We start from the raw sequence: 56,746 nt of genomic DNA, 5'->3' as shown, positions 1-56,746 counted from the left end.
AAGCTCCCCCGCGCCATAGACATCGGGATGACTGGCCAGGATCTGTTCCGTCAGCGTCGTCCCTGAGCGCGGCATGCCAACCACGAAAACCGGCACTTCGGAGGGATTGCCGAAGCCGTGCTCGGCGGCGGCAAACAACCCCGGCGTGAAGACCTCGATCAGCGCGTCAACCCACCGACGGTACTGATCGATATCGAATGGCTGAGAGGCCTGTTTCCCCTTCCGGAAATGATCGAACGCTTCATCATAGCGTTTGAGGTCATTCAGCACCTTGCCGGCGGCATGGTGGAGCAGCAGAGCCTCGCCTGACCCGAGTTTCGAATTGCCAAGTTCGCGGAGAATGGAGCGGAGTTCTGGAGGCTCGTCAGTGAATTTCTGTGTTTGGACAAGATTGTAATAGGCGCCCGGCAGGTCGATGCGCCGCTCTATTGCCTGGTTCAGACAGGCGGCGGCATCATCCATGCGGCCCACGCTGCTGAGGGCATTGGCCAACCCCACTCTAATCTCGGGATGATCGGGGTTGATTTTCAGCGCTTTCTCGTAAAGCGGCAAAGCCAGATCGGGCTTATCGGATTCAACGTAGGTGTGTCCCAAGGCGCAGAGAGCCACGACAAGATCGGGCTGCAGTTCCAGGGCGCGCTGCATATGCTCGATTGCCGGCGAATGTTCGCCGACCTTTGCGTAGGCCTCGCCCAGTCTCAGGTGATAGTAGGGGTTGCGCGGTTCCTCCGCGATGGCGAGGGCGAAATATTGCAACGCCATCTCGTCGTCATAGCCGAGGCATACGGTTCCCATGATGTAGAGGGCGCGCGGGTGTTTCGGCGTGCGCGCCAGAACTTGCAGACACAGATCCTGAGCCTGCTTCGGGCGCTTGGCCTGCTGATGGTCATAGGCCTGCTTCAGGAGCAGGTCGTCGGACTGCGCGCGCGCGTCCGGTTTCGATGGATTCGCCTGCGGCGATCCGGGCCTGAGCGCCGGAGCGGATGGCTTGGGTACCGGACCGGACTTGATATGCTTGGCCCAGGCGGGCGGCAGACGGTTGTTCATAGCGCTTCGCTAGCAAAAGAAGCCGCCGGAATCCAGCCCGCGCGAGACCATGCCCCGCCGACGGGTCCCCTGCCCTGCTTGCACCGGCCGGGGGATCACGCTAGCAAGAACGCCCCTTCCACGCGAGCTTTTGCCATGCGCCAGCGCCCGTCCCTCACGCCTGTCATCGGCGCGCTTCCCACCACGGTTCCGTTCGTCGGCCCGGAGGCGCAGGAGCGCGAGCGCGGCCGGCCTTTCCGCGCCCGCATCGGCGCTAATGAAAGCAGTTTCGGGCCTTCGCCGCGCGTCATCGCCCGCATGGAAAGCGTCGCCCGCGACCAGTGGATGTATTGCGATCCAGACAATTACGAGCTGAAGGTGGCGGCCGCCGCGCATCACAAGGTGGCCGTCGAAAACGTGGTCGTGGGCGAAGGCATCGACGGCCTGCTCGGCCTGGTGGCGCGCATGTATGTCGGCCCTGGCGACGCCGTGGTCACCTCGCTCGGCGCCTATCCCACCTTCAATTTCCACATCGCCGGCGTCGGCGGCCGCCTGGTGACGGTGCCCTATGCCAACGACAAGGAAGACCTGGACGGGCTCCTCGCCAAGGTCGCCAGCGAAAGGGCTCCGCTGGTCTATCTCTCCAATCCCGACAATCCGATGGGAAGCTGGTGGGAGGCGCCGGATGTCGTCCGCTTCATCGCAGCGCTGCCGGAAACCACCATGCTGGTGCTCGACGAGGCCTATGGCGAGCTGGGACCCGCCTCGGCGCTGCCTGCGATCGACGTTGCGCGGCCGAACGTCATCCGCATGCGCACCTTCTCCAAGGCTTACGGCCTGGCCGGCATACGCTGCGGCTACGCCGTCGCGGAGGCGGAGGTGATCCGCGACTTCGAAAAGATCCGCAACCACTACGGGGTCAGCCGCATGGCGCAGATCGCCGGTCTCGAGGCGCTTGCCGACCAGGACTATTTGCGCTCGGTGGTGGCGCGCGTTGCGGCAGGGCGCGAGCGCATTTCAACCATCGCCAGGCAGAACGACCTCAAGCCGCTGCCGTCGGCGACCAATTTCGTCACCATCGACTGCGGCCGCGACGGCGCCTTCGCGCTGAAGGTAATGCAGAACCTTTTGTCGCGCGACGTGTTCATCCGCAAGCCGATGGTGCCGGTGCTCGACCGCTGCATAAGGGTCAGCGTCGGGCTCGACCACGAGCTCGACATCTTCGCCGAGGAACTGCCGGGCGCCCTGGCGGCGGCGCGAGGTAATTAAATTCCATCGCATCTGACAGCGTCCAGCCTGTTGCCTTTGGCTGGCCCTGTGCCAGATTCCGGCAAGATGCATGGAGCGTAAGCGATGCTGGGCGAGCAGCGGGCCGTTCGGGTGCGCATTTCCGGTAAGGTTCAAGGTGTGAGCTATCGTGTCTGGACGCGCGGCGAAGCCATGCGCCTCGGACTGACGGGTTGGGTGCGCAACGAGCGCGACGGCTCGGTCGCCGCGCTGATTGCAGGCGCCGATGCGGATGTCACGGCGATGATCGAACGCCTGTGGCAAGGGCCGCGGGGCGCGCTCGTCTCGAAGGTCGGGATCGAGGAAGCGTCCGACGCCGCGCCCGTGGATTTCAGAATCATCGTCTAGTCTCATTTCGCCTCCCCGAACCAGGGCGGGCGACGAGCGTATGAGGTATCTTGAATTAATTGAACGTTCGTTTTATTAAATGCTGCTGGAGGCGAACATGGCGCGCACCACAGGTTCCGACGGGGAAAAAACCGAAGCGGCCGTCCGTGAGGCGGCGGTCAGCCTGATCGCGCGCCTCGGCTACGAGGCGATGTCGATGCGGCAGTTGGCGGCCGAGGTCGGCGTGCAGGCGGCCGCGCTCTATCGGTATTTCCCGACCAAGGAGGACCTTCTGTTCACGTTGATGCGTGAGCATATGGAAGGCCTGCTCAAGGCTTGGGAAGCGGCGCGGCCGGCGAGCGCTGATCCGGTCACCCGCCTTGCCGCCTATGTCGAGAACCACATCGCCTTCCACATAGAGCGGCGTCACGCCACCCATGTCTCCAATATGGAATTGCGCAGCCTCTCGCATGAAAGGCTGACGCAGATCCTCAAGATGCGCACGACCTATGAGAAGGAGCTGCGCACGATCCTGCGCGAAGGCGCCGAGGCCGGTGTCTTTCAGGTCGACGATACCGGGCTCACCGCCATGGCGCTGATCCAGATGATGACCGGCGTCATCGTCTGGTTCCGGCCGGGCGAGCGGCTGTCGATCACTGAAGTCACGGCATCATATCTTTCGATGACAATGCGCCTGGTCGGCGCGACAATCAGCCATGGCACCGCGCGTCCTTCCGGGGCGCGCAAGGGACGCCGTGGCACTCTGATACAGGCATGATCTCCGCGAATACCGGGCATGCGCAGGGAGGAACGGCATGTACACGAATACGCTGAACTTCGGACTTGATCCCGACATCGAGGCGCTGCGCGATACCGTGCGGCGCTTCGCCCAGGACAGGATCGCGCCGATCGCGGCCGAGATCGACCGCTCCAACGAGTTCCCGGCGCATCTGTGGGCCGAACTCGGCGCGCTCGGTCTGCTCGGCATCACCGCCGATCCTGATTTCGGCGGAACCGGCATGAATTATCTCGCGCATGTCGTGGCGATGGAGGAGATTTCGCGCGCATCGGCCTCGGTCGGCCTCTCCTACGGCGCGCATTCGAACCTCTGCGTCAACCAGATCAACCGCTGGGCCACCCCGGCGCAGAAGGAGAAGTACCTGCCTACCCTTTGCTCGGGCGAGACGGTCGGCGCGCTGGCGATGTCGGAACCAGGCGCCGGATCGGACGTGGTGTCGCTCAGGCTGCGTGCCGAAAAGCGCAACGACCGCTATGTGCTCAACGGCTCGAAAATGTGGATCACCAACGGCCCCGACGCCGGAACGATGGTGGTCTATGCCAAGACCGATCCGGACCGCCATTCGCGCGGCATCACGGCCTTCATCGTCGAAAAGACGATGGCCGGCTTTTCAGTCGCGCAGAAGCTGGACAAGCTCGGCATGCGCGGCTCCAACACCGGCGAGCTGGTGTTCGAGAATGTAGAGGTGCCGTTCGAGAATGTGCTGCATGAGGAAGGGCGCGGTGTCGAGGTGCTGATGTCGGGGCTCGACTATGAGCGCGCAGTGCTCTCCGGTGGGCCGATCGGGCTGATGGCGGCCTGCCTCGACGTCGCTGTGCCTTACGTGCATGAGCGCAAACAGTTCGGCCAGCCGATCGGTACGTTCCAGCTGGTGCAGGGCAAGCTCGCCGACATGTACTCGACGATGAATGCCGCGCGGGCCTACGTCTATGCGGTGGCCGCCGCCTGCGACCGCGGCGAGACCTCGCGCAAGGACGCCGCAGGCTGCGTGCTCTTCGCCGCCGAAAAGGCCACGCAGATGGCGCTCGACGCCATCCAGTTGCTCGGCGGCAATGGCTACATCAACGACTATCCGACGGGGCGGCTGCTGCGCGACGCCAAGCTCTACGAGATCGGCGCCGGCACCAGCGAGATCCGCCGCTGGCTGATCGGGCGCGAGATCATGGCGGAGGGGGTGTGAAGTGACGACGCTTCAAACCCAGATCTCCCCCGCCTCCGACACATTCCGCGCCAACGCCGAGCGTATGCGCGCGCTGGTCGCCGACATCGCCGAGAAGGCGGCAGGCGTCGAGCGCGGCGGCTCCGACGAGGCGCGTGAGCGCCACCAGGGTCGCGGCAAACTCTTGCCGCGCGAGCGGCTGGCGCAACTGCTCGACGCCGGCTCGCCTTTCCTCGAGGTCGGCCAGTTCGCGGCATGGTCGATGTATGGCGAGGACATTCCGTCGGCGGGCATCATCACCGGCGTCGGCCGCGTCGAAGGCCGGGAAGTGATGGTCGTCGTCAACGACGCCACGGTGAAGGGGGGCACCTATTATCCGCTGACGGTGAAGAAGCACCTGCGCGCGCAGGAGATCGCGCTGCAGAACAATTTGCCTTGCGTCTATCTGGTCGACAGCGGCGGCGCCAACCTGCCCAACCAGGACGAGGTGTTTCCCGACCGCGAGCATTTCGGCCGCATCTTCTATAACCAGGCCAACATGTCGGCGGCCGGCATCCCGCAGATCGCCTGCGTCATGGGCTCGTGCACGGCGGGTGGCGCCTATGTGCCGGCGATGTCGGACGAGACGATCATGGTGCGCAACCAGGCGACCATTTTTCTCGGCGGCCCGCCGCTGGTGAAGGCCGCGACCGGCGAGGATGTCAGCGCCGAGGAGCTCGGCGGCGCCGATGTCCACACCAGGCTTTCCGGCGTCGCCGACCACTACGCCATGGACGATGAACACGCCTTGGCCATTTGCCGGCGCATCGTCCGGAACCTGAATCGCAACAAGGCCGTAAGCCTGAATTTGCAGAAGCCGATTCAACCGCTTTACGATCCGCGGGAACTCTACGGCGTCGTGCCGACGGATCTGCGTCAGCCCTATGACGTGCGCGAGGTGATCGCGCGTCTCGTCGACGGTTCGGAGTTCGATGAGTTCAAGCAAAACTACGGCACGACTTTGGTCACCGGCTTCGCCCATCTGCACGGCATGCCGATCGGCATCATCGGCAACAACGGCGTGCTGTTTTCCGAAAGCGCGCTGAAGGGCGCTCATTTCATCGAGCTCTGCTGCCAGCGCGGCATTCCGCTGGTCTTCCTGCAGAACATCACCGGCTTCATGGTCGGGCGAAAATACGAGGCCGACGGCATCGCCAAGGACGGCGCCAAGCTGGTGATGGCGGTCGCCACCGCGAAGGTGCCGAAGCTCACCGTGATCATCGGCGGTTCCTTCGGCGCCGGCAATTACGGCATGTGCGGCCGCGCCTATTCGCCCCGCTTCCTGTGGATGTGGCCCAACGCGCGCATCTCGGTGATGGGCGGTGAGCAGGCGGCGACGGTGCTCGCCATGGTCAAGCGTGAGGGCATCGAACGCAAGGGCGGTGAATGGAGCGCCGACGAGGAAGCGAAGTTCAGGAAGCCGATCCTGATGAAATACGAGCATGAGGGCCACCCGCTCTACTCCTCGGCGCGGCTCTGGGACGACGGCATCATCGATCCGGCCAGGACGCGCGAGGTGCTGGCGCTCAGCCTTTCGGCGGCGCTCAATGCCGGCATCGAGGAGACGAAATTCGGCGTGTTCAGGATGTGACGATGGGCGCTCTCGGCGACAGGATCCGCATCCACACCGGCGACATCACCAGGCTCGCGGTCGATGCCATCGTCAACGCCGCCAATTCATCGCTGCTGGGTGGCGGCGGCGTCGACGGCGCCATCCATCGCGCGGCAGGGCCGGAGTTGGTCGCCGAATGCCGCATGCTGCATGGCTGCAAGACCGGTGACGCCAAGCTGACCAAGGGCTACCGGCTGCCGGCGCGCTATGTCATCCACACGGTGGGGCCGGTCTGGCAAGGCGGCGGCAAGGGCGAGGCGGAGCTGCTCGCCTCCTGCTACCGGCGCTCGCTTGAAATCGCGCGTGGCCATGACTGTCACACCATCGCCTTCCCGGCGATCTCGACCGGCATTTACCGCTTTCCGAAAGACCAAGCGACCGGGATCGCTGTTGGTGCCGTAAGCGCCTTCCTGGGGCAAAATGCGCTGCCGGATACGGTTACTTTCTGCTGCTTCGACGAGCAGACGGCGGAGTTATATCGGCAGGCCGTTGCGGCCATTGGGGAGAGCTGATCTTGGAGCAAAAGGCTCAGTACAGGCAAATTCAGATGATCAGCTGGAGAGGCTGGCGGGACAGCGCCCCCCTCTGTCCTGCCGGACATCTCCCCCTCTTGGGGGGAGATCGGACGTCACGACGGCTTTCGCCAATCGCTATCGTTGAAAAGAGAGCGGCTGCGCCAAAGCTGCCAATCTCCCCCCTAGTGGGGGAGATGTCCGGCAAGACAGAGGGGGGCGCGAAGGTATGCCGTCGTCGCCCGAGACACACCCTGGCTGCGGAGGCTCCATGTTCGGCAAGATCCTGATCGCCAATCGCGGCGAGATCGCCTGCCGCGTCATCCGCACCGCCCGCAAGCTCGGCGTGCGCACCGTTGCCGTCTATTCCGATGCGGACGCCAAGGCCCTGCATGTCGAGATGGCCGACGAGGCGGTGCATATCGGCCCCTCGCCCGTCGGCGAGAGCTATCTGCGCGGCGACAGGATCGTGGCGGCGGCACTCGCCACCGGCGCCGAGGCCATCCACCCCGGCTACGGCTTCCTGTCGGAAAACCCCGACTTCGTCGACCGGGTGGCGGCGGCAGGCCTCGTCTTCATCGGCCCCTCCGCCGCCTCGATCCGCGCCATGGGATTGAAGGACGCCGCCAAGCGGCTGATGGAGACGGCCGGCGTGCCGGTGGTGCCCGGCTATCACGGCGAGGCGCAGGAAATCGTGCTGCTTGCCTCCAAAGCGCGCGAGATCGGCTATCCCGTTCTGATCAAGGCGCGGGCCGGCGGCGGCGGCAAGGGCATGCGGCGCGTCGACCACCCCGACGATTTCTCGGAGGCGCTTTCCGGCGCGCGGCGCGAAGCGAAAGCGGCGTTCGGCGACGATCGCGTGCTGGTGGAAAAATATGTCGACAAGCCGCGTCACATCGAAGTGCAGGTGTTCGGCGACAATTTCGGCAATGCCGTGCATCTCTATGAACGCGACTGCTCGGCGCAGCGCCGCCACCAGAAGGTGATCGAGGAGGCGCCCGCCCCCGGCATGACGCCGGCGCTGCGCAAGGCGATGACGGAGGCGGCCGTGAAGGCCGCCAAGGCGATCAACTATTCGGGCGCCGGCACGATCGAGTTCATCGTCGACGCCTCTCAGGGGCTCAAGGCCGACCGCTTCTGGTTCATGGAGATGAACACGCGGCTGCAAGTCGAACACCCCGTCACCGAGATGGTCACCGGCATCGATCTCGTCGAATGGCAGCTTCGCGTCGCGTCCGGCGAAAAACTGCCGAAAACGCAGGGCGAAATCGCGCTCGCCGGCCACGCTTTCGAGGCGCGCCTCTATGCCGAGGACGCCGCGAAAGGGTTTTTGCCGGCGACCGGCACGCTGCATCATCTCAAGTTCCCCGACGCTGCCCCGGACGGCGCCGCGATGCGCATCGAGACTGGCGTGCGCGCCGGCGATGCGATCTCGCCCTTCTATGATCCGATGATCGCCAAGCTGGTCGTGCACGGCGAGGACCGGGCCACGGCGCTCGGCGCGCTGCGCGATGCCCTCGCCCGGACCGAAGTCGCCGGCTCGACCGTCAACACCGCCTTCCTGGCGGCGCTCGCGGCCGACGCCGATTTCGCGGCCGGCGACGTCGATACCGGGCTGATCGGCCGGCGTCAGGAGGCGCTCACCACCATTCCCGGGCCAGGCGACGAGACGATCGCCGCGGCGGCGCTGGCCGCGATGGATGCCGGCACGCCGGGTCCCGCCGCCGATCCCTGGTCCACGCTTTCCGGCTATGCGCATTTCCACACGCTGTCGCGCCGCATCCGCCTGCGCCATGGCGAGGAGAACATCCTGGCCAGGGTTTCGGCACGGCCGGACGGCCGCTTCCAGGTGGCGCTGGAGGCACCGCATGATGCGGTGAACACGCACGACTTGCGGACCATGCCGCATGCCGCCCGCTGGCCCGGCCACGTCACCGTCTTCGAGGGCGCGGTCGGCTATACGTTCACGGTTCCCGATCCGCTTGCCAAGGCCGACGAGGCGGGTGCCGCCACAGCCAACCTGCGCGCGCCGATGCCGGGCTTGGTCAAGCTGGTGCGCGCCGCGGCGGGCGATGCCGTGATCAAGGGCCAGCCGCTCTTGATCCTCGAAGCCATGAAGATGGAGCATATGATCGCCGCCCCGCATGACGGCGTGATCGCCGAGATCGCGGCCGAGGGCGCACAGGTCAGCGACGGCACGGTGCTGGTCCGGTTCGCGGAGGACGGCCAGGGCTGAAGTGCTGAAGTGCTGAATGGTAAATAGCTATGTCGGCGGGACTGCCCCGGCCTCGCCTGTACGTCAATGCCAGGGCACAAACGAAAAATGGCCGGGTCGAGCCCGGCCATTTCCTCGATTGCGGAACCGAATTACGGCTGGATCGGCGCGTATTTGCCGTCGTGCCACTGGTTGATGTCGTAGCTCGCGTTCTTCAGGTCGCCCTTCTCGTCGAAGACGACGTCGCCGACGACGGTGCTGATCGGCTTGCCGTCCTTGAGCGCCTCGGCGACCTTGGCCGGATCGTCGGTGCCGGCGCGCTTGACGCCTTCAGCCACGGCCTGGATCACCGCATAGGAGAACAGCGTGAAGCCTTCCGGCGTGAAGCCGCCGGCCTTGATCTTGGCGACGGCGTCCTTGGCTTCGGGCTTCGACTGCGGGTCCGACGGGAAGACGAACATGGTGCCTTCACCGGCCGGGCCGGCGACCTGCCAGAATTCCGGCGAAGCGATCGAGTCCGGCATGATCAGCTGGAACTTGACGTTCTGCTCGGCCGCCTGACGCAGGATCAAGCCCGCCTCCGGGTGATAGCCGCCGAAGTAGACAACGTCGGCCTTGAGTTCCTTCAGCTTGGTGACGAGAGCCGAATAGTCCTTCTCGCCGGCATTGATGCCTTCATAGTCGACTTCCTTGAGGCCGCCGGCATTCATCGTTGCCTTCACGGCATCGGCAACACCCTGGCCGTAGGCGCTCTTGTCGTGCAGGACGACAACGTTCTTGCCGGCGTATTTCTTAGCGATCCAAGGGCCGATGAAGGCGCCCTGCGCGTCGTCACGCGTGTAGAGGCGCATGATGGTCGGCCAGCCGGCCTTGGCCGCGGCATCGGTCAGCACCGGGTTGGACGAGGCGGGGCTCATCATCAGCGTGCCGGCTTCGGCATAGACGGCCGAGGCCGGAATGCTCGAGCCCGAGCAAGCATGACCGTCGACGAACTTGACGCCGTTGGCGACGATGCGGTTGGCGACTGAGACCGCCTGCTTCGGATCGCACTGGTCGTCCTCGATGTCGAGCTTGATCTGGGAGCCGTTGACGCCGCCAGCGGCATTGATCGCGTCAGCGGCAGCCTGCGCGCCCTGCTTGAACTGGTCACCGATGGTGGCGAGTTGGCCGGTCATCGGGCCGACCACCGAAATGGTGATGTCGTCGGCGAAGGCAACCGAGGCGCTCATCATCAGGCCAAATGCGGCCGCGCTCAAAATACCCAATTTTTTCATGACTATAAGAACTCCTCCACTTGCGCGCGCCGCTCCGGCCGCGCTTCTTCCACAGAGCCGGGACAATTTCACCCTTCGCCGAAACTGTCGAGAGCACAATGCGGAAGGTTTTGGTTCATTTAGGCGAGGATTTCTTGGGCCACACGCCTGATTACCAAGCGTAATGCAAAAAGCCGCGCCGGCCTTGTCCCGGCCGGTCGCGGCTTTTTTTTGCAATCGAGCTTCCCCGGCGCCCCCGCGCCTGAACCCGCTCGCTTCCCTGTTCTTGCGTGGCTTCGGTTGTCTCAACCTGCCGCGTTCTTGTTCTTCCTGACCGGCCGTCTTTTCGCGGCCTTGCCCCAATGAATTTCCGAGCGCTGCGCGCGCTGAGGATCAGTGCATCGTCATCCATTCGCGCGCTTCGCGCAGCGCCGTGGCGATCTCGACTTTCGACATGGTGGCCGACAGTTCCGAGCGCAGCTCGGCGGCGCGGGCCGAGCCCTTGATCGCGGCGATGTTGAACCATTTGTGGGCGGCAACGACATCGGTCTCGCAATCGCGGCCCGTCGCATACATCATGCCCAGTTCGAAAAGAATGTCGGCCTGGGCAGTTGCCCCCATGGCGCCGAAGCCGTCTTCAAGCATTTCAAAGCGTGCCATTTCAATCCCCTGTCTGGCTCCCGAGAGCTGCCTCCTTTTCCCTTGGTAATCCCTCGGGGCGAGCCGCTCTTTCGATGCTTTCGAGGATGACGGCTGGCCTTGAATCCGTCGTTAAATGGCTTGCTTAATTTGAGGAAAACAAAGCTAAAACAAGAGGTAAACGCGGAAAACTGTTAAGCATGGGAATCCAGCGTTTCAGCCATTTTGCGTCAAATTCGATGAAAATTGCCGGCGGCGGAATCAAGACTTCGCTAACCACGGAAACCGAAGCGTTTGTCGGTCGCGTTTATTTTCAGTCGGCCGCGCGACGAAAATCCTTGCAACCTTCCGTCGCGGCACCGCTTTCGTTTTGGCGGCGGCTGGATTAGCTTTACCTTTGCGTAAGGGGCAGGAAGGCGGACTGGAGCCCGCCGCAACCCCATAGGGAGGTGGACACGATGTTTCGAAAGCTGACTCTGGCCCTGGCGGCCACCTTGATCATGGCGGGCGCCGCATGGGCCGACCCGATCGAAGGCAACTGGAAGACGCAGGCCGGCGACACCGCGGCGATCGGCGGGAGCGATTCTTTCTCGATCACGCTCAAGACGGGCAAATACGCCGGCAAGACGATCGGCTCGCTGAAGGCTGCCGGCGACAACAAATATGCCGGCAGCATCACCGACCCGGCAAACGACAAGACCTATTCCGGCAAGGCGACGCTCTCGGGCACCGCGCTCAAGATGAGCGGCTGCGTGCTGGGCGGCCTGATCTGCAAAAGCCAGACCTGGCACAAGCTCTAACTCTAGAGGTCTGCTAATCGGCGTCTCAATCCAAACGGAGACGCCGTAGCTTTCCTGGCCCGACAACGTGGCTCTGCAGTCGCTATTCTCCAGGAATGAGTATGCTCTGAAGGAGCAACATCCAACTTGCATTTGCGACAGGATATTTATCCTCATCACTTTCGCAGACTAGACCCGTCGTCCCGAATTGAGCGAGTATCTGGGAGGACCAGATACGCTTCACGCGATTGCCCAGCCGATACCGAAGCGAGGATAACGCGATGCTCCGGTGGTTGAGAGTCTGCCATTCTGGTTTGTCTACTAACTCCAGACGCTGGCCATTTCGCTCCCATATGCCAATGAATTTCCGGTTTACTTTGTTCATCTGGGTCAACAGGCCAGGTGCGTAAGAGTCGGCTCGATTGTCGAACTGCAAAGTCATGCACTCGGAACTAGCACCACCGCAGGACTCATCCTTACAATTCAATACGATTAGATGGGGATTCTTCCGCTTTATCGACCATTTAGCGTCATCATAAATCACAACGACACCATGTCTTGGTTCCGTTGCTTGGGCCGCGAGAGCAGGCGGCGTGGGAAGACAAACGAACTGGAGAGCAATCATCAATCGGATGGCAATCGCTTGGGAATACCTCGCGCTGTCAACTGAGCGTGAGAACCGACAGACAGTTGTCATATCAAGGGCTCTCCAAAGGGAATGTCGCGAAAATTTCAATGCTACCAGACGATATGGACATGGCGCGACGATCTTGCGCCGTCTTTAGCTCAATCTAATCCCGTTCTAGAAAACAATTCCACCGGCAAGAAGCCTGCATATGCGCCACTGTGCGCACTGCGTCACGTGCCAATCAATTTGAACCGCAGATGAATACCGGTCTCAGAACCGGTTCAGAGGCATTCCGGCATTCTCTCCCGCATTGAAGGAGAGAGAAATGCTTGCCCGTCGCTTCACCATTGTCTGCCTGCTGATGAGCCTGTTCGGCATGTTCTTCGCCATCCTGGTGGCGGAGGCCGGTCACTCGAGCCGCTCGTGGGAGCGGCCGACCGCTTCATTCCCGGCTCGGTGAACCAAGTCAAACGCTCAAACGACAAAGCTGAAAAGCAGTAAAGCTGAAATTCGGGACACCACCAAAATGGACCGCATCACTGCCACCGCAATGAAGATCCTCAGGCTGCTGCCGCGGGCGACGCTCATCCTGATGCTGCTTGCCGCCCCGGTGCTGGCGGTGCCGATGATGCGCGCCGACACGGGCAACAGGATCGAGGCGCCGCCGCACAAGAACACCAGCCTCGGCTTCGTGCTGCTGATCAGCCTGCAGCGCGGATAAGGTGCGATAACAAAAAATCTCCAGCTGGGTTGCGGTTCCTGTCCGCTCACCCCTCCCAACCGCTCTTCCAAATCTCTATATTGAGCCATGGAAAAGCGAATCTACCCCCAAGCCATCGAATCGGTCGTCATGCCGGAGCCCTTCGGCAAGCAGAGCTTCCACGACGCCAAAAAGGCCGTCGCGGCGCTGCAGGCGCTCTACGACCGCAACACAAAATTCCTGCGCGATTCCTTCGCCGCACTAGCGGCCGGCGGTGACGAGAGCAGGCGCTACCGGGCCTTCTATCCGCAGATCGGCGTCACCACGACCTCGTTCAGCCAGGTCGACTCGCGCCAGGCCTATGGCCATATGCCGACGCCCGGCCATTTCGCCACCACGATCACGCAGCCGCAACTGTTCGAGAACTATCTCATCGAGCAATTGAGGCTCATCATGCGCAATCACGGCGTGACGGTCACGGTGTCGGAATCGACAACGCCAATCCCGTTGCATTTCGCCTTCCTGGAAGGCACCTATGTCGACGGCGCGGCCGCCGAGCGCATCAAGCGGCCGATCCGCGACCTGTTCGACGTGCCGGACCTCGACGGCACCGATGACCAGATCGCCAACGGCACGTTCGAGGTGGCGTTCGGCGAGCCAAGGCCGCTGGCGCCGTTCACCGCGCAGCGCATCGATTATTCGCTGCACCGCATGACGCATTACACGGCGACCAGCCCGCAGCATTTCCAGAATTTCGTGCTGTTCACCAATTACCAGTTCTACATCGACGAATTCGTGGCGCGGGCCCGCGAGCTGATGGCCAGTGGCGACAGCGGCTATGTCGAGTTCGTCGAGCCCGGCAATGTCGTGACCAGGAACGGGGCGACGGTTTCTGAAGGCACGCCGCCGCAGCGCCTGCCGCAGATGCCGGCCTACCATCTGAAGAAGCCCGGCCATGGCGGCATCACCATGGTCAATATCGGCGTCGGCCCGTCCAACGCCAAAACGATAACCGACCATATCGCGGTGCTGAGGCCGCATGCGTGGGTCATGCTCGGCCATTGCGCCGGCCTGCGCAACACGCAGGCGCTGGGCGACTATGTGCTGGCGCATGCCTATGTGCGCGAGGACCATGTGCTGGACGACGACCTGCCGGTCTGGGTGCCGATCCCGCCCCTGGCCGAAATCCAGGTGGCGCTGCAGGAAGCCGTCGCCGAGGTGACCGGTTTGTCGGGCTACGACCTCAAGCGCATCATGCGCACCGGCACCGTCGCCACCATCGACAACCGCAACTGGGAACTGCGCGACCAGCGCGGGCCGGTGCAGCGGCTGTCGCAGTCGCGCGCCATCGCGCTCGACATGGAATCGGCCACCATCGCCGCCAACGGCTTCCGCTTCCGCGTGCCTTACGGGACGCTGCTGTGCGTCTCCGACAAGCCGCTGCATGGCGAGCTGAAGCTGCCCGGCATGGCGACCGAGTTCTACAAGCGGCAGGTGGCGCAGCATCTCACCATCGGCATCAAGGCGATGGAGAAACTGGCCGAGATGCCGATGGAGCGGTTGCATTCGCGCAAGCTGAGAAGCTTTTCCGAGACGGCGTTCCAGTAGACGCGTGCCGGCCAGCCACCGGCGAGGCAATTCGTCGTCTTGGCCGGCCGCAATTTGGCCGATAAGCGGTCCGAACGGACAGCCGGAGCGGTTGGAGCAAATGACAACGGGCGGCGCGCGCTTGAGCATGATGGCTCAGCTGACATTCCTGGCGATGATGGCATGCTCGGCCGCGTTGCTGGCTGGATTCTTCGGCACGCTGCATCCGGCCTTCGATTCCTTCTCGCATTTCCGCATGCATCTGAGCGTGCTGACGGCCTTGCTCGCGCTGGCGCTGCTTGCCGGCCCCTACCGGCTGCAGGCGGTCGCCGCGCTGGTCTTCGCCATCGCCTGCTTCGCCACGACGACGAGCGCGCTGCCGAGATTGTCGACGCAGCAGGCGGTCGCAAAGCCGGCCGACAGGATCGTCTACAGCCTGCTGCAGATGAACCTGCGCTTCAACAATCCGACGCCGAAGAAGGTGCTGTCGCTGATCGGCCGGACCAATCCGGACGTCATCACGCTCGACGAAGTGTCAGGGATGTGGGCCACGGAGCTCGGCTATATTGCCAGCGCCTATCCCTATCGGATCCTTTGCGACTATCCCAACGGCATATTCGGCGTCGCGCTGCTTTCGCGCCGTCCCTTCGCCGCCGGCACCGCGCCGCGTTGCGAGCCGCGCGGCGCGATGGCGACCGCCACGATCGATTTCGGCGGCATTCCGGTCAACGTCGCCGCGATCCATCTCAGCTGGCCGTGGCCGAAGGAGCAATACTGGCAGATCGGCGAACTGTCGGAACCGCTGGCCAGGCTCGGCGAGACCGCCATCATGGCCGGCGACTGCAACGCCGTGCCGTGGAGCGCGGCGGTGCGGCGGGTGGCGCGGCTCAGCGGCATGACGCTGATGCCGTCGGCCGGCCCGACCTGGATCCACCGCACGCTGCCCGACGTCCTGCGCCGCTATGCGGGCCTGCCGATCGACCAGGTGTTCAGCAAGGGCGGGGTGACGATCCTGTCGTCGGCCCGGCTGGAGGATACCGGCTCCGACCATCTGCCTGTGCTGGTCGAATTCACGCTGCGGTCCGACAGCAACGCGCCCGAGGACGAGCACAAGTCGGCGCTGGCGGCGAACGACGCGCCGGACAAGCCGCGCAGCTGACGTCCGCTTGGTAGGTGAACGGCTCGAGCTTCAGTTCTTCCCCATCAATGCATTGACCAATTTCTCGACATGGCCGCCGTCGCGGTGCTCGCGCGCGTCGAAGGCATTCTGCCTGGCCTCGTAGTCGGCATAGATCGTGTCGATGCGGCGCCTGGCGTCCCAACGAAGACCGGTGCAGAACCAGTTGTCCTGCCGCTCGAGCCCGGCGAGCGCCGTCTCGGTCGCCCGCATCATCTGCTTCGCGATGCGGCCATGGGTATGTTCATGCTGGCGCACGCCGGCCATGAAGCGCTCCCAGCGCTTGCGCAGGACCGGACCGGACGGGGACGTGCGGCGCGGAAACGTGTAGGTGATGTCGATCATGCCGGTGGCCTGCCGCAGCCGGCAGATGCCGTTGTCGCGCGTCACATCGAGCTTCCAATGCACAGCGTAGCCGGTCTCGGCGATGGCGCGCGTGGCATGGCCGTGCCTCGGCCCGAGGCCATCCATCGCCTCGATCAGTTCCGCGCCGGTCTTGCCGGCGACGTCGTAGGTGCGCACATGCACGGTCAGCCCGGTGCCGGCGGAGGCGGCCCCGCTAAAGAGCACGCCGGCAGCCGCTAAAATCGCCAGGCTGATGCGCCGCATGTCCGCCTCCTTGTTCAGGGGCTAAGCAGACCATACTAGGCGCGCGGCTTCAACGGTCTCTGCCGATAGGCCCGGCTCACATGCCCTGGTAGACGGGGCCTTCACCGCCTTGTGGCGGCACCCAGTTGATGTTCTGGTTCGGATCCTTGATGTCGCAGGTCTTGCAGTGCACGCAGTTCTGCGCGTTGATGACGAAGCGCACGTCCTTTGCCGCCGGATCGGCGGCGGCGTTGCCGTCCTTGTCCACCCATTCATAGACGCCGGCCGGGCAGTAGCGGGTCGAGGGACCGGCGAAGACATCGTGCTCGGAACGCTGCTGCAACGCCATGTCGCCGACGATCAGATGGGTCGGCTCGTTCTCCTCGTGGTTGGTGTTGGAAAGGAACACCGAGGAGAGCCGGTCGAAGGTCAGCACGCCATCCGGCTTCGGATAGGCGATCTTCTGATGCTTGGAGGCCGGCTCGAGCGTCGCGTAGTCGGCCTTGCCATGCTTCATGGTTCCGAAGGGCGAGAAGCCGAACAGCGTGTTCAGCCACATGTCGAGGCCGCCGATGCCGACGCCGACAATGGTGCCGAAGCGGGACCAGAGCGGCTTGACGTTGCGGACCTTCTTCAGGTCCTTGCCGATATCGGTGCCGCGCCAGGCTTCCTCATAGGAAGCGAGCTCGTCATTGGCACGGCCACCGGCAATCGCCTCGGCCACATGCTCGGCCGCCAGCATGCCCGAGAGCACCGCGTTGTGCGAACCCTTGATGCGCGGCACGTTGACGAAGCCGGCAGCACAGCCCATCAGCACGCCGCCCGGGAAGGACAGCTTCGGCACGGACTGCCAGCCACCCTCGGTGATGGCGCGCGCGCCATAGCCGATGCGCTTGGCGCCCTGGAAGGTGCCGGCGATCGCCGGATGCGTCTTGAAGCGCTGGAACTCCTCGAAGGGCGAGAGATAGGGGTTCTTGTAGTTCAGGTGGACCACGAAGCCGACCGCCACCTGGTTGTCCTCCAGATGGTAGAGGAAAGAGCCACCGCCGGTCTTCATGTCGAGCGGCCAGCCGAAGGAATGCTGCACCAGACCCGGCTTGTGGTTCTCGGGCTTGACCTGCCAGAGCTCCTTGAGGCCGATGCCGAACTTGCCCGGCTCGCGGCCGTCGGCAAGCTGGTATTTGGCGATGAGCTGCTTGGCGAGCGAGCCGCGCGCGCCTTCGCCGATCAGCACATATTTGCCCATCAGCGCCATGCCCGGCGCGTAAGCCGGGCCGTGCGTGCCGTCCTTCTCGACGCCCATGTCGCCGGTGATGACGCCGGTGACGGCGCCCGCGTCGTTGTAGACGAGGCTTGCCGCGGCGAAGCCCGGATAGATCTCGACGCCCAGCGCCTCGGCCTTGGTCGCCAGCCAGCGACAGACATTGCCCAGCGAGACGATGTAATTGCCGTGGTTGTTCATCAGCGGCGGCATCAGGAAGTTGGGCAGGCGGAACGAGCCGGCAGGGCCAAGCACCAGGAAATGGTCCGCCGTCACAGGCGTCTTGAACGGATGATCGCCCTCCTCGCGCCAGCCGGGCAGCAGGCGGTCGATGCCGATCGGATCGACGACCGCACCCGACAGGATATGGGCGCCGACCTCGCCTCCCTTCTCCAGGACGACGACGGAAAGGTCCGGCTTGAGCTGCTTCAGACGGATCGCGGCGGCAAGGCCGGCGGGACCCGCACCGACGATCACCACGTCGAATTCCATGCTCTCGCGTTCGATTTCGCTCATCGGCCCCTCATTGGCTCGCCATGTTTTCGCATTGTGCTGGCTCACGCGCTGCATAGCGCATCAATTCGCGACGCGAAACCGGCGCTGACGTGACAACGCCGATTTCGACAAAAAGTCGCGGTTTTCCCTACGAAATGGTCGCCGCGCAGGCCATGGCCAAGCATAGGCCAGCGCCAATCGGATGGAAGGCCAGGCCGCGTCCGCATGTTTTTAATTGTTCGACGGCTTGGTTATCGGCAATACTTCGCACCATGCGCAGTCCAGAGCCAGCCGGCTTTCCATCGAAGCGCTTACTCTTCACGCCAGGCATGGCCTGGCGCGCGGTTCTTCCACTCCTCTTTTTGTCCGTGCCGGCGGAGGCCGATCCGGTGAAGGTCTGGGCCACCGGCGCCTATTCCTTCTCCGACGAACTGGGCGGCTTCCGCATCACGGGTGCTTCCGGCATCGGCACCAAGGAAGACCCGCTGATCATCAGGGAGGAACTGAACACGGCGACGCCGGTGACGCTGACGATCCGCGCGACCAAGCCGATCGAGCCATTCGGCAAGGCAGGCCAGGTCGCCAACGGCGTGATGTATATGCGCATCGACGTGCTCAACAACAGCGCCCTGCCCTGGGTGGAATTCCAGTTCGAGCTGCAGGAAATCCTCGACCAGCCAAGCGTGTTCGGCGACGGCCTTTCCTTCGACCAGCGCAACAAGACGCCCGACAACATCTGGTCGAGCAATTTCGCCGATTTCGACCGCCGGTTCGAACCCTATGACCAGCTGCTGTTCAAGAACGGCAAGGTCGACCCGCTCAAGACGGCGACCTTCGACTTCCTGATCACCGACTACACGCCGCGCTGGACATTTTACATCGTGCAGGATCCGCGCATACCCACTGGGTGAAAGCATATCGATATTCAGGTGATGCCGGCCTGCAAATGGCAGTTTCCTGCGCTTCCGGTGCTCACGTATGAAAAGTACGCTCCGCTCCGGTTCTCGGAAACCACCATTTTCGACTCGGCCTGACCTGAATCTCGACATGCTCCAATACAGGCGAGCGTGGCTTAACCTTGCAAATCGGCGCCGCGCGGACGATGGTGGCGCCATGACTGCCGCCTCCCCCAGCACACCAGCCGAGATCGCCGAACTGCTCGCCTTTTATGCCAGCGCCGGCGTTGACGAGGCGCTTGAAGACGCGCCGGTCAATCGGTTTGCCGAAGCGGCGGCGAAGTCGGTCGAACGCAGGCCCGCCGAGCGGACGCCAGCCGCGCCGCGTCGCGAGGCCGCGCCCGAGACCCGAACGGCATCCGGGAAGGGTCCGGAGCGGCCCCAGGCGCCCGAGCCACCAACGCCATCATCCGGCCTCGACGCGCGCAATATTCCGGACGCTCCGGCGCGCATGCCGGCCGCCACCGTTCCCGACGAGGCGCAGGCGCTGCTTGCCCGGCAACTGGCCGCAAGCGCCTCGACGCTCGAGGAACTGCGCCAGCACATGGCCGGCTTCGACGGCTGTAATCTCAAATTCACCGCCAAGAACCTCGTCTTCGCCGACGGCAATCCGAAAGCCGAGCTGATGCTGGTCGGCGAGGCGCCCGGTCGCGACGAGGACCTCGAAGGTCTGCCCTTTGTCGGCCGCTCCGGCCGGCTGCTCGATCGTATGCTCGCCGCTATCGGCCTCGACCGCAACTCGGCCTATATCGCCAACGTCATTCCGTGGCGGCCGCCGGGCAACCGCACGCCGACACCGCACGAGACCGAAATCTGCCGGCCGTTCATCGAAAGGCAGATAGAACTGGTCAATCCCAAGGTGCTGGTCAATCTCGGCGGTCCGTCGGCCAAGACGCTGCTCAATACGACCGAGGGCATCCTGCGCCTGCGCGGCAACTGGCGGGTGCACACGACGGCGTCGGGCATAGCCATTCCGGCGATGCCGACGCTGCATCCGGCCTATCTGTTGAGGACACCGGCGCACAAGAAGCTGGCCTGGCGGGATTTTCTCGAGGTCAAGGCGAAGTTGAAGGGGTTGGCGTGAACGTCTTCCCCTTCTCCCCTTGTGAGAGAACGGAAGCCAATAACCTCCCAGGTAATTGAAATCCCTCCCTCTACAGCCTAGTCCTACCCTATGACCACATCCGACCCTTCCGCCGGAAGCCTCATCCGCGAGTGGCGCACGCGGCGGCGCATGAGCCAGCTCGACCTCGCGATGGAGGCCGACATCTCGCAGCGGCATCTTTCCTTCGTCGAAAGCGGCCGCGCGCAGCCGTCGCGCGACATGCTGCTGCATCTGGCCGAGCAGCTGTCGATTCCACTGCGCCAACGCAATCAACTGTTGCTTGCCGCCGGCTTCGCGCCGAGCTTCAGCGAAAAGCCGCTGACCGATGCGACGCTGGCGCCGGCGCTTGCCGCCGTCGAGACTGTGCTCAAGGGCCACGAACCCTTCCCGGCGCTGGCGGTGGACCGGCACTGGAACCTCGTTTCGGCAAACACCGCGATTGCTCCGTTCCTCGCCGACATCTCCGAAGCATCGCTTCTCGCGCCGCCGGTCAATGTGCTGAGGCTCAGCCTGCATCCGGGCGGCGTGGCGCCGCGCATCATCAATCTGGCGGAGTGGCGCGCGCATCTCATCGAGCGGCTGAAGCGCCAGAACGACGCCACCGGCGACCCGGTGCTGATCGAGCTTGAGCGCGAATTGCGCACCTATCCATCCGGCCTGAGGAGCAGCCGGCCGGCGCCGGTCGAACCGAGCGGCATCGTGCATCCGCTGCGGCTCGCGCATGGCGATCAGGTGCTGTCGTTCATCAGCACGATCACGGTCTTTGGTACGCCGCTCGACGTCACGCTGTCGGAACTGGCGATCGAATCCTTTTTCCCCGCGGATGAGCAGACAAGGACGGTGCTGGTGCGATTGGCGAAAGAGCGGGCGACCGCTTCGTAGGCCTTCACCCCTGCGGCGGCGTGGCCGTCCTGGTGCGCGTGCGCTCGAGGCCCAGTTGCCGCTCGCGCCAGATGATGAAGATACCGGCGGCGACCACGATCACGCCGCCCGCAAGGGTGTTCAGCGAGGTCACGTCGCCGAAGACGAAATAGCCGACCACAACGCCGAGGATCATCGAGGTGTATTCGAAGGGCGCCACGACCGAGGCCTCGGCATGGCGGTAGGCCGCCGTCATCAGGATCTGGCCGAGCCCGCCGCAGAAGCCCGCGACAACGAGGAGCGCGGCCTGCATCGGTGTCAGCGCCTGCCAGCCGAAGGGCAGCGTGAAGAGCGACAGCACCGAAGCGGTCGAGGAGAACCACAGCACGATGGTTGCCGTCTTTTCGGTCTGGACGAGATTGCGCACCAGAAGCATGGCGACCGCCGAGATCGCTGCGGCGATCAGCGCGGCCATGACGCCCAGCACCTCGTGGTCGTCGAGGCCTTCATCGGAATTGAGCAGCGTCAGTTCGGGCCAGGAGATGACCAATACGCCGGCAAGACCGACCGCGACCGCGCTCCAGCGGTAGACGCGGATCGTCTCGCCGAGGAAGATCGAGGAGAACACGACGACCAGCAGCGGCTGGGCGTAGTTCAGCGTGATCGCTTCCGGCAGCGGCAGCCTGGTCAGCGCGAAGAAGCCGAGCCCCATGGCGCCGACGCCGACCACACCGCGCGCGACGTGGTTGAACGGCCGTCTCGTCGTGAATGCCGTGGCCAATTCACCCTTGAAGGCCAGGAAGGCGATGATCGGGAAGATGGCGAAGAAGGAGCGGAAGAAGACGATCTGCCCTGCGGGCACGTCGCCGGCCGCCTTGATGCAGGTCTGCATGCCGACGAAGACCGTCACCGAGACGATCTTCAGCGTAATGCCGCGCAGCGTGTTGTGGCCGACGGCATGATCGACGGTCATCTTGCCTCGTAAGGGTAGTCGGGAAACGAAGCCGCGAAATAGGCCAAGAGCAATTCCAGGAAAGTGTGTAACGGTTTTCCGTCCGGAATTGCGAGACACAACCTATCCCGCAGTTTTGTCGAGTGGCCGTTTCGTGTAAAGAGCGCGCACCTCAAAATTCTTGGACCAGCCAAGCTGGCTGGCCGCCCGAAATCAACAGGAAAAGCCTAAGGAATGCGCACAGATACCGGCCATGTCTTCAAGCTCGAAGATTATCGCCCCTGCGACTATCTCATCCCGAGGACCAGCCTCGACTTTCGCCTGTCGCCGGACGTGACCCATGTGACCGCGCTGCTCACCATCGAACGACGCGAGGGCGTCGCCGCGTCGGCGCCGCTGGTGCTCGACGGCGACGGGCTGACGCTGCTTGGCGTGGCGATAGACGGGCAGGCGCTGTCGGCCAGCGATTGCGAGGCGACGCCGGACCGGCTGACAATCCTGAAGCCGCCGGCGACACGGCGCTTCGAGCTTCGCTTGGAGACCGAGATCGCGCCTTCGCGCAACGAGGCGCTGATGGGCCTCTATCGCTCCAACAACGTCTATTGCACGCAATGCGAGGCCGAGGGCTTTCGCCGCATCACCTATTTCCTCGACCGCCCCGACATCCTGTCGGTCTACACGGTGCGCATCGAAGCCCCGCACAACGAGGCGCCGCTGCTGCTCTCCAACGGCAATCCCGTCGAACGCGGCGCGCTCGCTAACGGCAGGCACTATGCCGTCTGGCACGACCCCTTCCCCAAACCCTCCTACCTCTTCGCCCTGGTGGCGGGCGCGCTCGGCAAGGTGGCGGACAGCTTCACCACAATGTCCGGCCGTAAGGTCGAGCTCGGCATCTATGTGGAGCCCGGCAAGGAGCGGCTTGCCGGCTATGCGATGGACGCGCTGAAGCGCTCGATGAAATGGGACGAGGACGCCTTCGGCCGCGAATACGACCTCGACGTCTTCAACATCGTCGCCGTGTCCGACTTCAACATGGGCGCGATGGAGAACAAGGGCCTCAACGTCTTCAACGACAAATATGTGCTGGCCGACGAGGAGACCGCGACGGATGCCGACTTCGCCAATATCGAGGCGATCATCGCGCATGAGTATTTCCACAATTGGACCGGCAACAGAATCACTTGCCGCGACTGGTTCCAGCTCTGCCTGAAGGAAGGGCTGACCGTTTACCGCGACCACGAGTTCTCCGCCGACCAGCGCTCGCGGGCGGTGAAGCGCATCGCCGAGGTGCGCACGCTGCGCGCGCATCAGTTCCCGGAAGACCAGGGGCCGCTGGCCCATCCGGTCAGGCCGCGGCGCTACCGCGAGATCAACAACTTCTACACCGCGACCGTCTACGAGAAGGGTTCGGAAGTGGTGCGCATGATCCGCACCATCCTTGGGCCGGAAACCTTCCGTGCCGGCATGGACCTTTATTTCGAGCGGCATGACGGCGAGGCGGCGACCATCGAGGATTTCCTCAAAGTCTTCGAGGACGTCTCCGGCAGAGACCTCGCGCAATTCGCGCTTTGGTATCACCAGGCCGGCACACCGAACCTGACGGTAAGTTCCGCGCACAATGCGGCGGCAAAGGAGTTCACCCTGGAGATCGAGCAGTCGGTGCCGCCGACGCCATCGGAAAGCCGCAAGCGGCTGATGCATATCCCGCTGGCCTTCGGCCTGGTCGGCGCCAACGGCAAGCCCGTCGCCTGGACTGCCGTCGAGGGCGCAATGGTGGATGACGGTGTCATCCATATCCGCAAACGTCGGCACACGGTGCGCTTCTCGGGTATTTCGCAACGGCCTTCGGTGTCGCTCAACCGCGGCTTCTCGGCGCCGATCACGCTTTCGGTGCAGCAGAAGGCCGACGACCAGTTCTTCCTCGCGGCGCATGACAGCGACGCCTTCGCGCGCTGGCAGGCGTTCAACACGCTCTTGACCGATGCGCTGATCGCCGCCTTCCGCCAGACCCTCGGCGGCAAGGAGCCGGTGTTTGCAGCGCGGCTTGCCGAGCTTGCCGGCAGGATCGCCGGCGACGAGGCGCTGGAGCCGGCCTACCGGGCGCTCGCGCTGTCGCTTCCCGGCGAAGCCGATATTGCCCGCGACATCGGCAAGGGCATCGACCCAGACGCCATCTTTGCCGCGCGCGAGGCGATGGCGCGGATGATCGCCGAGGCAAACCGCGAGGCCTTCCCGGCGCTCTATGAGAGCCTTGCCGACAAGGGTCCGTTCAGCCCGGACGCGGCGAGCGCCGGGCGCAGGGCGCTGCGCAACATCCTGCTCGACTATCTTTCGCTGCTGCCGGGCGGCGCGGGCCTCGCCGCAGGGCACTTCACCGCCGCCACCAACATGACCGACCGTGCGGCAGCGCTCGCCGTGCTGGCGCATCGCCATCCAGGCACGGCCGAGGCCGAAGAGGCGCTGGCCGCCTTCGAGGCCCGCTATCGCGGCGACGCGCTGGTACTCGACAAATGGTTCCAGATCCAGGCCGGTGTGCCGGGCGCAAAGACCGTCGAGAAAGTTCGTGAGCTCATGCGGCACCCAGCCTTCTCGATCGCCAACCCGAACCGGGTGCGTTCGCTGATCGGCACCTTCTCCAGCGCCAACCAGACCGGCTTCCACCGCCCCGACGGCGAAGGTTACCGCCTGTTTGCCGAGACGGTACTGGAGGTGGAGAAGCGCAATCCGCAGGTAGCCGCGCGACTGGCCACGTCGCTACGCTCCTGGCGCTCGCTGGAGCCTGGACGTCAAGCCAAGGCCAGGCAGGCGCTGCTCGACATGGCGAAGGTTGAGAACCTGTCGGCGGATCTGCGCGATATCGTCGAGCGGACACTGGCGTAATTAGCGATCTTCCCCCTCGTGGGGGAGATGCCGGCAGGGCAGAGTGGGGCATGAAGGATCGCGACGTTTGCTTCTCGCCCGAAAGCCAGATCTGACGAGTGTCGGGCAATTGAGCAGTTGAGAGGTTGGCGCGACAGCGCCCCCTCTGGCCATCTCCCCCACGAGGGGGGAAGATCGGCAGTTTCGACAAATTTCAATCAACTTTTAATCTTTTTCGCCCGCGCCACTGGACAAGGCGAATCAGCTTTGATTCTTTACTGACGATTCGGGCGTGCGGCGTAGCCGGATCATCCATACGGCAGATCGGGGAGTGCCATTTATGGCCAAGGCGGACGCGTGGGGCGCGCCCGGAGGGAAGGCTTTTGCGCGTCGCAAGGCAAGGAGCGATGGACTTGCCGGCAATACGCGCCTGATCGCCGAACCCACTTATCAGCGGCTCCTGGCCGCCGAGCCGCTGCTGCGTCGGTCGATCCCGGCGCTGATCGTCGTTTTTCTCATCGTCATTGCCGCGCTGCGCTTCCTGTCGCTCATGAACGAGCATGACGAGATCGAGCGCGACGCCAAGGCGGTGCTGGCGCTGGCCGCCGGACAGATGGCGCAGGCCGTCACCGCGGACCCCAGCGCGGCCGGGGCCAATGCCATAAGCCTTCTGGAGAACACCGGCCGCCAAGGCGCCATGAGCCGCGCCCATGTGCTCGCCATCACCGACGCCAACTTCAAGGTCATCGCCGTTTCGCCGCTGTCGACGGGCTGGCAAGGCCGCACGCTCGACAGCCTCGTGCTGGGCGGCCAGCCGCTGTTCATGTTCGGCGACCGCGCCGGCGTGATGGATGTCAGCATCTCGGGACAGGACTGGTTCGCCGCCGTCAGCCTCAGCGGCGACCGCAAACACGCGGCGGCCGTGCTGGTGCCGCAGGAAGCGGTGTTCGACAGCTGGCGCAAGTCGATGTCGCTCAACGTCACGCTGTTCGTGCTGACGGCGGGCGTGCTGATCGTCATCCTCTACGCCTATTTCGGCCAGGCGGCGCGCGCCCAGGCGGCGGACCGCATCTATCTTGAGGCGCATCAGCGCATCGACATGGCGCTGGTGCGAGGCCGCTGCGGGTTGTGGGACTGGGACATGGTGCGCGGCAAGATGTACTGGTCGCGCTCGATGTACGACATGCTGGGCTATGAGCCCTGCGATACGATGCTCTCCTTCGGCGAGGTCGACGAGATCATCCACCCGGAGGACGGCGACCTGTTCGAGCTCGCCAACCGCATCATCGAACGCGAGATCGACCATATCGACCAGGTTTTCCGCATGCGCCATGCCGACGGGCAGTGGGTGTGGATGCGAGCCCGCGCCCAGGTGATCGACCCGGAGGCGCCGGAGATCCAGCTGATCGGCATCGCCGTCGACGTCACCGAGCAGCGGCACTTGGCGCTGCGCTCGGAAGCGGCCGACATGCGGCTCAGGACAGCGATCGAGAACATCAACGAATCCTTCGTGCTGTGGGATGCCGCCGAACGGCTGATCATGTGCAATTCGAAGTTCCAGAAGGACAACGGGCTGTCGGACCGCGACGTCGTACCGGGCGCGACCCGCGATATGCTGGAGGAGCGCATGCTGGCCTTCGCGTCGGAGCGCAGGCTCGCCAATGCCAACGGGCCGCAGGGCGGCGTCAGCTTGGAGCGCCAGCTTGCCGACGGCCGCTGGCTGCAGGTCAACGAGCTCAGGACCCGCGACGGCGGCGTCGTTTCCGTGGGCTCCGACATCACGCAGATCAAGCTGCACCAGGAAAAGCTGGTCGACAGCGAGCGCCGGCTGATGGCGACGATCCACGATCTCAGCCTGGCCCGCCGCGCCGAGGAAGAACGCGCCAGCGAACTGGTCGAGCTCAACCGCAAATACATGAAGGAAACCGAGCGCGCCGAGGCGGCCAATCGCGCCAAGTCGGAATTCCTCGCCAACATGTCGCATGAATTGCGCACGCCGCTCAACGCCATCATCGGCTTCTCCGAGTTGATGCAGCAGGGCCTGTTCGGGCCGCTCGGCTCCGAGCGCTACGAGGAATACGCGACCGACATCAACGGCAGCGGCAAATACCTGCTCGGCGTCATCAACGACATCCTCGACATGTCGAAGATCGAAGCCGGCCAGTTCTCGCTCGACCGCGAGGAGATCGATCTCTGCCCGCTGATCAAGGAGACGGTGCGGGTGATCTCGCTGCAGGCGGCGGAAAAGTCGATCAATGTCGAGACGCGCATCGCCGATGCGATGCGGCTCTATGCCGACCGCCGCGCGATCAAGCAGATCGCCATCAACCTGCTCTCCAACGCGGTGAAATTCACCGGACAGGGCGGAAAGATCACGGTCAGGGCGCGCAACACGTCCGGGGCGCTGCTGCTCACCATCGAGGACAATGGCTGCGGCATCCCCAAGCAGGCGCTGAGCAAGCTCGGCCGGCCGTTCGAGCAGGTGCAGAACCAGTTCTCCAAGAACCACACCGGCTCGGGGCTCGGGCTCGCCATCTCGCGCTCGCTGGCCGAATTGCAGGGCGGCGCGCTGAAGATCCGCTCGACCGAGGGTGCAGGCACCATCGTGTCGGTGCGCATTCCGCTGAAGAAGGCTCCGCCGACGGTGAAGGCAGCGGCCTAATTCATCCCTCGTTGCGGCGCGCCCGCGCGCAGCAAATGGTCGAAGTCCTGCCTGACCTTTCGCGACGTCTCTTTGAGATGTGCTTCCAGGACGCCGAAATCCGGCAGGTCAGTGACCGCCAGAAGCAGATCCGAGAGTCCAGGTGGGACATCGTCGCGCTGGAACTCGCCGATGAGGCAAAGCCTGATCATCTGGGTCAGCGCCAGATAGAGCCGATAGGCCTCGCCAAGCTCTTCACGCACATCGGCTGAGGCGAAATCCGGAGAAAGCCGGGCCAAAATGTCGGCGGTCGCCGTGACCCGGCGGCCAGGCTCGATAGCGCCGGCGATGACCGCGACCTGGGCGATGAATTCAAGATCAATGAGCCCGCCCGGGGTCAGCTTGATGTCCCAGAGGTCGCGCGGCGGCTTCTCCTTCTCGATCAGCGCCCGCATATCCGAGGCCTCGGCTTTCACCTTGGCGGCATTGCGCGGCTGCGCCAGCACCGCCGCCACCTCATCGTCGAGCTCGGCGCAGAGTTCGGCATCGCCGCCGACGGCGCGGGCCCGTGCCAGCGCCATGTGCTCCCAGGTCCAGGCATCCCGGCGCTGATATTTCTTGAACGCATCGATATGGGTGGCGACCGGCCCCTTGTTGCCCGAGGGGCGCAGGCGCAGGTCCAACTCATAGAGCACGCCTTCGGCCGTCGGCGCCGAGACGGCGGCGATCAGGCGCTGCGTCATGCGGGTATAGTAATGCGAAGGCGCCAGCGGCTTTTCGCCGTCGGAGTCCTCGGCATCCGCGTCGTGGTCGTAGAGCAGGATGAGATCGACATCCGAACCGGCCGTGAGTTCGCGGCTGCCGAGCTTGCCCATGCCGAGCAGGGCCACCCTGCCGCCGGCGATCCTGCCGTGGCGCAGCGCGAATTCGGCGATCACCGCGTTCAGCGCCGCCTCGATGGTGAGATCGGCGAGATCGGAGAAGGCGCGGCCGGCGCGCGCGGGATCGATCGAGCCGGCAAGCAGGCGCACGCCGATCAGGAATTTCTGCTCGGAGGCGAAGATGCGCAGGCGGTCAAGCACATCCTCGTAGGCGCGGTCGCCCTCGATGAAGGCGGCAAGCCGCGCCGAGAGATAGGCGCGGTCCGGCAGTTCGGTAAGCAGGGCCGGGTCGAGCAGGCCGTCGAAGACATGCGGGCGGCGGGTGATGATGGCAGCCAGCCTCGGCGCCGCGCCCATGATGGTCGCCATCAGCTTCAAGAGCGCCGGGTTCGATTGCAGCAGCGAGAAAAGCTGGATGCCCGCCGGCAGGCCGGCGAGGAACTCGTCGAAGCGCATCAGCGCCTCATCGGCGCGACGCGTCTGGCCGAAGGCTTTGAGCAAGGCCGGGGTCAGTTCGGTCAGCCTCTCGCGCGCCTCCGCCGACTGGGTGACGCGGTAGCGCCCGAAATGCCAGCCGCGGATGACGCGGCAGATGTCGCTCGGCCGCTGGAAGCCGAGGCCATGCAGCGTCTGCAGCGTATCGGGATCGTCGACATCGCCGGTGAAGACCAGATTGCCGACGCCGGCCGAGAGCTCGGGTGCCGTCTCGAACAGCGCCGCGTAGTGGCGCTCGACCTGCTGCAGCGAGGCGCGGAAGGCCTGCGTGAATTCCGCCTCGCCGGCAAACCCCAGCATCAGCGCGATGCGTTTGAGCTCCTCGTCTTCTTCCGGCAGGACGTGCGTCTGCTCGTCCGCGACCATCTGGATGGCGTGCTCGACACGGCGCAGGAACCAGTATTGGCGGGTGAGCGCATCGCGCGCGTCGGCGGTGATCCAGCCGCGCGCGGCAAGCGCTGCGAGCATCGGCACGGTCTCGCGGCCGCGCAGCTCCGGGAAGCGGCCGCCGGCGATGAGCTGCTGGGTCTGGACGAAGAACTCGATCTCGCGGATGCCGCCGCGGCCAAGCTTGACGTTATGGCCCTTCACCGCGATCTCGCCATGGCCCTTGTGGGCATGGATCTGGCGCTTGATCGAATGGACGTCGGCGATCGCCGCATAGTCCATGTATTTGCGCCAGACATAGGGTTGCAATTCCTTGAGGAAGGCGGCGCCGGCAGCAAGATCGCCGGCAACCGGCCGCGCCTTGATCATGGCGGCGCGCTCCCAGTTCTGGCCGCGCGCCTCGTAATAGCGAAGCGCTGCCTCGACCGGGATCGCCAGCGGCGTCGAGCCGGGATCGGGGCGCAGCCTCAGATCGGTGCGGAAGACATAGCCATGCTCGGTGCGATCCTGCAGGATGCGCACGAGACGACGGGTAAGCCTGGAGAACAGCTCGGTCGCGTCGAGCGGATCGATGACGGCCGGCGCCTCCGGCTCGAAGAAGACGACGAGATCGATGTCGGAGGAAAAGTTCAGCTCATGCGCGCCGAGCTTGCCCATGCCGAGCAGGATCCAGCCTGAATCCCTGGCAGGCTCGGCCGGATGCGGTAGCTTGAGCTTGCCTTGCCGATGCGCGTCGAGCAGCAGGAAATCGACGGCGGCGCATGTGCAGGCGTCGGCAAGATCGCTGAGCCGGCGCACCGTCACGGAGGTCTCCGCCTCGCCTGAAAGATCGGCCAGCGCGATCAGGAAATGCGCTTCGGTCTTCCATTGCCTGAGCGCCATCATCAGGCTCGCTTCCGAAGCGTCTTCCGCCTTGGCCGCGCCGCCGATCGCTTCGCCGATGGCATCGAGCCGCGCTTCGATCATCAGGTCGAACAGCGTTTCGAGGATCGCCGGCCGCCGGCGCGCCACGTCGCGCAGGAAGGGCGAGAGGTCGAAGACGGCCGCCAGCAGATCCTGCAGCGGCCCCTCGCCCGCCAGGAACGCAGCGAGTCGGGAACGCCCCTCCTCCTCGGCGGCGTCGGCGATTTCCGACAATTCGCGCCGGGCATGTTTCGCGTCCAGGGGGCGGAGCGCCAGTGTCGGGCTAAGCCGGAATTCGGATTCGATTTTCTTCTTCGCCATTTATCCGCGCCGTCAATGCGTCTCCCGCAATGGGAAACTCATGACCACGGACAATCCGGGATTGGCGGGCAAAAGATCAAGCCTTCCGTTGTGGAAAGTCATGATTGCCTTGGCCAGGCTGAGGCCCAGGCCCGAGCCCGGCTGCGAGCGGCTCTTTTCCAGGCGCACGAAACGCTCGGTGGCTCGGGCACGATCGGCGTCGTCCGGAATGCCGTGGCCGTTGTCGCTGACGGCAAGCTTGATCTCGTTGCCGAGGCGCTCCAGCGCCACACGCACTTTCGGCGTCTCGGCGGCGTCGGTCGAATATTTGATGGCGTTGTCGACGATGTTGGAAAGCGCCTGACCGATCAGTTCGCGGTTGCCGTTGATCGTAAAGGCCTCGGGCACGGTCGCTTCCAGCGCGACGCCCGCCTCTTCCGCCACCGGCTCGTAGAGTTCGACGACGTCGCTCACCGTCGCGGCGAGATCGACGGGACCGGTCTGTTCCGAGGAATAGCCAGCCTCCAGGCGCGAGATCATCAGGATGGCGTTGAATGTCTTGATGAGCTGGTCGGACTCCGCGATCGTGCCTTCCAGCGCCTGGCGGTAATCCTGCGTCTTGTGCCTGCCGGCGAGCGTCGCCTCGGCGCGGTTGCGCAGCCTGGTCAGCGGCGTCTTCAGATCATGGGCGATGTTGTCAGAGACCTGCTTCAGCCCCTCGTTCAGCATGGCGATCCTGGCCAGCATCGAATTGAGGTTCGCCGACAGGCGGTCGAATTCGTCGCCGGCGCCGGTGACCGGCAGCCGTCCGGACAAATCGCCGCCCATGATGCGGCGGCTGGCGTCCGAGACGCTGTCGATGCGCTTCAGCGCCGCGCGCCCGACAAAGAACCAGATCAGGATGCCGCCAAGCCCCATCATACCGAGCGCCAGGGTCAGCGCGCGGCTGATGACGGCGCGGAAGCGCTCGGGCTCGCCGAGGTCGCGGCCGACCAGCATGATCATCTGGTTGGGCAGTCTCAACACCAGCGCGATGGCGTTGTGGCCCTTTTCCCCCGTGGACTGGGGGCTGTTGCTGCTGTCGTTGGGCGGAGGCGTGGACTGGTCCGAACCGCCGCTGCGCAGCCGATCGAGCTCGCCCTCGCCGAAGCGCTGGTAGGAAAACGGTTCCGTCGTCCAGCCCTCGGTCTCTATGACCCCTGGCTCCAGGCTCTGCACATTGCCGGTCAGGATCTGGCCATTGGCGTCGGCGATCAGGTAAAGATTGGCGCCGGGCTGGCGCGAGCGGGCCTCGACGACGCGCACCAGCACCGGCAGGCCGCCGCGCTGATAGGCGCGGGCCAGCCCCAGCACCTCGTCGTTGATGGTCTCCTGCGTCTGCGCGGTCAGCATGCGCGCCGACAGCGACGTCATGTAGAAGACGAGCAGCACGGCGCAGAGCGCGAAAAGCAGAAGATAAAGCGCCGAAAGCCGGGCCGCCGTCGTCTTCATGATGGCCGGCAGAGAGAGAGCCATCTGTGGCTTCACCCGCCCTTCAGCATGTAGCCGGCGCCGCGGATCGTGTGCAGGATCGGCTTGTCGAAGCCTTTTTCGATCTTGCCGCGCAGGCGCGAGACGTGGACGTCGATGACGTTGGTCTGCGGATCGAAATGATAGTCCCAGACATTTTCCAGAAGCATGGTGCGCGTCACCACCTGCCCGGCATGGCGCATCAGATATTCGAGCAGGCGGAACTCGCGCGGCTGCAGCGTGATCTCGCGGCCGGCGCGCTTGACCGAATGCGACAGCCGGTCGAGCTCGAGATCGCCGACACGGTAGACGGTCTCGGATTCGCGCGCGCTGGCGCGGCGGTTCAGCACCTCGACACGGGCAAGCAATTCGGAAAAGGCATAGGGTTTGGTGAGGTAGTCGTCGCCGCCGGCGCGCAAGCCCGTGACGCGGTCGTCGACCTCGCCCAGCGCCGAAAGGATCAGCACCGGCGTGGTGTTGCCGCGCGAGCGAAGCGCGGCGATCACCGACAGGCCGTCACGGCGCGGCATCAGGCGGTCGACCACCATCACGTCATAGTCGCCGGCATCGGCGAGCGCGAAGCCGGTCTCGCCGTCGCCGGCGACATGGGCGGTGTGGCCCGCCTCGGCGAAGGCTTTCTGCAAATAATCCGCCGCCTCGCGATCGTCTTCCATGACGAGAATCTTCATGGGACCGTTATACGCGATTTCATCGGAAGTTTGAGAGGCAGTCATTCTTCAGGCCTTGCTCTCATTGGTCGCATGTCTTCTTCCCAAAACCGGCAACCACTTTTGGGCGACATGCATTTCGTTCCGCATGTCGTGATCCCAAAACCGGTGCCCACTTTTGGGCGACATGCATTTCGTTCCGCATGTCGTGATCCCAAAACCGGTGCCCACTTCTGGGCGACATGCGATAAGCGGCAGCGGGTGATGGGAAACCCGCTGCCGCCAGGAGCGAAACACGGTGACTGACTTACGTGCTCGGCCCCATGTTTTCCCGGCGGCGGCTCGGGGGTGTTGATACCGCCGCAGGGAAAATCTGAACGCTGAAATCTCAGCCCTTGCCGACCGGCAGCGCCACAAAACGGTTCGAGTCGTCGCGGGTGATCTGCATCAGCACCGCCTTGCGGCCGGCCTTGGCTGCATCGGCCATGGCCTTGGAGACGTCGTCGGTGGTGTTCACGTCGTTCGAATTGATCGAGGTGATGACGTCGCCGGGCTGGATGCCACGGTCGGCCGCGTCGCTGTCGGGATCGACGTCGGTGACCACGAGGCCCTTGCCGTTTTCCGCCTTGGTGACGGTCAGGCCGAGATCGGCCAGCGTGTCGGCCTTGGCGGCGGGCGCCGACTGCTTGTTGTTGTCGTCGTTCGAGGCCTGCTTGTCGCTTGCCGGCAACGTGCCGAGATCGACCTTGACCGTCTCGTCCTTGCCGCTGCGCCAGACGGTGACATCGACCGATTTGCCCGGCGCGAATGCGCCGATCATGCGGGCGAGCTCCTTCGGCGAGGCGACATCCTTGCCGTCGACCTGGGTGATGACGTCGCCGGCGGCGATGCCCGCCTTCTTGCCCGGACCGGAATCCTGGGCGCTCGAGACCAGCGCGCCCTTGTCCGACTTCAGGCCGAGTGACTCCGCGATGTCGGAGGTGACCGGCTGGATCTCGACGCCGAGCCAGCCGCGCTGGACGGAGCCGCTCTTCATCAGGTCCTGGACGACCTGCTTGGCGGTCGAGGCCGGGATGTCGAAGGCAATGCCGACGCTGCCGCCCGACGGCGAGAAGATGGCGGTGTTGATGCCGATCACCTGGCCGTTGAGGTTGAAGGTCGGACCGCCCGAATTGCCGCGGTTGACCGAAGCATCGATCTGGATGAAGTCGTCATAGGGGCCGGCGCCGATGTCGCGGCCGCGAGCCGAGACGATACCCGCGGTGACGGTGCCGCCGAGACCGAAGGGATTGCCGACCGCAACCACCCAGTCACCGATGCGGACCTTGGAGTCGTCGGCAAAGTCGACATAGGTGAACTTGTTGCCGCCGCCATCGACCTTGAGCACGGCAAGATCGGTGCGCGGATCGGTGCCGATCAGCTTGGCGTCGAGTTCCTTGCCGTCATTGGTGACGACGCTGAAATCCGAGCCTTCCGAAACCACATGGTTGTTGGTGACGAGATAACCGTCTTCCGAGATGAAGAAGCCCGAGCCCTGAGCGACCGGACGCGGCTCGCCATTGCCATGGTCGCGATGGTTGAAGCGGCGCATGCCGAACTGGCCGCCCTGACCCTGGTCGCCGAAGCCGCGGAATTCCTTGAAGAACCGGCGCAGCTGCGGATTGTCAGGCAGGTTATCGAAACCGTCCTGATCGTCCGAGCCATTGTCGGCCGTCGGTTGGATCTTGGCCTTGACCTTGACGCTGACGACCGCCGGCGAGACGTGCTCGACGACATCGGCGAAGCTCGGCATTTGCGGCGCTTCGACGCGCACCGCATCGGCCAGCACGGGGGCGGTGCCGGTGGCAAGCGCGCCTGCGCCGACCGCACCGATGACGGCCAGGGATGCGACGGCGGCCATCAGGCGCTTTCGGGTGCGGGAATATGAATTGGGGGCGTTATTCATGGGGGTTCTTATCCTCTATCGACGTGGATGCGCTCAGGCGAAGCATCCTCGGGCAAGAGGATTAGAGAGCCGCACATTACGGCGCCATTTCCGGTACATGAAAGTTTTGTAATGTTGGCCGAGTTCGTCATTGCAGGGCGAAGCTCCGTCGCGGAGACGCTGGAATCCAGGCCGTTACCTTCGCCGAAGATTGCAGCGGAGCAGAATTCTGCACTGTTCGCGGCGCGTGGAAGTCACGGAACGGATTCTATGGTCTGCGCGCGTCGCTTCGCTCCTTGCTCGCCATACAATGACGACCCGCGAGCGGCCGTGGCCACTTATCGACGTCAGCGATGGCGCTAATCGCTTAGCATCTTGTCCAGCGCCGCCTGTTCCTCGGCACTCAGAGTGCTACCCGATGCCGGGCGGCGCGAGCGGGCGTTGAGCACAATGAACAGGCCGCCGGCCAGAAGCAGAAGCACCGGCGTACCCCACAAAAGCGCGGTGCGCAGGCTGAAGCGCGGCTTGAGCAGCACGAACTCGCCATAGCGCGAAACGATATAGTCCATCACCTGCTGGTCGGTGTCGCCGGCAACGAGGCGCTGGCGCACCAGGACGCGCAGGTCCCGGGCAAGATCGGCGTCGGATTCGTCGATCGACTGGTTCTGGCAGACCATGCAGCGCAGGCCTTCCGACAGCGCGCGCGCCCTCGCCTCCAATGCGGGGTCCTGCAGCACTTCATCAGGCTTCACCGCCTGGGCTGGGCCGGCGAAAAACAGCGCCAGCAACAGGACCAGCGGAACGAGCGAAAACTTCGCCTTCATGTCGAACTCGCCAGGGCCGCGGCCGGCTTGCGGCGCTTGGCCGGCGCGCCGACGCGCAGGCGACGGTCGAGCAGCGACATGGCGGCGCCCGTCATCATCACCAGGCCGCCGCCCCAGATCAGCGTCACCAGCGGCTTCCACCAAAGCCGCACGACGACGGAGCCGTCGTTGTTCTCGTCGCCGAGCGACAGATAAAGCTGGCTCAACCCAATCGTCCTGATGCCGGACTCCGTCGTCACCGTCTGGCGCACCGGATAGAAGCGTTTCGCGGAGGTGATTGCGCCATCGGCGTTGCCGTCGGCGCCTACCAGCAGGAAGCGGCCGCGATCCTCGGTGAAATTCGGGCCTTTCTGCGGGGAGAGCCCTTCGAAGCGCAGCGTGTGGCCGGAGAGCTCCACCGTCTCGCCGGGATGCATCGAGAGGATTTTCTCCGTGCCGAAGCAGAGCGTGCCGACAATGCCGAGCAAGGTCAGCCCGAGGCCAAGATGGGCCAGCGCCGTGCCGAAGACGGAGCGCGGCAGGCCGGCGAAGCGGCGCAGCATGATGCCCGGCGCCACCCCACCGAAACCGGATTTGACCGCAAGATCGGTCAGTGCGCCGGCGACCAGCCAGACGGCGAGGCCGACGCCGAGTGCCGCGAAGACCGAGGCACCGTCGATGAACAGGCCAGTGACCAGCATTGCGGCGATCGCCAGGGCGAAGGCGGCCATCAGCCGCTGCGAGGCGGCAATGACGTCGCCGCGCTTCCAGGCGAGCAAGGGGCCGAACGGCACGATCGCGAGCAGCGGCAGCATCAGCGGGCCGAAGGTCAGGTCGAAGAACGGCGCGCCGACCGAGATCTTGCCGCCGGTGAGCGCCTCCAGCGCCAACGGGTAGAGCGTGCCGACCAGCACCGTCGCCGTGGCGGTGGTGAGAAAGAGGTTGTTCAGCACCAGCGCGCCCTCGCGCGAGATCGGATGGAACAGGCCGCCCGCCGTCAGCCGCGAGGCGCGCAGCGCAAACAGCGCCAGCGACCCGCCGATGAACAGCGTCAGGATGCAAAGGATGAAGACGCCGCGCGCCGGATCGGTGGCGAAGGCGTGCACCGAGGTCAGCACGCCGGAACGCACCAGGAAAGTGCCGAGCAGCGACAGCGAGAAGGTCAGGATGGCGAGCAGCAGCGTCCAGATCTTCAGCGCCGAACGCTTCTCCATGACGATCGCCGAATGAAGCAGCGCGGTGCCGGCGAGCCAGGGCATGAAGGAGGCGTTCTCGACCGGATCCCAGAACCAGAAGCCGCCCCAGCCGAGCTCGTAATAGGCCCAGTAGGAACCCATGGCGATGCCGCCGGTGAGGAACATCCAGGCGACCAGCGTCCAGGGTCGCACCCAGCGCGCCCAGGAGGCGTCGATGCGCCCCTCGATCAGTGCGGCAACCGAAAAGGAGAAGCAGATCGAGAAGCCGACATAGCCGAGATAGAGCATCGGCGGATGGATGGCGAGGCCGAGATCCTGCAGGATCGGGTTGAGGTCGCGGCCCTCGATCGGCGCCGGGTTGAGGCGGATGAAGGGGTTGGACGTCGCCAGGATGAACAGGAAGAAGGCAGCGCCGATCATGCCCTGCACGGCCAGCACATTGGCCTTGAGCGTTGACGGCAGGTTGTTGCCGAAGACCGCGACCAGCGCGCCGAAGAAGGTCAGGATCAGCACCCACAGCAGCATCGAGCCTTCGTGGTTCCCCCAGGTGCCGGTGATCTTGTAGATCATCGGCTGCAGCGAATGGGAGTTCTCCCACACGCTCGCCACCGAGAAGTCGGAGCCGGCATAGGCGCTGGCAAGGGCGGCGAAGGACAGCGCGGTCAACGCGAAGCCGGTGACCGTCACCGGACCGCCGACCGCCATCAGGCGCTGATTGCCGGTGCGGGCGCCGACGAGCGGCACCAGCATCTGCACCAGCGACAGAGCGAAGGCCAGCACGAGCGCGAAATGTCCGGTCTCAACCATCAATTTGTGCTTTCCTGCCAGACGCCCTTGGCCTTCAGACCGTCGGCGACTTCCTTGGGCATGTAACGCTCGTCATGCTTGGCCAAAACGCTGTCGGCGACGAACACGCCGTCGGGGCCGAAAGCGCCCTCGGTGATGACGCCCTGATCCTCGCGGAACAGGTCGGGCAGGATGCCGGTATAGGTGACCTTGACCGATTTCTGCCTGTCGGTGACCGAGAAGGCGACGGTGGCGCCCTGGCCGCGCACGATGGTGCCCTTCTCGACGAGACCGCCGAGCCGGATGCGTTGTCCGGGCGGCAAACTCGCCGTGGCGAGATCGGCCGGCATGTAGAAATAGGAGGCCTTCTGTCCAAGCGCATAGAAGGTGAGGCCGGCAGCGGCGCCGAGGAAAGCCAGCCCCGCCACGATCACCGACAATCGCTTCTGCTTGCGCGTCATTGCCTTACTCCGTCGCCGTTACGCCGAGCGAGGCGGCGAAGGCGGTGAATTTCCTGGCCTGTTCACTGTCCGCCCCGAAGGCGGCGACAGCGCGGCCGAGCGCGGCCCGCGCCTGGTCGGCCTTGCCAAGCACGACATAGGAACGGATGAGCCGCATCCATCCTTCCTCGTCACGCGGATTCTGCTTCAATTTGTCGTCCAACCCGGCGACCATGGTCTCGATCATCGCCTGCCGGTCCTGCGGCGACATCTGTTGCGCGGCTTCCACCTGCTGCGCATCCGGGCCGTTGGCCGGCGCGGCCTTGGCGACAGCCGGCTCGCCCGCCTCGGCAAGCGCCTGCTGAACGGCGTTGCGCCAGGGCGAATCCGGCGCCAGCTGGCCGAGCATCTTTTGCCAGGCGGTGACGGCCTCGGCCTTCTTGCCTTCCTGGGCGAGGCCCACCGCCAGGTAAAAATTCGCCTTGGCGTTGGCCGGATCGAACTTCAGGGCAGCCTCGAAGGCGCTTTGGGCATCGGCCGAAACGATGCCGCCGGCAGCATTGGCGATCGCCTCGCCGAGACCCGACTGGCGCACGGCGCTGTCGCCGTCGAGGCGGATGGCGTTGCGATAAGCGGTCACGGCGTCAGGAAAGCGCTGCAGCCGAAGATAGATCGGCGCCAGCACATCCCAGCCCTTGCCGTCCGACGGATTGGCGGCGAGATGGGCTTCGGCGCGGGCGACCAGTTCGTCGACCGAGGAATCGGCCGGGTTCTTGGCCAGACGTTCGGCCAGCGGCTGCGAGGGCAGATCGGGAGAGCCGAGCATGCCGTAGAGCCCCCAACTCAACAGGGGAACCGCAAGCACGGCCACGCTGGCGACCCATCTGGCGCTGCGCGCGGGCCTGGGCGTCGCCGCGCCCGGCTGCAAAGCCGCGCCCAGACGCAGGATGCGCCGGCCGATCTCGGCACGCGCCTCCTCGGCCTCGCCCGGCTGGATCAGGCCGCGCGCCATGTCGCGGTCGAGCTCGGAAAGCTGGTCGCGATAGACTTCGAGATCGTGATCGCCGGCCGGCGACGCGCCCTTCATGCCGCCGGTGAGCGGCAACAGCACCGCCAGGCTGGCGCCCAGCGTGAGGATTGCGGCTATGACCCAGAACAGCATGCCTATTCCAATAGCGGCAGAGCCCTGCCCTGCCAACACGACCATCGTGCGACGCTTTGACGGCAGACGCCGTCGGCCGCAGGCCTAATTCCGTTCCAAAGCCGTCAGGTCAGCGGCGTCCAGCTGCCATCGGCGTTGCGGCAGGCGGTGCCGCGCGCGGTGACGCCCGCGCCGCTGGTATAGACGGTGTGGGTGTACTGGCGACAATCCTGCGAGCCGACCCGGTAGGGCTGGGCGGCGACGACCTCGCCATAATGCGAGGAGTTGTCGCTCTTCCACGTCACTTTCTGGCCACTGGTGTTGTATTCCAGCGCCTTGTATTCCGCTTCCAGGCCCTTGCGCTTTTCGGCATCGCTGAGGCCCGAGCCGACCGATCCGCCGATAAGCCCGCCATTCATGGCCGAAACGATGCTGGTCGAGACCTTGCCGCCGGCGGGCGGCGTGGAAACAGGCGTGACCGGAGAGGTTGGACCGCCCCTGCCGAGCGTCGTGCAGCCGGAAACGGCGAGCAGGGCGGAAACGAGCGCGACGCGGATCTTCATGCCAACAACCGGTTCTCTTGAGCAGGATGAGCTGGGGGCTGCGTCATCGGGGAGGATATCGAGCCCATAGTGTTGACATTTGTCGGAAATTTGGCCGCCAGCCCTTGCTCGCAAATCGATAAAAACATCATTGAAGGCTCCGCAATCTCACCACCGCCCTCAAGCCGCCCATGCCGGACCGTTCCAGCGCCAGCGAGCCTCCATACTCGTTGACGAGGTCGGCGACAATGGCGAGCCCGAGCCCTGTTCCCGGCTTCGTCTCATCGAGTCTCTTGCCACGCTTCAACACCTCCCGCGCACTGTCCTCGGGAATGCCCGGGCCGTCATCCTCTATAACGATTTCAAACAGGTTGCCGCTTCCCGAAATAGTGGCGATCGTCACGGCGACGGCGCCTTTAGCCCATTTCATCGCATTGTCGAGCAGATTGCCGAGCAGTTCCTCCAGATCTTCGCGCTCGCCGGCAAAGACGATCTCCGCCGGCGGCAGCGACAGCGTCAGCCTGGACTGCGGGTTGAGTTTCCGCAGCACGCGCACCATGCGCTCGACCAGCGGCAAAACCGGCGTGCGGAAGACGACGCTGTCGCGCTGCGCGGCGACGCGGGCGCGCTGCAGATAGTGGTCGACCTGTTTCTGCATGGAGGCGGCCTGCTCGGCGATCAACTGACCCTTGGCGCCGCCAAGCGCCCGGCCCTCATTGATCAGCACGGCGAGCGGCGTCTTCAGCGAATGGGCAAGGTTGCCGACCTGGGTGCGCGAGCGCTCGACGATGCGCCGGTTGTTCTCGATCAACGCATTGGTCTCGTTGGCGAGCGGTTCGATCTCGGCCGGGAAGCTGCCGTCGAGCCGCTGGGCGGTGCCTTCGCGCACCATGGCCAGCGCATTGCGGACCCGGCGCAAAGGCTGGAGACCCAAGAGGATGGCGATGGCGTTGATGGCGATCATGCCGACGCCGAACAGCGACAGATAGGTGAGCAGGCGGCGCTGGAAGCTGGCGATCTCCTGCTCGAGTTCGCTGTGATTGCCCATGACGCGGAAACGGGCGGCGCGGTTCTTCGCGTCCAGCACGAACTCGCTCTCGAAAACTTCGAGCTGCTCGCCCTTTATGCCCTCCATCGAATAGCTGCGCTGGAAGTTCGAGTTGAAGGGCACTTCCGCGACGCTCGGCGACAAGAGTGAAGTCGTCATCGAGGAGGAATGGATTTCGCCATGCACGCCTTCGGAAGCAGGCTCGACCGACCAATACCAGCCGGAATTCGGCTCGGAAAAGCGCAGGTCGCCGAGGTCGGGCGAGCCGGTCAGCGCGCCGTTGTCGGAAATGCCGACGGAACCGATCAGGTTGAACAGATGCGCCGAAAGCAGGCTGTCGAAGCCGCGTTCGCTGGCCTGGCGGTAAAGCGTGGTGATGAGGGTGAAGATGACGACCAGCGTCAGGATCGCCCAGATGGTGGAAAAGGCGATGACGCGGAAGGTCAGCGAGCGCGGCCAGAGCCGCAGCTTCGACAGCCGCGCGCCTATGGTTGGCTTCAGCGGTTCCGCGTCACGCCTCCGGCTCACGCATGCGATAGCCCATGCCCCGCACGGTTTCGATCATGTCGATGCCCATCTTCTTGCGAAGCCGGCCGACAAACACCTCGATAGTGTTGGAATCGCGGTCGAAATCCTGGTCGTAGAGATGCTCGACCAGCTCGGTGCGCGACACCACCTCGCCCATATGATGCATCAAGTAGGCGAGCAGCCGGAACTCGTGCGAGGTGAGTTTGAGCGGCACGCCGTTGACGTCGGCCTTGGACGCCTTGGTGTCGAGGCGCAGCGGCCCGCAAGTGAGCTCCGACGATGCATGGCCGGCCGCGCGGCGGATCAGCGCCCGCACCCGCGCCAGCACCTCCTCGATGTGGAAGGGTTTGGTCACATAGTCGTCGGCGCCGGCGTCGATGCCGGCCACCTTGTCGCTCCAGCGGTCGCGCGCGGTCAGGATCAGCACCGGCATCTTGCGGTCACCGCGGCGCCAGCGCTCGACGACGCTGATGCCGTCCATCTGCGGCAGGCCGATATCGAGGACCACGGCATCGTAAGGCTCGGTGTCGCCAAGGAAGTGCCCCTCCTCGCCGTCATAGGCGCGGTCGACCACATAGCCGGCGTCGACCAGCGCGTCGGCCAGCTGCCGGTTGAGATCCTTGTCATCCTCGACGACGAGCACGCGCATGGGTTGAAGCCTGTTGCTGGGTAGACGTATAGGCCGATTCCCCGGCCTGGGAAACGAGAGGGTCAGCCCATCGGGACGACGATTTCCGAGCGGCGCGGACGCTGTCCGTCCTTGCCGGGGACCAGCACGACGATGACGCAGACCTGCTGGCCGCCCCGCGTCGCCTGCGAGGCCTTGGCCAGCGTGCCGCCATTCTGCGCGGCGACCTGCTGGCCGATGGCGTAGCAATCGCCAGCGGCAAGCACGACCGGCTGGTCGACCGACGGGTCGATGACCGGCATTGCCGTCGTCTGCGACGCAAAGAGGCCGGCTGCGGCAAGCGCCAGCACTGCTTTGCGGAGATGGGAGCCAAGATTGGTCATGATCACGGTTCTAACGCATATGGGCTGAACGTGAAATGAACGGTGAACAATCGAAAATCCATGCCCGCCATTCCCCCTGCGCGAGACAAATGAATGCACCCTGTGACGCCAGTGCAGTCGCCAGGGGCTTCCTCAGGCCCCGGGTGCAAATTCATAGCCGGAAAATCAGTCGGCCCGCTACGCTTTTCGGGTGCGGATTCTCCATCCAGCCCTAGCTAGTGCGTTTCACCGTTTCATGGAAACGGCGAACCGCCCTATCTCTCTAATTTAACGCAATTCCGGACGGAAAACCGATCACACTTTTCTTGGAATTGCTCCGGTGTAGGAACGCCGCACGACCATGGGAGCACGCGATGACGCGCGATGATATTGCCGATCTCTATCGGGGCTACATCGCCTGCCTGAACGACCAGGAGTGGGACAATCTCGGCCGCTTCGTCGGCGATGAGGTGCAGTACAATGGCGAGACGATCGGGCTTTCGGGTTATCGCCGCATGCTGGAAGGCGATTTCGAGGCCATTCCCGACCTGCGCTTCAACATCGAGTTCCTGATTTCGGAGCCGCCGCGCGTGGCGGCGCGACTGCATTTCGACTGCCGGCCCAAGGGAGTGCTGTTCGGCCTGCCGGTGCACGGCAGGCGGGTTTCCTTCGCCGAGAACGTCTTCTACGAATTCCACGACCGACGGATTCGCGAGGTCTGGTCGGTCATCGACAAGGCCGCCATCCAGGCGCAGCTCTGAGGTCCGCCAGCCTCTCACGCGTCTTCCTGCGTCAAGGCGTGGAAGCGCAGCAATCCATGATGGACCGCAAGGTCCTCGTCATAGCGCGCCTCGGCGAATTCCAGCGACAGGCGCGTCTGACCGCGCGAGCCGATGGAAAGTGCTGCGCCATCGAGGCGCGCCTTGATGCTGTTCATGATGAGGCGTGTCTCGGCCTCGCCTTGAGCTTTCGACCAGACGTGCAAGGTGATGAGTTGGTCGCCATCGTTGTCGGCGCCGGTGTCCAGGTCGAAGGCACTGGTACGGCCGTAGGTCACGTGTGGAAAGGCGGCATTGTCGTTTGCCTGTTCGAGCAGGCCAGCGCCGCCGAGAAGCGCCGATAGCGACGCATCGGTCTTCAGCCTCAGGAACAAGGCCTGCATCAGATCGCCAGGCGCCGTCATCTACCGTCCATCGCCAACACATGTCTCCGCGCCGCAGCCAATTCCGGCAACGTAGCCGCGCTCGCGATCCGATGCCAGATCGCGAATCGGTTTGACTATAGCGTGAAGGGCGAAGGTCTCGAATTTATTACGTTTTCGTCAAATCATGAGACCGGAGCCGCGCCGCCTTCCTCGGTGCGCTTGGCAATGAACTCGTCGAGCACGCCCGCGGTGGCGGCAGCGGAGGCCGGCGGCTGGAAATCGGAAAGAATCCGCTTCCAGATGCCGGTCGCGCGCTCCGTGGCGGTCTTGCCGCCGGCTTGCGTCCAATTGCCGAAATTCGACCAGTCGGCCACCAGCGGCTCATAGAAGGCGGTGCGGTAGCGCGTCATGGTATGCGCCGCCGAGAAGAAATGGCCGCCGGGCTGCACTTCGGCGATGGCCTCGAAGCCCATCGCATCCTCGTCGCCCGGGGTCTTCGCGCAAAGCTCTGCGACCGTCTGCAAGGCTTCGATGTCGGTGATCAGCTTCTCGAGGGAAACGCTCAAACCGCCTTCCAGCCAGCCGGCGGCATGGATGCAGACGGTCGCGCCGGCCAGCACCGAGCCCCACAGCGCGAACTGCGTCTCGTGCGCTGCCTGCGCGTCGGAGATATTGGCGGCGCTGCCGCCGCCGGATCGCCATGGCAGGCCGGTGAAACGCGCAAGCTGGCCCGCGCCGAGCGTGGCCTTGACATGCTCCGGCGTGCCGAAGGCCGGCGCGCCTGACTTCATGTCGACATTGGAGGAGAAGGAACCATAGACCACAGGCGTGCCTGGGCGCGCGATCTGGGCGAGCGTCAGGCCCGCCAGCGCCTCGGCATGCTGCAGCGCCAGCGCGCCGGCAACCGTGATCGGCGCCATCGCGCCTGCCAGGCAGAAGGGCGTGATGATCGATATCTGGCCGGCGCGGGCGAAGTCGATGATGCCCTGCGCCATCGGGATGTCGAGTTGTCGCGGCGAGTTGGTGTTGATGACCGTGTAGCTATGGGCGCTGCCGGCAAACTCGTCTTCGGACAGGCCGCGCGCCAGCCGGATCATCGCGAAACTGTCCTCGACCTGCGGCGTGCCGCGGGCAAAGACGAAGGGCACCTTGTCGGACAGCGTCAGTTGCGCCCGGCCGGTGGCATAGTGGCGAAAGCGCGTGTCGACGTCCTGCGGCTCGACGCAGGGGCCGAGCATATGCAGCACGTCGAAATGCTGGATCAACTTGATGAATTCCTCGAAGGCCTGGAGCGTGCCCGGCCGGCGGCCGCGCTCAAGATCGGTGACGTTCGGGGCGCCGGAGCCGGCCAGGAAGGTCATCGAGCCGAGCTCGAGCATCAGATCCCGCGAGCGGTCGCCGCCAAGGGCGGGAATCGCGCGCGGCGCCGCGGCAAGTGCTGCCTCGACCATGTCGCGGCCGATCCTGACCATCTGGCTGTCTTCGTCGACCAATGCGCCGGCCCTGGCGTAGATGGCGCGGGCCTCGGGCAGCAGCACCTTGATGCCGAGCTCCTCCAGCACGCGCAGCGCGGTAGCGTGGATCGCGGCGACCTGGTCGTCGGAAAAGATCGGCTGCGGCAGGAAGGGGTTCTTCAGCGACCGATAATTCGGATGGCGACTGGATTCGCTGCCCGCCTCGCCGGTGCGTCCCCGCCGGCGCTCGCGCCTGAGATCACGTGCGGCCTCGTCAATCATGGCAGCTCCTCCTCATTGCCGCATCGCCTTGCCTTCAGCGTCGTAGGGCGAGGCCGCGATGACGCGCGCCGGCCGTTCGACCCCGACAATGTGTACGGAAAGCTCGGTGCCCTCCCCGGCGAAATCGTCATCGAGCAACGCCAGGGCGACGCTCTTGCCGACGGTGTAGCCGTAGCCGCCGGAGGTGACGAAGCCGACGCGCCGGCCCTTGGACCAGACCGGCTCGAAGCCGCTGGCATCGGCGTCGACAGCGTCGACCTCAAGCGTCACGATCCGTCGCGAGACGCCCACCTCGCGTTCCTTGAGCGCGGCCTGGCGGCCGATGAAATCGCCCTTGTCGAAGGCGATGAAGCGGTCGAGCCCGGTCTGGCCGGGCGTGTAGCCTTGGGTGAATTCGCGCGACCAGATGCCGAAACTCTTTTCCAGCCTGAGCGAATTCAGCGCGTAATAGCCGATCTCGGCCAAGCCGAGGTCCTCGCCGGCGGCAAGCAGTGTCTCACGCAGGCTCGAATGCATAGTGGCCGGACAGTTGATCTCGAAGCCGAGCTCGCCGGCAATGGACAGCCGCGCCACCCGGGCCCGCGCCGTGCCGATGTCGAACACGCCGCAAGCCATGAACGGCAAGGCTGCCGCCGAGACGTCCTGATGCGCGATGCGTTCGACAATCCGGCGTGCGTTCGGACCGGTGACGAGGAAGCCGGACATGGCGTCCGAGATGTCGGTGATGGAGACGCCTTCGGCGATGTGCGCCTCGAACCAGCGCATGTGGAATTCGCGCAAATAGTAGGAGCCCATGATCCAGTATTCGCCGCCGCCCCAGTTGAGCACGGTGAGATCCCCCTTCAGCCGGCCGTCGGACCCAAGCATCGGCGCCAGCTTCGCGCGGCCGGGCTTCGGCAGCCGGCAGGCGAGCAGCCGGTCCAGCCAGGCCTCGGCGCCGGGGCCTGACACGGCATAGCGCGAGAAGGCCGTCGTATCGACGAGGCCGGCGGCGCGGCGGACCTGCAGCACCTCGTCGCCGACGATCTCGAAAGCGTTGGAGCGCTTCAGCGTCGTCTCCTCGCGGAATCCCATCGGCGCGAAATAGGCCGGGATCTCCAGGCCCCAGGATGCCGTCCATTCGGCGCCGGCGGCGCTCATGCCGTCATAGGCGCCCGGACGCTTCAGCGGTCGGCCGGCAGGCAGGCGCTCGTTGGGGAAGGTCATGACGAAGCGGCGGGCATAGAACTGGCCCGTGGTTTGCCGCAGATACTCGCGGTTGGCGGCGAAGGCGCCATAGCGGGCGATGTCCATGCCGAAGATGTCGGCTTGCGGCTCGCCGCAGATCATCCACTCGGCCAGCGACTTGCCGACGCCGCCGCCCTGGCTGAAGCCAGCCATGACGCCGCAGGCGACCCAGTAGTTCTTCAGCCCCCTGACCGGGCCGACCAGCGGATTGCCGTCCGGCGTGAAGGTGAAGGCGCCGTTCACCCATTTGCGGATGCCGGCCTTCGCCAGGCATGGGAAGCGTTGATAGGCCTTGGAGAGCTCCGGGCTGATGCGGTCGATGTCCTCGGGGATCAGCTCGATGCCGTAATCCCAGGGCGCGCCGTCCATGTTCCAGTGTTTCGGGTTCTGCTCGTAGACGCCGAGCAGCACGCCCTTGCGCTCCTGACGCAGGTAGGAGAAGCCGTCGAGATCGACGGCCAGGCCGAGCTCCTTGTCGAGGGCTGCGACTTCGGGAATGTCCTCGGTGACGAAATAATGGTGTTCCATCGGCGTCACCGGAAGGTCGACGCCAGCCATCAGCCCGATCTGCTTGGCCCACAGGCCGCCGGCATTGACGACATGCTCGGTGACGATCGTGCCCTTTTCCGTGACCACGTCCCAGCCGCCATCGGCGCGCGGTTCCAGCTCGATGACGCGGTTGCGCAGGATCACATCGGCGCCGCGCTTTCTGGCGGCGCCGGCATAGGCGTGCGTGGTGCCATAGGGATCGAGATGGCCCTCGTTGGAATCATAGAGGCCGCCGAGCACGTCGCTGACATCGACGATCGGGCAGATCTCCTTGATCTCCTCGGGCGTCACCAGTCGGGCCGTCTCGATGCCGACGGACTGAAACACCGCCCAGGCCGATTTCAGCCATTCCCAGCGCTGCGGGTCGCTCGCCATGTTGACGCCGCCGGTCATGTGCAGGCCGGCATTCTGGCCCGACTCGGCCTCGATCTCGCGGTAGAGTTTGATCGTGTAGTCCTGCAGCGCCGCGACATTGGGATCGGCGTTGAGCGCGTGAAAGCCGGCGGCCGCATGCCAGGTCGAGCCAGCCGTCAGCTCGGCGCGCTCGATCAGCGCGACGTCGCTCCAGCCAAACCGCGTGAGATGGTAGAGCACCGAGGCGCCGACCACGCCTCCCCCGATGACCACTGCCCGGTAATGCGATTTCACGAGCCTCTCCCTCTCGTTGGAGGCCCCACCAATACACCTTCTGGACATATGTGTCTAGACACTTCTGTCCAGAGCTTGCGTTGCGTTTCTCGCCATGCCTATTGTGCGGCCATGATCATGACCGCTCCGCAGGCCGAACCGCCGCCCGGCAACGTCAAGGTGACGCGCTCCGACTGGATTAAACTGGCGCTCGATATGCTGATTTCAGACGGTATCGAGAGCGTGCGCGTGCTGACGCTCGGCCAGAAGCTCGGCGTGTCGCGCTCGAGCTTCTACTGGTATTTCAACAGCCGGCAGGACCTGCTCGACCAGTTGCTTGCGCATTGGCACGACACCAACACCACGGCGATCGTCGAGCGTGCCCGCCGGCCGGCGGAGACCATCATCATGGGCGTGATGAACGTCTTCGAATGCTGGGCCGACGAGCGCCTGTTCGACCCCAGGCTCGATTTCGCCGTTCGCGAATGGGCCAGGCGCGCGGCCGACGTGCGGCGCATGATCGACCAGGCCGACGACGAGCGCCTCAGCGCCATCCGCGACATGTACCGCCGGCACGGCTATGACGGCGAGGACGCCTTCATCCGCGCCCGCGTCCTCTATTACATGCAGATCGGCTATTATGTGCTCGACCTCAAGGAACCGGTCGAGGCGCGCGTCAGCCATCTCGCCGCCTATCTGCGTTCCTTCACCGGCCAGGAGCCGACCGAGGCGGATGTGGCGCATTTCATGCGCTTCATCGCGGCGCGGTGATATAGTCTGCCGTCCACGGCCAGGGCGCCACCAATCAACAAAGCTTGCGCTGTTGCTTCGCTGCCCTTGTGAGCGATGCTAAAATGGTCGATTAGTCTTGCGGGGGAGGCGCCCGAAATTGCCATGCAGTTTCCGGGCGAAAGTGCGTTGGGGCGGAAGTCTGGAATGGCAAGTCCTTCGAAACCAAGCAAGAGAAGAGGTCGTATCGCTTCGGCTCTGCTCGCTGTGGACGCCTGGCTCGATTCCTCGCTCTACGAGATCGGTTTCAAGGCCCGCGAATTCTGGGAAGCGGCGACCATCTTTTCCCGGCGGTTCCGGGTGCATGGCTGGCGCCGCGCCATCATCGAGGTGCTGAGCGAAGGTTTCACCATGGGCGCCGGCGGCTTCGTGGTGCTGCTCGCGCTTGCCATGCCTGCCTTCGACATCACCACCGGCGACTGGCGCAACCAGGGCGACTTCGCCGTCACCTTCCTCGACCGCTACGGCAACGAGATCGGCCAGCGCGGCATCATCCAGCGCGATTCCGTGCCAGTCGACGAGATGCCGGACATCGTCATCAAGGCGGTGCTGGCGACCGAGGACCGGCGTTTCTTCGACCATTACGGCATCGACGTGCTGGGCCTGTCGCGCGCGGTCTTCGAGAATGTGCGCGCCAATTCGGTGGTCCAGGGCGGCTCCAGCATCACCCAGCAGCTCGCCAAGAACCTGTTCCTGTCCAACGAGCGCACCCTCGAGCGCAAGATCAAGGAAGCCTTCCTGTCGCTATGGCTGGAAGCGAACCTTTCCAAGAAAGAGATCCTGCAACTCTATCTCGACCGCGCCTATATGGGCGGCGGCACGTTCGGCATCGAGGCGGCGGCGGATTTCTATTTCGGCAAGAGCGTCAAGGACCTGAGCCTGGCCGAGGCAGCGATGCTGGCCGGGCTGTTCAAGGCCCCGACCAAATACGCCCCGCACATCAACCTGCCGGCGGCCCGCGCGCGCGCCAATGTGGTGCTGTCCAACCTTGTCGATGCCGGCTTCATGACTGAAGGCCAAGTGCTGCAGGCTCGGCTGCATCCGGCCGACGTCGTCGACCGCGGCGAACAGAAGAGCCCGGATTATTTCCTCGACTGGGCCTTCGACGAGGTGAAGAAGATCGCCAAGCCCGGCCAGCACTCGCTGGTCGCCCACACCACTTTCGACGCCAACATCCAGAAGGCGGCCGAGGAGTCGGTCGAGTTCCATCTTCGCCAGTTCGGCAAGGAATACAACGTCACCGAAGGCGCGGTGGTGGTGATCGAGACCAACGGCGCGGTGCGTGCCATCGTCGGTGGCCGCGACTATGGCACCAGCCAGTTCAACCGCGCCACCAAGGCGCTGCGCCAGACCGGTTCATCCTTCAAGCCCTATGTCTATGCCACCGCCATGGAACATGGCTTCACGCCGGACTCGGTGGTTTCCGGTGGCCCTATCAGCTGGGGCAGTTGGTCGCCGCACAATTACAATGGCGGCTCGGCTGGCAACGTCACGCTGCTTACGGCGATCGCCAAGTCGATCAACACCGTGCCGGTGCGGCTCGCCAAGGACTACCTCGGCATCGGTCCGATCAAGGCGATGGCCGAATCGATGGGTGTCGAATCGCCGCTGGAATCGCACAAGACCATGGTGCTCGGCACATCGGGCATGACGGTGATGGACCAGGCGACCGGCTACAGCGTCTTTGCCCAGAACGGTTTCGTCGGCTCGCGCCACGGCATCACCCAGCTCGTTACCCGCACCGGCGACGTGGTCTATGACTGGGCCAAGGACGCGCCGCCACCACATCGGGTGCTGTCGGAAAAGGCGCTGAAAAACATGAACACCATGCTGGCGGCGGTGCCGGTTATAGGCACCGCGAGACGCGCCCAGCTTCCGAACATTGTCGTTGCCGGCAAGACCGGGACGACACAATCCTACCGCGATGCCTGGTTCGTCGGCTTCACCGGCAACTACACCGCCGCCGTCTGGCTCGGCAATGACGACTTCACGCCGACCAATAAAATGACCGGCGGTTCGCTGCCGGCGATGGTCTGGCAGCGGCTTATGGTCTACGCGCATCAGAACATCGACCTGAAGCCGATCCCGGGCATCGATCATCCGTGGGTCGACCCGGAGGTCGCGGCCAAGGCCGAGGAAGCGGCGAAGAAGGAAGCCGACGCGGCGGCGGCGCAGGCCGAGGCCGAACGCCCGCCGGTGCTTTCCGGCCGCACCACTCAGACGCTGAGGGAAATGAGCAAGGCGTTCCAGGCCGCGCCCGTGCTGGGCGCCCCCACCCTGCCGGAGACGCTTTCGGCGCTTTAGGACCGCGTTGGCGTGAAGCCGGCTTGCCACGGTACCCCGCGCCGCGATATCCCGGGCAACCTCCTCTGTTTGCGGCTCTCATGCTCAAGAACGCCATCCTGACGCTGCTTTCGCTTGCCATGGCCATCGGGCTTGGCGGCTACAGCGTCTGGTATGCGCTCAACGCCCAGGACGGCGTCGGCGCGATCCGCATCGGCCAATGGACCGCCTTCCCCGAAGTCGGGACGCTGGCGGCCGACCCCTATTCCAAGGCGCGCGTGGCACGCGAGGGCGTGCTGGCGCTCGGCCAGGCCGAGGGGCTTGCCTTCGTGGCAGAGCGCGACGATGCGGGCGAGCCGCTGAAACGCGAATGCGCCTACACGATCGAAGGCGGTTATCCCACTGCCCGCTTCTGGACGCTCTATGCCGCCGACCAGTCGCTTGGCGTGATCGACACAGGCAAGCCGAGGCAGTCGGCGCTGCAATCCTACGAAGTGCTGCGCCAGCCCGACAATTCCGTCGTCATTTCCGTCGGCAATCGCCCGGCTCCCGGCAACTGGCTGCTGACCGGCGGCTCCGGCAAGATGTATTTCGTGCTGACCTTCTACGACACGCCGATCGCCTCGAGCACCGGCCTCTCGGACGTCACACTGCCGCGCATCCTGAAGGCGGGCTGCAATGCGTAGCCTGCTGCACGCCCTCATCCTCGGCCTGCTCGGCGCCGGCATCGTGCACATCGTGGTGCTGTTCCTGGTGCCGGAATTTTCCGAACGCGATGCCTGGTCGCGGCTGGCGATGGCTTCGGACCTCTACAAGATGACGCGGCTCGACGCCGAGGCCGGCGGCGCGCCGGTGGTGAAATTGGTCGATCCGCTGTTTTATGCCGCCGCCTGCCGATTCGATCTCACGGACGGGCTGGTCAGGATCAAGGCGCCCGGCGACGTGCCGTTCTGGTCGGCCTCGGTCTATGACCGCAGCGGCCACAACATCTATTCCTTCAACGATCACAACGCCAATGGCGAAAAACTCGATGCCATCGTGCTGACGCCGGCGCAGATGATCGACGTGCGGCGCGACCTTCCGGAGGATCTGCAGGGCGCGATCTTCGTCGAGGCGCCGATCGATGAAGGCATCTTCGTCGTCCGCGCCTTCGTGCCGGATGAGAGCTGGAAGCCGATCGTGTCGCGCTTCCTCGAGCAGAGCGCCTGCGAATTGCAGGATTACTGAGAAAGGCGCCCGATCAGTGATGCGGCTTGGCAGGTGGCGGGGAGCGCGGCCTGTCGGGGCCGCTCTCGCCGGGCCGTGCCTCACCGACCTGCGGATGCAACTCATAACGGACGCCGGGGAATATGATGACCGCCGCCGCCGTCGTCGTGTCGTGACTGGCTCGATTTACAGGTGCCGCTCGCGGCACAAAAGACAGGACCATGCCCATGGTTCGCGCATTCCCTCTCGGTTTCCCCGGAGCACAACGCAACGCCTCCAAAGTTGATTAAGGGGCGTAGAGGGTTAACGGAGCGCTAACGGATCGCGGCTAATTTGATGTTTGTTTTCCTGAAGGTGCGAAACCGGCCCGGCCGGATCGTGCGGTTCGGGAGTGTGTCGAGCGTCGGGCGTATCCTCCGTGTCATCTTCGGATTTCAGGCAAATCGCTATCCGGACCGAAGCTGGAAAGGCCGAAAGGCTGTTCCGTGCCGCGGTGTCGGCGTTCTGCTCGCTGACGCGCCCGTCGCGCCGCGAGATCGCCCAGCTCGAAGACCTGACGCTGCCGCTGTTCGACGCGGTTTCTGTCGAGTCGCGCCGCTATGTCGCCGCGGCTCTTTCCGAATGTGAATATGCGCCGGCCGCGCTGGTGCGGCGGCTGGCCGAAGAGCCGGTCGAGATCGCAGCCTCCCTGCTCACCCGCTCCAACGCGCTGAGCGACATCGACCTCATCGCGCTGATCGGCCGGCACGGGCTGCCGCACGCGCGCGCCATCGCGCGCCGCAAGGAGCTCAACCCGACGATCGCCGACCTGATCCGCGCGCTGGAAAGACCGGCGCTGGTCAAGACGCGGCCGCCGGAAACGGTCACGAAGCTCACGCCGAAGCCGGAGCCCGTGACCAAGGCGGACGACCGCCCCGCGCATGGCGAAGCAGCAGAGAACGCGCGGCGCCGCCTGCGGTCGATGATGCGCCCGACCGGTGACGCTGCCGACGTCAATACCTTCCTCGGCCAGCCGGCCTATGTGAAACTGCGCGAGACGGCGCTGACGGGGAACGCGGCCTTCTTCCAGACCGCGCTTGCCGACGCGCTGGATATCGACTTCGCGACGGCCCGTTCGGTGACCGGGCAGTCGAGCTATGCTGCGCTGCTTGCGGCGCTGCGGGCCCTCGATCTCAGCGAAGACATGGCATTCCTGATCGCGGTCGCGGTCTATCCCGGCGAGTTCCCGCATCCGCAGGCGATCCGCCTGTTCCTCGACCGCTACCGGCTGCTGCATCGCGAGGCGGCGCTGGACAAGGTACGCGCCTGGAAGGCCGAGACTCTTTCACGGGCGATCCGCGGCAATGCTGCCGCTGCGGTAGACACCGAAAGCCGCGAAGCCTCGAACAGCGACGAGGCGAGCGCCGGCCTCAAGGCGTCCTGACGCGGTTAATCCGCCTTCACGGAAAGAAGCTCTTCGACGGGAATGGTCCCGCCCTCGATCTCGACCACCCAGATGTCGGGATCGAATTTCTTCTCCCGCTCCAGCCGCGCATCGAAAGCCGAGCCATCGTCGCTCGCACCGAGCATGGCGAAGAAGCGCTCATCGGGCTTGGCCGAATCGTAGCTCGTCTGCGGCGCCGGCCCATAAAGGGCCACCTCTCCCATCCGATCTCGCGAAAGCACGAAGACAGCGCCGGCCTCGGTCGCGCCGCGCTTGACGATTGCGGCAAAGCCGCCGGCGCCGAAGACGCGGCGCACAAGGGCCGAGACCCAGAGATCGGCGGTCACGCGCATGAGAGGTTTCCGGATGCCACTCAAGCATCTAACAAATCTTGTTAGAGTTTGTGAAGACCGCTATATAAATAGCGATGAAAAGCCAAGCAATGCGCACCCTCACCATATCGCTTACGCCGAAACAGGCCGCTCGTCTGCAGGATGCGGTCGAGAGCGGCAACTATGCCTCGAACAGCGAAATCGTCAGGGAGGCCCTCAGGCTGTGGGAGCACCGCGAGGAGCTTCGCGTGCGCGAACTCGCACAGTTGAAGCAGGCTTACCACGAAGGGATGGCGAGTGGCGAAGGTCAGGACGTCGATCGCCGGGCCTTTCTCCGCGCTCTGAAAGCCGAGCGCACGGAACGTGGCTAGCTATCGACTTACACCTCGCGCGGAACAAGACCTCAAGAACATTTGGCGCCATATTGCGGCCGACAGCGAAAGGGCGGTGGATGGCCTCGTAGAGCGCATTTTCGACAGACTGGAGCTCGCCTGCAGTCATCCCAATATGGGGGTTGCCCGGCCAGAGTTGAGCGCCACGGCACGTATTCTCGTGGAGGGTTGATATATCGTTATCTACGAGCCAATGGACTACGGCATCCTGGCTGTGGCCATTGTTCACGGGATGAGAGACCCCGACCATTGGCTTGAATAGACAGCTTTCGGACGCCGCCGCTCAGTTCGTCAGGCCGATCTCGCGCATCTTGACGTAGACCGCCTCGTCCGGCTCGCCGGTTTCGGGCAGCCCGAAGAGCGCCTGGAATTCCTTGATCGCGGACTTGGTGCGGGCGCCAACCTTGCCGTCGAGCTGCATGTCGCTATTGCCGAAAGCCTTCAGGCCGGCCTGGATCCTGACGATGCGGGCGTCAGGAGATAATGTAGGGTCACTGGCCGGGGCCGAGACCGGAATTACCGATGGCTTGGCCGACGACGTCGCGGCTGCCGCGTCGGCCGGCCGCGGCGCCGGGTGCGGGATGGCCGCCGTGGTCTGGCGAGCGCCAAGCTGGTCGAGCAGCGCCGTGTCGATCTCGCCCGAGCCGGGCAACCCGACTTTCAACTGATAGGCCTGGATGGCCTTGCGCGTGGCCGGTCCGGTGAGACCATCGACCGTGCCGTCGTAGAAGTTGAGGTCCTTCAGAATGCCCTGCACCTGCTGGACGACCGGATCCGGCTTGGCCACCGGCTGCGCCGGCGCCTGGCGCACGATGTTGATGGTGGTTTCCGGTTCGTCGGAGACGGTGTGCGGGAAATTCACGATGGTCCGGGTGGCGAAGAAGGCGCCGGTATGCGGAAAGGGCTGATACCAGAGCGCGTTGGCCGAGACGTAGAACAGCGTCACCAGGAAAGCGGTCGAGCCGCCGACCAGGACCGGATTGCTGGCGATCAGCTGACCGACGGCAACCGCGCCCTCGGCAAGGGCGCCGCGCTCTGGTTCGACCACCTTAGGCCGTTTTGCGGAGCGAGCCATTGCTGTCCCCATCTGCATCCCCCTTCGGCTTGGCCGCCGGCATGGCCAGCACGCCGGATGGCGCACCCGAACGCCGCTTCGGCCCATTCACCGGCAGGCCGATCGTCACCGTGGTGCCCTCACCCGGCGCGCTCTCGATCGACATCGTGCCCTCGTGCAGCGCCACCAGGCCCTTGACCAGCGACAGGCCGAGCCCGGTTCCCTCGAAACGGCGCGTGTAGTCGTTCTGGATCTGCATGAACGGCTTGCCGAGATTGGCCATGTCCTCCTCGGCGATGCCGATGCCGGTGTCGCTCACCCAGAAATGCAGGTGCGAGCCGACACGCTTGGCGCCGATCACCACGCTGCCGCCATCGGGCGTGAACTTCACGGCGTTCGAAGCGAGATTGATCAGGATCTGCTGGATCGCCCGGCGGTCGGCATTGATCTCGCCCGCATCCGGGGCGATCTGCGTGGCAAGAACTATGCTCTTGGCGTCGGCCAGCGGCCGCATCATCGAGCGGCACATGTCGACGGCCTCGACAAAGCGGAACGGCTCCAGCTCGGTCGCGTAGGCGCCCGCCTCGATGCGCGACACATCGAGGATCGAGGTGACGACGGACAAGAGATGCTGGCCGGATTCCCTGACCAGGCCGACATATTCCTTCTGGCGCGGATCCCTGAAGGCGCCGAACATCTCATGCAGCAGCATGTCGGAAAAGCCGATGATGGCGTTGAGCGGCGTGCGCAGCTCGTGGCTGACCACCGCCAGGAAGCGGCCCTTGGCCACTTCGGCGGCCGCAGCGGCCTCCCTGGCTTCCGCAAGCTCGTCGCGAAGTGCCGCCACGTCGTCGTTTTCGCGCAGGACCAAGGTGAAGACGTCGCGGTCGACTTCGCCGCGCAGCAGATCGAGGCTGAACGGGCGGAAATTGTCGGTCGCGCCGGAACCCTCGCGCGGCAAGCGGACGCGCAGATCAAGCCGGCGCTTCGGCGCGCCCTCGCGCATGTCGGCCAAAGCGGTGAGATAGGCAACGCGGTCGGAAAGATGGACGCGATCGAAAAGGCCGGTGCCGAGCAGGAGCTCCGGCGCCAATTTGAGGGTCGAACGCGCCCGGGCGGACGCGTCAAGCACGTCGCCCTGGCGGCCGGCGCGCAGCACGACAGCGTCGATGACGTCCTCAAGACGATCGCCGGCAGCCTCCGCCATCCGCAAGCCGGCCGGGTTGGCGATGGCGGCGGCCCGCGGCACCAGCGTCAGCGCCCAGGCGAGCGGCAGCAGCCAATGCCAGGTGGCGATTTCGCCGAGCGGCAAGACCTGCCCGGCAAAGGGCTGCAGCACGATGGCGGCAAGCGCCGCCAGCGCGCCCCACAGCGCAGCGCGCCGCGACCCCGAGACCCACCAGGTTTCGACCGGCAATGCGACGGCAAGGAGTGCCGCCGGCGAGGCCAATCCGCCCGCCGCCGCGACGGCGCCGGCAAGGGCAAGGCCGCCGAGCGCGACCGCCATGCGGCCGGCAAGCGCCATGTGGCCGGTGGCGGCCACCAGAAGCGCTGCGAACCAGCACAGGCCAAAAGCGGCAAAGATCGCCGCTACCGTGACGGCCGCGCCGAGACTCGCGGTGACGAGCGTGACCGCCGCACCCGCGGCAAGGAAGGGCGCGGCGAGCATGACGCCGATGAAGCGACGCTGGCGCAGGCGTTCCGCCTCACCCGTCACGGTCGGGTGAACCATGCGCTCGCAGCCGGCGGCAACCGCGCCAGGCAATTGAACGTATCTGGCTGAAATCGAACTCAACGCACGCGTACCCGGTCGTAAAAAACGCCTGCCTGGCAGGTGACTCGTCAATTGGCTTGAAACTCGCATCCAGCGTTTAAGGAATGGATAAGGCTGGCGAAGCCGGCGCCCGCCCTAGGCGGTGGTGACGATTTAACTATTTGAGCCAGATGGCGATAGCGGCGAGTTTGACGAAGCCCATGAAGTTGGCG

50 protein-coding genes (1 of these 50 cut by a window edge) are annotated in these 56,746 nt (G+C 64.8%); 26 read left to right on the top strand and 24 right to left on the bottom strand.

Annotation, left to right across the window (positions count from 1 at the left end):
* Positions 1-1,047: the 5' portion of a sulfotransferase gene (locus FJW07_RS03565; RefSeq protein WP_140854519.1), read on the bottom strand. The gene continues 636 nt to the left of window position 1, outside the view; the window shows 1,047 of its 1,683 coding nt (coding positions 1-1,047); it begins with the start codon at positions 1,045-1,047; the stop codon falls past the left edge of the window.
* A gap of 135 nt (positions 1,048-1,182) precedes the next feature.
* Here FJW07_RS03565 and FJW07_RS03560 point away from each other — a divergent pair, with 135 nt between their 5' ends.
* The 7 genes from FJW07_RS03560 to FJW07_RS03525 all read left to right on the top strand — a co-directional run bounded on the left by FJW07_RS03560 (position 1,183) and on the right by FJW07_RS03525 (position 8,997).
* Positions 1,183-2,295, top strand: a complete 1,113-nt coding sequence (locus FJW07_RS03560) for a pyridoxal phosphate-dependent aminotransferase (RefSeq protein WP_140854517.1) — start codon at positions 1,183-1,185, stop codon at positions 2,293-2,295.
* 84 nt (positions 2,296-2,379) lie between these two features.
* A complete protein-coding gene (locus tag FJW07_RS03555) occupies positions 2,380-2,661 on the top strand; it encodes an acylphosphatase (RefSeq protein ID WP_140854515.1) in 282 nt (93 codons plus the stop codon).
* Positions 2,662-2,758: 97 nt separating this feature from the next.
* Positions 2,759-3,418, top strand: coding sequence for a TetR/AcrR family transcriptional regulator (locus FJW07_RS03550; protein WP_140854513.1), 660 nt, complete (start codon positions 2,759-2,761; stop codon positions 3,416-3,418).
* A 37-nt stretch (positions 3,419-3,455) separates the two neighbouring features.
* The gene (locus tag FJW07_RS03545) at positions 3,456-4,619 is read left to right on the top strand and encodes an isovaleryl-CoA dehydrogenase (RefSeq protein WP_140854511.1); all 1,164 of its coding nucleotides are present in this window, start codon (positions 3,456-3,458) and stop codon (positions 4,617-4,619) included.
* A gap of 1 nt (position 4,620) precedes the next feature.
* On the top strand, positions 4,621-6,228 hold the full coding sequence (locus tag FJW07_RS03540) for a carboxyl transferase domain-containing protein (RefSeq protein WP_140854509.1): 1,608 nt from the start codon (positions 4,621-4,623) through the stop codon (positions 6,226-6,228).
* A gap of 2 nt (positions 6,229-6,230) precedes the next feature.
* Positions 6,231-6,761, top strand: coding sequence for an O-acetyl-ADP-ribose deacetylase (locus FJW07_RS03535; protein WP_140854507.1), 531 nt, complete (start codon positions 6,231-6,233; stop codon positions 6,759-6,761).
* 271 nt (positions 6,762-7,032) lie between these two features.
* Positions 7,033-8,997 carry an acetyl/propionyl/methylcrotonyl-CoA carboxylase subunit alpha gene (locus FJW07_RS03525; RefSeq protein ID WP_140854505.1) on the top strand — a complete coding sequence of 655 codons (1,965 nt, stop codon included), beginning with the start codon at positions 7,033-7,035 and terminating at the stop codon, positions 8,995-8,997.
* 131 nt (positions 8,998-9,128) lie between these two features.
* On the opposite strand, the gene FJW07_RS03520 is transcribed toward FJW07_RS03525, so the two are convergent.
* Together FJW07_RS03520 and FJW07_RS03515 are read right to left on the bottom strand one after the other, a co-directional pair.
* The gene (locus FJW07_RS03520; protein ID WP_140643613.1) at positions 9,129-10,250 is read right to left on the bottom strand and encodes an ABC transporter substrate-binding protein; all 1,122 of its coding nucleotides are present in this window, start codon (positions 10,248-10,250) and stop codon (positions 9,129-9,131) included.
* 372 nt (positions 10,251-10,622) lie between these two features.
* Positions 10,623-10,889, bottom strand: a complete 267-nt coding sequence (locus FJW07_RS03515) for a sel1 repeat family protein (protein ID WP_027164869.1) — start codon at positions 10,887-10,889, stop codon at positions 10,623-10,625.
* A 179-nt stretch (positions 10,890-11,068) separates the two neighbouring features.
* On the opposite strand from FJW07_RS03515, the gene FJW07_RS03510 reads away from it, so the two are divergent.
* The 6 genes from FJW07_RS03510 to FJW07_RS03490 all read left to right on the top strand — a co-directional run bounded on the left by FJW07_RS03510 (position 11,069) and on the right by FJW07_RS03490 (position 15,721).
* Positions 11,069-11,257 (top strand): hypothetical protein, encoded by a 189-nt coding sequence (locus tag FJW07_RS03510; RefSeq protein WP_140854504.1) that lies wholly within the window; start codon positions 11,069-11,071, stop codon positions 11,255-11,257.
* A gap of 69 nt (positions 11,258-11,326) precedes the next feature.
* Positions 11,327-11,668, top strand: coding sequence for a DUF2147 domain-containing protein (locus tag FJW07_RS03505; protein WP_140854502.1), 342 nt, complete (start codon positions 11,327-11,329; stop codon positions 11,666-11,668).
* Between the two features lie 932 nt (positions 11,669-12,600).
* A complete protein-coding gene (locus FJW07_RS32240) occupies positions 12,601-12,735 on the top strand; it encodes a hypothetical protein (RefSeq protein WP_281405322.1) in 135 nt (44 codons plus the stop codon).
* 66 nt (positions 12,736-12,801) lie between these two features.
* Positions 12,802-12,996 (top strand): hypothetical protein, encoded by a 195-nt coding sequence (locus FJW07_RS03500; RefSeq protein ID WP_140659428.1) that lies wholly within the window; start codon positions 12,802-12,804, stop codon positions 12,994-12,996.
* A 129-nt stretch (positions 12,997-13,125) separates the two neighbouring features.
* Positions 13,126-14,583 (top strand): AMP nucleosidase, encoded by a 1,458-nt coding sequence (locus tag FJW07_RS03495; RefSeq protein WP_246680681.1) that lies wholly within the window; start codon positions 13,126-13,128, stop codon positions 14,581-14,583.
* A 127-nt stretch (positions 14,584-14,710) separates the two neighbouring features.
* Positions 14,711-15,721 (top strand): endonuclease/exonuclease/phosphatase family protein, encoded by a 1,011-nt coding sequence (locus tag FJW07_RS03490; protein ID WP_181182570.1) that lies wholly within the window; start codon positions 14,711-14,713, stop codon positions 15,719-15,721.
* 30 nt (positions 15,722-15,751) lie between these two features.
* Here the strand turns inward: FJW07_RS03490 and FJW07_RS03485 are convergent, their stop codons facing one another.
* A complete protein-coding gene (locus FJW07_RS03485; RefSeq protein ID WP_140854496.1) occupies positions 15,752-16,348 on the bottom strand; it encodes a DUF922 domain-containing protein in 597 nt (198 codons plus the stop codon).
* Between the two features lie 76 nt (positions 16,349-16,424).
* A complete protein-coding gene (locus FJW07_RS03480) occupies positions 16,425-18,104 on the bottom strand; it encodes an electron transfer flavoprotein-ubiquinone oxidoreductase (protein ID WP_140854494.1) in 1,680 nt (559 codons plus the stop codon).
* A gap of 251 nt (positions 18,105-18,355) precedes the next feature.
* Between FJW07_RS03480 and FJW07_RS03475 the strand changes: the two genes are divergently transcribed.
* From FJW07_RS03475 to FJW07_RS03465, 3 genes are all read left to right on the top strand, one after another.
* On the top strand, positions 18,356-18,994 hold the full coding sequence (locus FJW07_RS03475; RefSeq protein WP_140643597.1) for a hypothetical protein: 639 nt from the start codon (positions 18,356-18,358) through the stop codon (positions 18,992-18,994).
* A 202-nt stretch (positions 18,995-19,196) separates the two neighbouring features.
* Positions 19,197-20,123: a uracil-DNA glycosylase gene (locus FJW07_RS03470; protein ID WP_140854492.1), complete on the top strand. Its 927-nt coding sequence runs from the start codon at positions 19,197-19,199 to the stop codon at positions 20,121-20,123.
* Between the two features lie 90 nt (positions 20,124-20,213).
* Positions 20,214-21,026: a helix-turn-helix transcriptional regulator gene (locus FJW07_RS03465; RefSeq protein WP_140854490.1), complete on the top strand. Its 813-nt coding sequence runs from the start codon at positions 20,214-20,216 to the stop codon at positions 21,024-21,026.
* Between the two features lie 4 nt (positions 21,027-21,030).
* On the opposite strand, the gene FJW07_RS03460 is transcribed toward FJW07_RS03465, so the two are convergent.
* Entirely contained in the window at positions 21,031-21,978 is a 948-nt protein-coding gene (locus tag FJW07_RS03460) for a DMT family transporter (RefSeq protein WP_140854488.1), read from the bottom strand.
* 213 nt (positions 21,979-22,191) lie between these two features.
* Between FJW07_RS03460 and pepN the strand changes: the two genes are divergently transcribed.
* Together pepN and FJW07_RS03450 are read left to right on the top strand one after the other, a co-directional pair.
* Entirely contained in the window at positions 22,192-24,837 is a 2,646-nt protein-coding gene (gene pepN / locus FJW07_RS03455) for an aminopeptidase N (RefSeq protein ID WP_140854486.1), read from the top strand.
* 319 nt (positions 24,838-25,156) lie between these two features.
* Positions 25,157-27,478, top strand: coding sequence for a PAS domain-containing sensor histidine kinase (locus FJW07_RS03450; protein ID WP_140854484.1), 2,322 nt, complete (start codon positions 25,157-25,159; stop codon positions 27,476-27,478).
* On the opposite strand, the gene FJW07_RS03445 is transcribed toward FJW07_RS03450, so the two are convergent.
* From FJW07_RS03445 to FJW07_RS03390, 12 genes are all read right to left on the bottom strand, one after another.
* On the bottom strand, positions 27,475-30,444 hold the full coding sequence (locus FJW07_RS03445) for a bifunctional [glutamine synthetase] adenylyltransferase/[glutamine synthetase]-adenylyl-L-tyrosine phosphorylase (RefSeq protein WP_140854482.1): 2,970 nt from the start codon (positions 30,442-30,444) through the stop codon (positions 27,475-27,477). The two genes, FJW07_RS03450 and FJW07_RS03445, sit on opposite strands and share 4 nt — an antisense overlap.
* 12 nt (positions 30,445-30,456) lie before the next feature.
* Positions 30,457-31,938, bottom strand: a complete 1,482-nt coding sequence (locus tag FJW07_RS03440) for a HAMP domain-containing sensor histidine kinase (protein WP_140854480.1) — start codon at positions 31,936-31,938, stop codon at positions 30,457-30,459.
* Positions 31,939-31,946: 8 nt separating this feature from the next.
* On the bottom strand, positions 31,947-32,621 hold the full coding sequence (locus tag FJW07_RS03435; protein WP_040991372.1) for a response regulator transcription factor: 675 nt from the start codon (positions 32,619-32,621) through the stop codon (positions 31,947-31,949).
* 367 nt (positions 32,622-32,988) lie between these two features.
* On the bottom strand, positions 32,989-34,545 hold the full coding sequence (locus FJW07_RS03430) for a Do family serine endopeptidase (RefSeq protein ID WP_140854478.1): 1,557 nt from the start codon (positions 34,543-34,545) through the stop codon (positions 32,989-32,991).
* A gap of 338 nt (positions 34,546-34,883) precedes the next feature.
* Positions 34,884-35,348 carry a cytochrome c-type biogenesis protein gene (locus FJW07_RS03425; RefSeq protein ID WP_140854476.1) on the bottom strand — a complete coding sequence of 155 codons (465 nt, stop codon included), beginning with the start codon at positions 35,346-35,348 and terminating at the stop codon, positions 34,884-34,886.
* Positions 35,345-37,330, bottom strand: coding sequence for a heme lyase CcmF/NrfE family subunit (locus FJW07_RS03420; protein WP_140854474.1), 1,986 nt, complete (start codon positions 37,328-37,330; stop codon positions 35,345-35,347). Before FJW07_RS03420 ends, FJW07_RS03425 begins: the two co-directional genes overlap by 4 nt.
* On the bottom strand, positions 37,330-37,770 hold the full coding sequence (ccmE, locus tag FJW07_RS03415) for a cytochrome c maturation protein CcmE (RefSeq protein WP_140854472.1): 441 nt from the start codon (positions 37,768-37,770) through the stop codon (positions 37,330-37,332). The genes FJW07_RS03420 and ccmE overlap by 1 nt, the downstream gene beginning before the upstream one ends.
* A gap of 4 nt (positions 37,771-37,774) precedes the next feature.
* Positions 37,775-38,911, bottom strand: a complete 1,137-nt coding sequence (gene ccmI / locus FJW07_RS03410) for a c-type cytochrome biogenesis protein CcmI (protein ID WP_140854470.1) — start codon at positions 38,909-38,911, stop codon at positions 37,775-37,777.
* Between the two features lie 104 nt (positions 38,912-39,015).
* The gene (locus tag FJW07_RS03405; protein WP_140659446.1) at positions 39,016-39,453 is read right to left on the bottom strand and encodes a hypothetical protein; all 438 of its coding nucleotides are present in this window, start codon (positions 39,451-39,453) and stop codon (positions 39,016-39,018) included.
* A gap of 127 nt (positions 39,454-39,580) precedes the next feature.
* Positions 39,581-41,008 (bottom strand): ATP-binding protein, encoded by a 1,428-nt coding sequence (locus tag FJW07_RS03400; RefSeq protein ID WP_140854468.1) that lies wholly within the window; start codon positions 41,006-41,008, stop codon positions 39,581-39,583.
* Entirely contained in the window at positions 40,992-41,657 is a 666-nt protein-coding gene (locus FJW07_RS03395; RefSeq protein ID WP_027164846.1) for a response regulator transcription factor, read from the bottom strand. Before FJW07_RS03395 ends, FJW07_RS03400 begins: the two co-directional genes overlap by 17 nt.
* Positions 41,658-41,719: 62 nt before the next feature.
* A complete protein-coding gene (locus FJW07_RS03390) occupies positions 41,720-42,019 on the bottom strand; it encodes a hypothetical protein (protein WP_140854466.1) in 300 nt (99 codons plus the stop codon).
* A 353-nt stretch (positions 42,020-42,372) separates the two neighbouring features.
* Between FJW07_RS03390 and FJW07_RS03385 the strand changes: the two genes are divergently transcribed.
* Complete coding sequence (locus FJW07_RS03385; RefSeq protein ID WP_140854464.1) at positions 42,373-42,759, top strand: ester cyclase; 387 nt, start codon at positions 42,373-42,375, stop codon at positions 42,757-42,759.
* Between the two features lie 14 nt (positions 42,760-42,773).
* Here FJW07_RS03385 and FJW07_RS03380 read toward each other — a convergent pair whose 3' ends face one another.
* The 3 genes from FJW07_RS03380 to FJW07_RS03370 all read right to left on the bottom strand — a co-directional run bounded on the left by FJW07_RS03380 (position 42,774) and on the right by FJW07_RS03370 (position 47,302).
* A complete protein-coding gene (locus FJW07_RS03380) occupies positions 42,774-43,181 on the bottom strand; it encodes a DUF3168 domain-containing protein (protein ID WP_140854462.1) in 408 nt (135 codons plus the stop codon).
* 143 nt (positions 43,182-43,324) lie between these two features.
* Positions 43,325-44,878, bottom strand: a complete 1,554-nt coding sequence (locus tag FJW07_RS03375; protein ID WP_140854460.1) for a trimethylamine methyltransferase family protein — start codon at positions 44,876-44,878, stop codon at positions 43,325-43,327.
* Positions 44,879-44,890: 12 nt separating this feature from the next.
* Positions 44,891-47,302, bottom strand: coding sequence for an FAD-dependent oxidoreductase (locus tag FJW07_RS03370; RefSeq protein ID WP_140854458.1), 2,412 nt, complete (start codon positions 47,300-47,302; stop codon positions 44,891-44,893).
* Positions 47,303-47,413: 111 nt separating this feature from the next.
* Between FJW07_RS03370 and FJW07_RS03365 the strand changes: the two genes are divergently transcribed.
* The 5 genes from FJW07_RS03365 (at position 47,414) to FJW07_RS03340 (ending at position 52,982) form a co-directional block, all read left to right on the top strand.
* Positions 47,414-48,052, top strand: coding sequence for a TetR/AcrR family transcriptional regulator (locus FJW07_RS03365; RefSeq protein ID WP_140702915.1), 639 nt, complete (start codon positions 47,414-47,416; stop codon positions 48,050-48,052).
* A gap of 165 nt (positions 48,053-48,217) precedes the next feature.
* Positions 48,218-50,374 (top strand): penicillin-binding protein 1A, encoded by a 2,157-nt coding sequence (locus FJW07_RS03360; protein WP_140854456.1) that lies wholly within the window; start codon positions 48,218-48,220, stop codon positions 50,372-50,374.
* Positions 50,375-50,454: 80 nt separating this feature from the next.
* Positions 50,455-51,039 carry a DUF1214 domain-containing protein gene (locus FJW07_RS03355; RefSeq protein WP_140643545.1) on the top strand — a complete coding sequence of 195 codons (585 nt, stop codon included), beginning with the start codon at positions 50,455-50,457 and terminating at the stop codon, positions 51,037-51,039.
* Positions 51,032-51,580, top strand: a complete 549-nt coding sequence (locus tag FJW07_RS03350; protein WP_140854454.1) for a DUF1254 domain-containing protein — start codon at positions 51,032-51,034, stop codon at positions 51,578-51,580. Before FJW07_RS03355 ends, FJW07_RS03350 begins: the two co-directional genes overlap by 8 nt.
* Positions 51,581-51,977: 397 nt before the next feature.
* The gene (locus FJW07_RS03340; RefSeq protein WP_140854452.1) at positions 51,978-52,982 is read left to right on the top strand and encodes a DUF2336 domain-containing protein; all 1,005 of its coding nucleotides are present in this window, start codon (positions 51,978-51,980) and stop codon (positions 52,980-52,982) included.
* A gap of 5 nt (positions 52,983-52,987) precedes the next feature.
* On the opposite strand, the gene FJW07_RS03335 is transcribed toward FJW07_RS03340, so the two are convergent.
* Entirely contained in the window at positions 52,988-53,335 is a 348-nt protein-coding gene (locus FJW07_RS03335) for a DUF1491 family protein (protein ID WP_140854450.1), read from the bottom strand.
* An 89-nt stretch (positions 53,336-53,424) separates the two neighbouring features.
* On the opposite strand from FJW07_RS03335, the gene FJW07_RS03330 reads away from it, so the two are divergent.
* Positions 53,425-53,685 carry a type II toxin-antitoxin system ParD family antitoxin gene (locus tag FJW07_RS03330; RefSeq protein WP_181182558.1) on the top strand — a complete coding sequence of 87 codons (261 nt, stop codon included), beginning with the start codon at positions 53,425-53,427 and terminating at the stop codon, positions 53,683-53,685.
* Positions 53,678-53,878 (top strand): type II toxin-antitoxin system RelE/ParE family toxin, encoded by a 201-nt coding sequence (locus tag FJW07_RS03325; RefSeq protein ID WP_246680643.1) that lies wholly within the window; start codon positions 53,678-53,680, stop codon positions 53,876-53,878. Before FJW07_RS03330 ends, FJW07_RS03325 begins: the two co-directional genes overlap by 8 nt.
* A 111-nt stretch (positions 53,879-53,989) precedes the next feature.
* On the opposite strand, the gene FJW07_RS03320 is transcribed toward FJW07_RS03325, so the two are convergent.
* Complete coding sequence (locus FJW07_RS03320; protein ID WP_140854446.1) at positions 53,990-54,781, bottom strand: peptidoglycan-binding domain-containing protein; 792 nt, start codon at positions 54,779-54,781, stop codon at positions 53,990-53,992.
* Positions 54,756-56,492: a HAMP domain-containing sensor histidine kinase gene (locus FJW07_RS03315; RefSeq protein ID WP_140855133.1), complete on the bottom strand. Its 1,737-nt coding sequence runs from the start codon at positions 56,490-56,492 to the stop codon at positions 54,756-54,758. Before FJW07_RS03315 ends, FJW07_RS03320 begins: the two co-directional genes overlap by 26 nt.
* Between the last annotated feature and the right edge of the window lie 254 nt (positions 56,493-56,746).

It is taken from the genome of Mesorhizobium sp. B3-1-9 (assembly GCF_006439595.1).
In the GTDB taxonomy this organism is placed as follows: Bacteria; Pseudomonadota; Alphaproteobacteria; order Rhizobiales; family Rhizobiaceae; genus Mesorhizobium.
Note: the sequence above shows the minus strand (reverse complement) of the source record. Positions and strands in the feature narration are given on the sequence as shown.

Bases quoted from the DNA above. Each gene is read 5' to 3' on its own strand.
- FJW07_RS03560 (WP_140854517.1), top strand. From the start codon at position 1,183: ATGCGCCAGCGCCCGTCCCTCACGCCTGTCATCGGCGCGCTTCCCACC.
- FJW07_RS03555 (WP_140854515.1), top strand. From the start codon at position 2,380: ATGCTGGGCGAGCAGCGGGCCGTTCGGGTGCGCATTTCCGGTAAGGTT.
- FJW07_RS03550 (WP_140854513.1), top strand. From the start codon at position 2,759: ATGGCGCGCACCACAGGTTCCGACGGGGAAAAAACCGAAGCGGCCGTC.
- FJW07_RS03545 (WP_140854511.1), top strand. From the start codon at position 3,456: ATGTACACGAATACGCTGAACTTCGGACTTGATCCCGACATCGAGGCG.
- FJW07_RS03535 (WP_140854507.1), top strand. From the start codon at position 6,231: ATGGGCGCTCTCGGCGACAGGATCCGCATCCACACCGGCGACATCACC.
- FJW07_RS03525 (WP_140854505.1), top strand. From the start codon at position 7,033: ATGTTCGGCAAGATCCTGATCGCCAATCGCGGCGAGATCGCCTGCCGC.
- FJW07_RS03520 (WP_140643613.1), bottom strand. From the start codon at position 10,250: ATGAAAAAATTGGGTATTTTGAGCGCGGCCGCATTTGGCCTGATGATG.
- FJW07_RS03515 (WP_027164869.1), bottom strand. From the start codon at position 10,889: ATGGCACGCTTTGAAATGCTTGAAGACGGCTTCGGCGCCATGGGGGCA.
- FJW07_RS03510 (WP_140854504.1), top strand. From the start codon at position 11,069: ATGGGAATCCAGCGTTTCAGCCATTTTGCGTCAAATTCGATGAAAATT.
- FJW07_RS03505 (WP_140854502.1), top strand. From the start codon at position 11,327: ATGTTTCGAAAGCTGACTCTGGCCCTGGCGGCCACCTTGATCATGGCG.
- FJW07_RS32240 (WP_281405322.1), top strand. From the start codon at position 12,601: ATGCTTGCCCGTCGCTTCACCATTGTCTGCCTGCTGATGAGCCTGTTC.
- FJW07_RS03500 (WP_140659428.1), top strand. From the start codon at position 12,802: ATGGACCGCATCACTGCCACCGCAATGAAGATCCTCAGGCTGCTGCCG.
- FJW07_RS03495 (WP_246680681.1), top strand. From the start codon at position 13,126: ATGCCGGAGCCCTTCGGCAAGCAGAGCTTCCACGACGCCAAAAAGGCC.
- FJW07_RS03490 (WP_181182570.1), top strand. From the start codon at position 14,711: ATGATGGCTCAGCTGACATTCCTGGCGATGATGGCATGCTCGGCCGCG.
- FJW07_RS03485 (WP_140854496.1), bottom strand. From the start codon at position 16,348: ATGCGGCGCATCAGCCTGGCGATTTTAGCGGCTGCCGGCGTGCTCTTT.
- FJW07_RS03480 (WP_140854494.1), bottom strand. From the start codon at position 18,104: ATGAGCGAAATCGAACGCGAGAGCATGGAATTCGACGTGGTGATCGTC.
- FJW07_RS03475 (WP_140643597.1), top strand. From the start codon at position 18,356: ATGCGCAGTCCAGAGCCAGCCGGCTTTCCATCGAAGCGCTTACTCTTC.
- FJW07_RS03470 (WP_140854492.1), top strand. From the start codon at position 19,197: ATGACTGCCGCCTCCCCCAGCACACCAGCCGAGATCGCCGAACTGCTC.
- FJW07_RS03465 (WP_140854490.1), top strand. From the start codon at position 20,214: ATGACCACATCCGACCCTTCCGCCGGAAGCCTCATCCGCGAGTGGCGC.
- FJW07_RS03460 (WP_140854488.1), bottom strand. From the start codon at position 21,978: ATGACCGTCGATCATGCCGTCGGCCACAACACGCTGCGCGGCATTACG.
- pepN (WP_140854486.1), top strand. From the start codon at position 22,192: ATGCGCACAGATACCGGCCATGTCTTCAAGCTCGAAGATTATCGCCCC.
- FJW07_RS03450 (WP_140854484.1), top strand. From the start codon at position 25,157: ATGGCCAAGGCGGACGCGTGGGGCGCGCCCGGAGGGAAGGCTTTTGCG.
- FJW07_RS03445 (WP_140854482.1), bottom strand. From the start codon at position 30,444: ATGGCGAAGAAGAAAATCGAATCCGAATTCCGGCTTAGCCCGACACTG.
- FJW07_RS03440 (WP_140854480.1), bottom strand. From the start codon at position 31,938: ATGGCTCTCTCTCTGCCGGCCATCATGAAGACGACGGCGGCCCGGCTT.
- FJW07_RS03435 (WP_040991372.1), bottom strand. From the start codon at position 32,621: ATGAAGATTCTCGTCATGGAAGACGATCGCGAGGCGGCGGATTATTTG.
- FJW07_RS03430 (WP_140854478.1), bottom strand. From the start codon at position 34,545: ATGAATAACGCCCCCAATTCATATTCCCGCACCCGAAAGCGCCTGATG.
- FJW07_RS03425 (WP_140854476.1), bottom strand. From the start codon at position 35,348: ATGAAGGCGAAGTTTTCGCTCGTTCCGCTGGTCCTGTTGCTGGCGCTG.
- FJW07_RS03420 (WP_140854474.1), bottom strand. From the start codon at position 37,330: ATGGTTGAGACCGGACATTTCGCGCTCGTGCTGGCCTTCGCTCTGTCG.
- ccmE (WP_140854472.1), bottom strand. From the start codon at position 37,770: ATGACGCGCAAGCAGAAGCGATTGTCGGTGATCGTGGCGGGGCTGGCT.
- ccmI (WP_140854470.1), bottom strand. From the start codon at position 38,911: ATGCTGTTCTGGGTCATAGCCGCAATCCTCACGCTGGGCGCCAGCCTG.
- FJW07_RS03405 (WP_140659446.1), bottom strand. From the start codon at position 39,453: ATGAAGATCCGCGTCGCGCTCGTTTCCGCCCTGCTCGCCGTTTCCGGC.
- FJW07_RS03395 (WP_027164846.1), bottom strand. From the start codon at position 41,657: ATGCGCGTGCTCGTCGTCGAGGATGACAAGGATCTCAACCGGCAGCTG.
- FJW07_RS03390 (WP_140854466.1), bottom strand. From the start codon at position 42,019: ATGACCAATCTTGGCTCCCATCTCCGCAAAGCAGTGCTGGCGCTTGCC.
- FJW07_RS03385 (WP_140854464.1), top strand. From the start codon at position 42,373: ATGACGCGCGATGATATTGCCGATCTCTATCGGGGCTACATCGCCTGC.
- FJW07_RS03380 (WP_140854462.1), bottom strand. From the start codon at position 43,181: ATGACGGCGCCTGGCGATCTGATGCAGGCCTTGTTCCTGAGGCTGAAG.
- FJW07_RS03375 (WP_140854460.1), bottom strand. From the start codon at position 44,878: ATGATTGACGAGGCCGCACGTGATCTCAGGCGCGAGCGCCGGCGGGGA.
- FJW07_RS03365 (WP_140702915.1), top strand. From the start codon at position 47,414: ATGATCATGACCGCTCCGCAGGCCGAACCGCCGCCCGGCAACGTCAAG.
- FJW07_RS03360 (WP_140854456.1), top strand. From the start codon at position 48,218: ATGGCAAGTCCTTCGAAACCAAGCAAGAGAAGAGGTCGTATCGCTTCG.
- FJW07_RS03355 (WP_140643545.1), top strand. From the start codon at position 50,455: ATGCTCAAGAACGCCATCCTGACGCTGCTTTCGCTTGCCATGGCCATC.
- FJW07_RS03350 (WP_140854454.1), top strand. From the start codon at position 51,032: ATGCGTAGCCTGCTGCACGCCCTCATCCTCGGCCTGCTCGGCGCCGGC.
- FJW07_RS03335 (WP_140854450.1), bottom strand. From the start codon at position 53,335: ATGCGCGTGACCGCCGATCTCTGGGTCTCGGCCCTTGTGCGCCGCGTC.
- FJW07_RS03330 (WP_181182558.1), top strand. From the start codon at position 53,425: ATGCGCACCCTCACCATATCGCTTACGCCGAAACAGGCCGCTCGTCTG.
- FJW07_RS03320 (WP_140854446.1), bottom strand. From the start codon at position 54,781: ATGGCTCGCTCCGCAAAACGGCCTAAGGTGGTCGAACCAGAGCGCGGC.
- FJW07_RS03315 (WP_140855133.1), bottom strand. From the start codon at position 56,492: ATGGTTCACCCGACCGTGACGGGTGAGGCGGAACGCCTGCGCCAGCGT.